Origin of the sequence: Gulosibacter chungangensis, assembly GCF_008831155.1 — a bacterium.
In the GTDB taxonomy this organism is placed as follows: domain Bacteria; phylum Actinomycetota; class Actinomycetes; order Actinomycetales; family Microbacteriaceae; genus Gulosibacter; species Gulosibacter chungangensis.
The window spans coordinates 57,672-115,342 of record NZ_WBKB01000010.1 but is presented as its reverse complement, the minus strand read 5'-3'; the positions used below and the strand labels follow the sequence as shown (position 1 = coordinate 115,342).

Here is a 57,671-nt window from a genome sequence, read left to right as displayed (position 1 = left end):
TGTGGCAGCTGGGTGAGTTCGCCGAGGAAGCCGTTGAGTGCCATGGCTTCTCGCACCCGCTCATAGCCCTGCTCGCTCAGTGAGGCCCGTAGTACCGCATCCACCAGTGCGAATTGTTCTTCCGGCAGTTCCTCGAGCCGCAGCCCAATACGCTTGAACACGAACTCCGGATTGCTCCAACCGCGCCATTCCGGTGCGTCGAGGTCGTATCCCAACGCATCCCGATCAGCGGGGGAGAGCGCCTCTAGTAACGCCGAAGCGGCCGCAATTGCCTGCGGGTTGTTCTTCACGGCACGCGGCGGGAGGCGATATAGCCCCTCGCGCCGCGTGCCGTCGGAGGTGATGCCGACGAACGGTTCGCGGTAGAGCTCGTCCCAGAAGTTGAGTAGATCGCGCAGGAATTGAGCCTGCTGGCGGTCTGCCGTGAACTCCTCGTAATCCATCTCGCGATAATTGCTGACGATCGGGTCATCGAGGTCGTACACGAACTCGCGGTAGTTCGACTCAGGTAGCTCGATGGTCTCCCCGGTGCCCTTTGTGCGATCGGTGGAGAAGAACTCGTCAATATCATTCGACATGGTGGTCACCTCGGGATGCAGTTGAATATGGGTTAGATCGGCAGGTTGAACAGGCGCTTCGCGTTGCCGGAGAAGACGAGCTCCCGCTCTTCCGCGGTGATTTCGAGTTCGTTCTCGATGAAGTCCACGCCCTGGCCCATCCAGCTGTAGAACACGGGGAAAGAGGAACCGAAGAGGTAGTGGTCGGCGCCGGAGACCTTGATCGCGGCTTCGACCTGGTGCTTACCCCAGGAGTGCGGGTGGGTCATGTCGAAGAAGATGTTCTCGCGCATGTACTGCTGGATCTTCTCGCCGCCGGTCGGGTCGAGGCGCTGCATAGCCTCCTTTTTCTGCGGCTTCTTCGGGGTGAGGAGGTTCGCGTTCGCGAACCAGTTGCCGCCGAACATGGTGTGAATGAACCGCAGCCCCGGCATCTCGTCAAACATGCCGCTGAAGAGTTCGCGGCCAACCGCGGTGGCCTGGTCGGAGATGCGACCAAATTCGCGGCGCAGGTTGGTGTATTCGAGTACCGACTTGTACTCCACCGGCAGGGGAGTGTGGTGCGCCACCACGGGCACCCCGAGCTTTTCGATCTCGCGTAGGTACGGGCGGAATGCCTCGTCGTCGAGGTAGAGCTGGCCGTAGTGGCAGGCGAGCTGCACACCCACGAAGCCGAGTTCTTCAACGCAGCGCTTGAGTTCCGCCACGTTCTCTTCGCGGTCCCACGGGGGCACGCAGGCGGTGGCGAACAGTCGCCCGCCCGAGCGTTCCACGATCGAGGCGGCGTTGTCGTTCACGGCCTTGCAGGTCTCGAGATCGAGCCATTCTTGCCACACGGGCACGCGCATGATGCCGTAGTCGACCCCAGCTTCATCCATCGCGGCGAGCTTGGCCTCGACTGAGTAGTCGCCCTCAACATAGTTCAGGTTCGGGAAGCCCTTGGGCTTCTCGAGGACGAGCTGCTTTTTGCCGTTGTCCATCTCGATGACGCTGGCGATCTCGCCAAAGCCGCGAGGAGCGCTGTTGAGGAAGCCGTTGAGGATCTTCTTATTTGTGAAGAGGTCTTCCGGCAGGTGGTGGATGTTGATGTCGACAACTGTCATGTGTCTCTCCCGAGTCCAGGCAGAGCGCGCCGTCGCGCTTGCGGTTCATTCATCCTGCAGAAAATCACAAAAGAAATCAAGTGGGAAATTCACACTTGAAATCTTTTACGATATTGACGTACGCTCATCCAGGTAAGCAGCGGATGCACGACTCACCTCGCTGCGGAACGCACATTCGAGGAGGAATGGATATGGCGCAACTCATCGAGCGGGACATTAGCTATTCGGCCTCGCCCGAGCTGCGCGGCATGCTCGTGGCGCCGGTCGACGCAGTCGCTGGGCCCGGGGTCGTGCTCATCCACGATGCGTTCGGGCTCGGCGAGCAGATGGTCCAGACCGCGCGTAATCTCGCCGAGCTGGGGCTGTCGGTCTTCCTCGCGGACGTTTGGGGCGAACGGGCGACACCCGCCCAGGACGAAATTGGCCAGTACATCGGTGCGATGAAACAGGTCCCCGGGCTCTGGCAGGGGCGTATCGCCGCCGCGCACGATGCAGCTCGCCAGCAACCAGAAATCGACCCCGCGCGCCTCGCGAATATGGGGTTCTGCTTCGGTGGGTCCTCCGCGCTCGAATACCTGCGGGTCGCCGGAGATGTGCTGGCGACCGTGGCTGTGCATCCGGGCCTTGACCTCATCGAATACGACTGGTCGCCGCGCGAAGCTCGCGTGCTGGTAACCCTCGGCGCGATCGACCCGATGGCAACCCCCGAACAGCGTGCAGAACTTGATCGAGCGCTCTCAACCGCCGGAGTCGACTGGGAGCTCGACCTCTATAGCCACACCAAGCACGGCTATACGAGCGAGGGTGCGCGCTTCGCCCCCGAAAACCCGGTGGTCGGCTTTCACGAGCGCAACGCGAAGCGCACGAAGGACCGCTACGAGGCTTTCTTCCGCGAAATCTTCCCGGAACTCAGCTAGCGCATCCGCAGCAATCAAATCTCAGTAACTCAGCAAATCCCCGACGAAGGAGTCCACATGAACATTGCAATTATCGGTGCCGGGCCCGCTGGCCTGGCGGCAGCACTACGGCTACATCAGCAGGGCTTCGCTCCGGTGATCTACGAAAAGGTGCGCGAAATCAAGCCCCTCGGAGTGGGCCTCGACATCAAGGTTTACGGTGTCAAGGAGCTCGAGGAGCTGGGGCTGCTCGCTGAGTTCGAGGCGATCTCGAATGAAGCGGTGGACTCGATTTTCTATAGCAACCACGGCCAGGAGATCTACGCCGAAAAGTGCGGCACGCACATGGGCTACCAGCACCAGCAGCGCTTCGTGCACCGCGGCTACCTCCAGATGCTGCTCTACCGCACCGTGCTTGAGCGGCTCGGGCCGGATGCAATCCAGCTCGGTATCGGGCTCGAGCGTTACGAAAACACGGCCGAAGGTGTCCGACTGCACCTGGAAACCCGCGAGGGTGAAAAGGTTGTCAAGGATGTGGATGTGCTGCTCGGAGCCGACGGCATCAAGTCGGTGGTGCGCGCACAGATGCACCCGACCGAGTCCTCGCCGAAATTCTCGGGCATTCGCATGTACCGCGGCGTCACGGTGATGGACCCGTACCGCGACGGCCACACCATCCTGCACATTGGCGCGCCCCGCATCGCCTCAATGATTGTCTACCCGCTGCACCTCGACTACGAGGGAACCGGCAAGACCCTCGTGAACTGGGTTGTCGAAACCGAGGGCGAGGAAATGTATGAGGACTGGAACACCCCGGGGGAAGTGAACGACCTAATTCCACTCTTCGACGACACAAAGCTTCCCTTCCTCGACGTGCAGCAGATGCTGCGCGACGCCAAAGAGGTGTACGTCTACCCGCTCGTCGACCACGACCCACTCGACCGCTGGGTTGACGGCCGCGTGGTGCTCATCGGCGATGCCGCGCACGCGATGTACCCCCGTGGCGGCAACGGCGCTTGCCAGTCCATTGTCGATGGCCGCGTGATTGCGGAGAAGCTTGCCGCGCATCCGGAAAACCCCGAGCGGGCGCTGCAGGAGTTCGAAGCTGAGCGACTCGAGCGCGTGAACCGACTCGTGCTCGCCAACCGCGGTGAGGCCTATGAGGTGATTCGCCGCCTGGTGCAGGACCGCACCGACGCGCAGCCTTTCGACGACATCGAGCAGGTATTGCCGATGGCCGAGGCGGATGCGATCTTCAGCAAATATCACGCGCTCGCCGGCCAGCCGCGACCGGGGTTTGAAGACGGTCACACCACCGGGTTCCGCACCTGGGAGGCCGAGGACTCTTGGGAGAACCAGCATGCCGTCCGCTAAGCAGGTCACAGAGGTTCGACCCGCCGACGCGGAGCTCCGACGCGAGATCGAGGCGGTCGAGGCCGAGCGCATCCGTGCCCTGGTCGAGGTCGATCTCGATGCGCTCGCTGACCTCTATCACGAGGCGCTCGTGCACATCCACGCCCCCGGCGTGCGCCACACCAAGGCCATGCTGCTCGAACACACGCGTACCAGGCAGGCCTACCGCGAGATTCAGCGCGGCGAGTTGACGATTACCCAACTTGCCGAAGACGTGGTCGCGGTGACCGGATCGATTCGCAATCGGCTGGGGAACCCCGACGGCAGCGAGCGCGTGGTTGACGGGATTGTCACCCAGGTGCTGCACCGCGACGGTGGCGACCGGTGGCGATTCGTGAGCTTCCAACTCACACCCTTCGGCGAAAAAATTTGGGGCGACCTGCCCTCGGAACAGCAAGAGCCTAATAAGTAAGGAGCACTGCAGCGATGAAACTTGCTCGCTACAGCATTGGTGACGGGCCGGCTCGCGTGGGCCGCGTCGAAGGTGACACCATAACCGATCTGACGGATGCGGTGGGCGGCTCGGTTCGTGAGCTGCTCGACCAGCTGCCCGCTCGCGTGGCGGAACTCGAGGTTATCTCAGGGGAGCGGCACACGCTCGCGGAGGTGGAACTGCTCGCGCCGATTGACCGGCCGCAGAAGTACCTCGCGATTGGAATGAACTACGCCGAACATGCCAAAGAGGCTGCGGCCGACGGCATCCCAACCCCGAAAAATCAGTTCTGGTTCAATAAGCAGGTCTCCTGCATTAATGACCCGAATGGCGATGTGATCCGGCCTGCGGTCTCCGACAAGCTCGACTACGAGGCCGAGCTCGGGGTGGTCATCGGGCGTCAGTGCAAGCACGTGCGCCGGGAGGATGCGGCCTCGGTGATCGGCGGCTATCTCGTCGCGAATGATTTCTCGGTGCGCGACTGGTTGCAGAAGCGCTCGCCGACGTTCACGCTTGGGAAGTCCTTCGACACGCACGGGCCGATCGGGCCGTGGTTGACCACTGCCGATGAGGTCGAGGACCCGCACAATCTGCGCATCCAGCTCACGGTCAATGGCGAAGAGCGCCAGAACGATCTCACGAACGACATGATCTACGACATCTACGACCAGATCGTGGAGCTTTCCACGGTGATGACGCTGTACCCCGGCGACATCATCGCCACCGGCACACCCTCAGGAATTGGTGCCCCGAAGGGCCTGTTCCTGGTGCCGGGAGATGTGGTCGAGACCTCAATTGAGGGACTCGGCACGCTTCGCAACCGCGTGGTTGCGGAAACCCCATAATGTCCGCCCAGCAATGCGAGTCAGGCGGATTGATACCGCACAATTCGCAATGCAAAACCCCCAATGAGTTATTACACTTGAAATCACACGACAAATCTTTTTTGATTTAAGAAGTGATTTGGCATGATGCAAGGAGGCACAAATGCCACGCAGTAGACGACCACTTTTGCGAGTCGTAGCACCACTTGTGGGTGCGGCGCTCTTCCTGACCGGATGCGCTTCGGGCGGCGGCGGAAGCACTGACGGCACCACCGCAGCCGCCGAAGACGCCACCCTACGGGTGAACTTCAGCGGCTTCCCGGAGAGCTGGGCTCCCGGATCGGAAATCGAGGGCGGGCTCATGCGCGTGCCCTATGAGACCCTGCTTGCACCGGGTGAGGATGGTCACCCCGTGGGCTTTCTCGCCACCGACTATGAACTCACTGAGGACGCGCTGACCCTCAACCTTCGCGAGGGTGTTACCTTCCACGACGGGGAACCCTTCAATGCCGAAGCGGTCAAGGTCAACATTGAGAACGTGCGCGATGGTGCCACTGCCTGGTCGGGAAGTTTCTCGACGGTGGAGTCGGTGGATGTGGTTGATGATTACACCGTCAAGCTCAACCTTTCGCAGATCTCGCCCTCGCTGCCGACGGTGCTTACCACCCGTGCGCTGCCGATCGCGAGCCCGAAGGCCATCGAAGACGGCACGATCGCACAGACTCCGGTCGGCACCTCGCCCTGGGCCTACGATGATGCACTTTCGATCGTCGGCACCAAGCTCTACTTCGGTTCTTTCGCTGATTACTGGGGTGAGATGCCGGGCTTCGCCAACGTGGAAATCTACGGCATCAATGAATCCGAGTCAGCAGCGGCTGCGCTTCTCAACGGTGAGATCGACATCTCCGACGTCGAGGAAAGCGTCTTGACCAAGTTTGACGGCACGGATATCACCACCTTCGACTACCCGGCCATCCGCAATAACCTGATCTTCTTCGATCGCGGCGAAGGCGGAGTCTTCGAATCCCAGGAACTGCGCCAGGCGGTGTGCACCGCGATTAACGTGGATGAGGCAGCGCAGGTCATCGGCAAGCTCACGCCGTCGACGCAGCACTTTACCGAGGGTGAGATCGGCTACAACCCCGACATCACCGGTTACCCCTTCGACCTCGATGCCGCCAAGTCGCTGTATGCCGACGCCGGCAGCCCCAGCGTGAGCTTCGAAATCGCCGCGGCTCCCTACAACGAGCAGCAGATCAGCATCTTCATGGATCAGGCCAGCCAGATTGGTGACTTCAGTGCCACCGTCACCACGATGCCGCCGCCCCAGTTCTCGAGCGTCTGGTCGAGCGGCCAGTACCCGGCCGGTCTCGCCGCGAATGACGAATTGACGCCCTACGACTGGTACATGTCCTGGTTCGCTGCGGATGCATCCGGTAACCCCTCGGGCGTGGAGAGCGACGCACTGAAGGCAGCCGCCGACAAGGCCATCGCCGCGGGAGACAGCGAAGAAGCTGACGCCCTGTGGGGTGAGGTCACCAAGATCATCTCTGAAGAAGCACTCACCTGCGCACACGCGCAGAGCAATGAGACGATCGCCTACAACTCGACCACGGTCAGCGGTGTTGCTGCCCCGGCCGAGCCCTGGGAGGCACAGTCGGTGAACTACCGGGACCTCGTCCCGACGAGCTAGTCGCACCTAGCCCGGCACCCAACCGAACAATCGGGTCCTGGTGACCACCGCATCCGGTGGCCACCAGGACCCGGCCCCATCACACTTTCGAAGGTGTAACCAACCATGCTCAGACTCATCATCACCCGAGTCGCCCTGGCAGTACCGCAACTGCTGATCCTTTCCTTCCTGGTGTTCTGCCTGACCTATATGGTTCCCGGAAGCCCCGCAGCCGCCATCCTCGGCGCATCCGCCACCCCCGACTCGATCGCCGCGCTCGAAGCCAGACTCGGGCTCGATCGCCCCTTCTTTGAACGCCTCGGCGACTGGTACGTCGCCGCGTTCCAAGGCGACTTCGGACAGTCGTTCACCTCCGGTCGCCCCGTCACCGACATGCTCGGTGAACGCCTCCCCGCCACCGTCTCGCTGATGGTCGGCGGCACGATCATCGCCCTCATTCTCGGTGTAGCTCTCGGCATCATCGGTGGCACCAAGCCCGGCTCAATCCGCGACCGTATCAGTACTGCCATCGCATCCATCAGCATGTCGATGCCGGAGTTCTGGCTCGGGATCATCCTGGTGCTGATCTTCGCGGTGCAGCTCGGCTGGTTGCCGGTGATCGCCTGGGTACCGCCAAGTCACGACATCGGGCTTTGGCTCAAGGGCATCATCTTGCCCTCGCTCGCCCTGGGAACCACTGGCGCCGCCCTGATTGCCCGGCAGACCCGTACCGCGATGGCCCAGAACATGTCAGCCCGCTATATCGACTCGCTCACCGCAGCGGGAGTCCCGCGCCGCCGACTCATCTTCAAGTACGGGTTCAAAAACTCGCTTGTGCCGGTGCTTTCCTCGACGGGTATCACCATCAGCATCATGCTCGGCGCGAGCTTCGCGATCGAAAAGGTCTTCTCGATTCCCGGCGTCGGATCAGTGCTGATCCGCAGCGTGACCGGAAAAGACTTCTCGGTCGTACAAGGCGGGGTACTGCTGATCGCCACGATCATCATCGCAGTGAACCTCATCCTCGACATTGCATACGGCATCATCAACCCAAAGGCGCGACCAGAATGAGCCAGACAACTACTACCGCTATCCGCACCGGCGCTAACCCCGAGGCACGCCAAGCGAGCAACGTCGGCCGGGTTGTGGCGCGCCTGTTCAAGCAACCGACCACGGTCATCTCGCTGATCTACATCGTGCTGCTCGTGCTGGTCGCGGTCGCCTCGCCGTGGATCACGCCCTACGACCCGAACCAGACGAACTACGCCGAAGTCTTCTCGCCGCCCTCGGCCGAGCACCTGCTCGGCACTGACGATATGGGGAAGGATGTGTTGAGCCGGCTGATGTTCGGCGCCCAAGCCGTGCTGCTGGTTGCCCTCGGTTCGGTTGCGATCGCGCTCGTGATCGGTGTTCCGCTCGGGTTGCTGTTTGGCTTCCTCGGTGGCTGGTGGGACCGCATCGGGATGCGCTTTGTGGACATGCTGCAGTCGTTGCCCGGCATGCTTATCGGTCTGACCGTCGTGACGATTCTCGGCCGCAACGTGTTCATCCTGATGTTCGCAATTGGGCTCATCTTCTCGATGGCCTTCGCACGGTTGACTCGCGCGATCGTGCTGGTAGAACGCACCAAGCCCTATGTTGAGGCGGCGGAAGTCGCCGGGCTATCGACCGGGCAGCAGATCTTCGGCCAGGTGCTGCCAAACCTGATCGGCCCGCTCGTGACCCAAGCGATGGTCTACTTTGGCTCGGCAATCATGATCGAATCGGCCATGAGCTTCCTCGGGATCGGCCTGCCCACCGAGTCAGCGTCCTGGGGTCAGATGCTCAGCCTCGCGGTGGACAACCAGAACAATGCTTCCTATCTTTCCTGGCCTCCAGGCATCGCGATCGTGTTGACCGTGCTCGCTTTCAACATTTTCGGTGATGGTTTCAACGATGCGCTCACGGGCGAGCGACGCCGCAAACCCAAGCGCGTGGCGCAGCCGAAGGTCGACCTGAAACGGGTCGCTACCGAGACGGCCGCAATTCCAGAACCGACGGTGGATGCAGATCTCGCCTTGGATGCGCGGGAAGTCGTGGTCGGGCTTGCCACCTCCGGACGTGAGCAGACCAATATCGTCAAGCGCGCGACCCTCAACGTCGCCAAGGGTGAGATCGTGGGCCTGCTCGGAGAATCGGGTTCTGGGAAATCCACTTTCGCGCGGGCCGTGCTTGGGATGCTCCCGGCGGGCACCTGGCTCGACCATGGTTCGATCAAACTCGACGGCGTGGAGATCGCCGGAGCGAACCCGGCCCAGCTGCGGAAGGTGCGCGGTACCAAAATCGGTGCTGTCTTCCAGGACCCGATGACCGCACTCTCACCGGTGCACACGATCGGCACCCAGCTGATCGAACCGCTGCGCATCCACAAGGGCATGAACCGAAAGCAGGCTCGCGCCCGCGCGATCGAACTGCTTGACCGGGTTGGGGTGCGCAACGCCGACTCGAGGCTCGACGACTATCCGCACCAGTTCTCGGGCGGGATGGCGCAGCGCGTGGCCATCGCGATGGCGCTCGCGGCGGAACCCGACCTGCTGATTGCGGATGAGGCCACCAGCGCCCTCGACGTGACCACGCAGAGCCAGGTGCTCGATTTGATCATGGATCTACGCGATGAATATGGCATGGGTGTGCTGATGATCACGCACAGCCTCGGCGTTGTGGCGGAAGCCTGCGACCGTGCGGCGGTGATGTACCGCGGCACGCTCGTGGAGACCGCCGATGTGCAGACCCTCTTCGAGCAGCCCGCGCATCCATATACCGAGGCGCTACTCGCGGCGAACCCGCTCAACGCCGACACCGCGGGTCGACTGCCGGTGATCGACGCCGAACGCCGTGCCGAAATTGACGCACTCATTGAACAGACCGAACTGGAACGGAGCGCCACATGAATGCCGCCACGGCCCACGAAAAAATGACCGCTGCCGAACCACCGCTGCTGCGGGTGCGGAACCTCGTTGCCGGGTATCCCAAACAGGCCGGCATCTTTGGCGGCACCAAGATCGTGCCGGCGATCCACGACATCAATGTTGAGATCGGTCGCGGCGAGACCCTTGCCTTCGTGGGGGAATCGGGCTCAGGGAAGAGCACCACCGGTCGCGCGGTGCTGCGGCTGCTGCCGGTAGCAAGCGGCAGCATCGAATTCGAGGGGCAAGACATTACCCATTGGGGAAAGCGCACCCCGCTGGAATACCGGAAAGACGTGCAGGCGATCTTCCAGGACCCTTCCGCTTCGCTGAACCCTCGGCACCTCATTTCGCACTCGATCGAGCTGCCGCTGCGCCGACACGGGATGACCTCGAAGAAGGAGATTCGCCGCAAGCTCGAGTGGGCGATGGATATGGTCGGGCTGCAGCGCGACCACCTGAACCGCTTCCCGAATGAGCTCTCGGGAGGTCAGCAGCAGCGCGTGGCGATTGCTCGAGCGCTGGTGCTCGACCCGAAACTCGTGGTGTGTGATGAAGCGGTGAGTGCGCTCGACCTTTCAACGCAGGGGCAGATCATCAACCTGCTCGCCGACCTGCAAGAAGAAACCGGTGCAAGCTACCTTTTTATTGCGCACGACCTGGGACTCGTGCGGCACATCGCCGACCGCGTCGGGGTGATGAACCAGGGACGGCTCGTCGAACTCGGTGAGACGGAACAGATCTTCAGCAACCCGCAGGATGACTACACCAAGCGGCTGCTCAAGGCGACCCCCGCATCCACCCCGCTCGGGCGGGATGCGCGCCGTGCGGAACGCCAGCGAGCTCGCTTGGATCTCGCGGCGGCGTAGGTGGCGGCTGACTGCAGCGCAGCAAGCACAATGCAATAGAACGAAGTACCACCGAGAATGTGGGGTACCACTTTCAGGAAAGTGGTACCTCACGTTCTCGGTGGTATCCGAAGGAGGAAAGGGAAGGCCGGGCGACGTTTCGACGGGAGCAGCTAGTTTCGCATCGACTTCGGCTTGATGAAGCCGGTGATGACGTAGGCAAGGAAGCAGGCCGCGACGAGACAAAAGGCAATAGTGCCGCCAACGGCCACGGCCTGCTTGCTCATGCCGAATGCCGATTCAGCAAAGGACTCGAAGCCGGCTGCATGGGGGCTGTCCGAGAAATCTTCGATGAACATCGACAAGATCACGGTGAGTGGGATTGTCGCAAGGTTGAGGATGGCCGAAACCGTTGGCAGCGCGAACGCTCGGCGTGGATATTCCGGGATGAAGAGCAGAGAGCTGGCGATCCAGTGAATGATTACCCAGATGGGTGCGACAATTATCGCGATAATCACCATGGTCCAGCCAAGTTCCTGGCCAAAGAGAATGCCGCGGCCGAACATGAGCATTGATGCCGTGATTAGCGGTGTAATCCATTGGAACCAGAACATGAACTTGCCGAAACCGCTCGCGGCGGGCCGCGGGAGTTTCCGCAGGGGCTCGAGGGGCTCGCGATGCTGACCGGGCTGCTGCCCATGCGATTGTGGATGCTGATGGGGCGCCGCGTTCGATTCGAAGGTCATGGGCTCATTCTGTCCGGGGTGTATCTGAAAATCTGGCGATTACCCGCGCGCTCAACCATCTCGAGTCGTGAAGGACGTGCATCCCCCCTACCGGCGTTCTTTCGGAGGGGATCGAGATGATTCTCGTGGAACGATTAAGCCGTTCCCCCACGCGCGAGAGGACTTCAATGATGAACACATCCGCCGAGTCATTCCAGAACACCGAGGCTGAGGCTGCCGAGCAGATCAACGAAACCGATGACCGGGTGATGCACCGTGCCGCTAAGCGTCTCGCTGATCACTACGATGGGATCTTCTCGCAAGATCTCGTCGAACGGTACGTGTTTGAGTCGTACATGACCCTGCATCGGAACGCCCGAGTGAAGAGTGCTGTGGCCGGGCTTGCCGGGAATTTTGCCGAGAGTAGGTTGCGAGCGCTCGCGTATTCCACAGGCAAGTTGGAGCGGTCGAAGCCGCAGGTGCTGTTTGTGTGCACTGAAAACGCGGGGCGATCGCAGCTGGCAGCGCAGACGCTTTTGGAGCTCGCTGGGGATGAGGTTGAGGTGCGTTCAGCAGGCTCTCGCCCGCGCGATGACCTGTACCCGGAAGTGGTGAAGTTCCTCGCGGAGCGCGGGGTCGATGTCTCGACTTTGTACACCAAACCGCTTACCGATGATGTGGTTCGGGGCGCGGACTACGTGGTGTCGATGAGTAGCATGCAGGATCTGCCGCCCTTCCCGGGGCAGAGTTTCTACGAGTGGGACATGCAAGTGCCGCAGGATGTCACGCGGGCAAATGTCGAGCGGGTATTCCACGATATTGGGATGCGTGTGGAGGGCCTGTGGGAGGTCATTCGTCAGAAGTGGGCGCAGGAGCAGCACCCCATCTCTGACCCGACGTAGCGGTTGCCGATAGCTCGGCAACCGTCTTCCTGGCCGCTACCCTCGGGAATGCTACTCGCGGGAGAATGTGACCCCGCCGGGTACTGAACCGTCGAAGAGCCCAGTCACGGTGACGAGCTCGAAGCCGCGGTCGTGCAGGCCATCAATGATGCCCGGTGCGGCCGCGACCGTGTTGTCGTGGATTGAGTGCATCAACACGATCGACCCGGGCCTGGAGTTGTCGACCACGTCGCTGATCAATGATTCCCGAGGCGGACCCTGCCAGTCGAGGGTGTCGAGATCCCACATGATGATCGGCATTCCAATGTCGGCCACCACCTTGTTATTGAACGCTCCGTAGGGCGGCCGCACGAGCGTGGGTGCATCACCGGTGATCGAGGCGATCGCGTTCTGCGTCTTCGAGATTTGATCGCGCAGCTCGTTCGGTTTGAGCGTCGTGAAATCAGGGTGATCCCAACTGTGATTCGCGAGCTCGTGACCCTCGTCATAGGTGCGCTGCACGATATCGGCATTACCCGAAACCTGATTACCGATGAAGAAGAACGTGGCCACATCCCCGCGTTCGGCGAAGGTGTCGAGTAGCTCCGTCATCCCGGGATTCGGGCCGTCATCGTAAGTGAGCGCGACGCAGGGCACGAGGTCACAACCGGCGTGGAGCCCCATGGTGCTGGTTTGTGGCGGTTGCCAATTGGCGTCGAGTTGCTCGAGGGTGCTGCGACCTTGCTCGCTGAGGTACGGCTCGATCGCTTCGGGCGTGAACTGTATGCGATCAACCAGCCCAGGGGCATCCCGGCCCGGCAGCGCATCCAGCACCTCGCTTTCGAACCCGCCGGACTTATCGAGCACGAGCGACCCGTCCGCTTCGAGTACCGCTCCGGCGAGCGCGGTTTCGAATTGTGCTCGCGAAGTCTCGTCGAGGGGCGTGGCATCGTCACCCGGCCACAGCGTTACCTGCCCTGCGTTCGCACGGATCGCGACGACTGCCTCGTGCCACAGCGTGCCGAGCGCTTCCTCGTCGAGGCTGAGTAGTTCTGTAGCTGCGGTCGAATTGCCGGAAGCGAGGTCATAGTACGTGGTGACGCTCGCATCCTGCTCGTCGTCGAGCACGCGCGTGCGCACCCCAAGTATGTTGCCGGCCGCGGCAACTATTTCGCAGCTGCCGATGAGCGACGCGTCCGGGTACTGTTCGCGGAGTTCGTCGGCGGATGCGGTGGTCTGCCCAGGTGCGCAGCCGCGCTCGCTGAGCCCATGGGGTTGGAGCTGGGGCGCGTAGTTGAGACCGGTTGCTACTTCCTGCGCCTCGATCAGCGACCATTGTTGTTCTTGGATTTCGCTGTTGAACTCATCCGCACCGGCGACCATCGGCCAGCTCAGATCGAGGCCGAGATCGGTGTTTGTTGCGCGGTGTTGGCTGATTCCTGCGAGGTTTGCGGGATCGAGCGAGTCGAATGCGACCGACTCACCCGAGAAGGCCAGACCCGAAATGCTTTCGGGTTCGCGCGGCTGCCAGGATGCATCAGTCGGTAGCGGCGCCGCGCACCCGGTGAGGGCGATCGCGGTAGCTGCGAGTGTGGCAAGGGCCGTGCGGATACGGCGGAGCGAAACGGGGCTCATGCGAGGGTCACCCCCGCGAGGATGTCGGCGATTTCGCCGAGGTAGGGCGAGATATCGCCTTCAGCACCGACCCGGACGGCCACGAGTTCACCGGCGTTTTCGGCGTCGGAGCCGGGGTCGACCACAGCCAGCATGCTCACCGGGTGGTTGCCGCAGGGGTGCTCGTCGATGTCGGTTTCGGCTGCGTCGTCTGTGTCGGAAGTTCCCGAACTGTCGCCGGTGCTCTCGTCGGTGATGTTGTCAGCCGACGGCAGGCGGATTGCGTGATAGATCGATGCGCCCGATGGGGCCTGCTCGACCGAGAACGTTGCATCCGTCCAGCCCTGTTCTTCGGTGAGGCGGTCGCTCAGCGAAGCGACTTCGTCTTCCGTCGTGCTGAAACACATGGCGACCACACCATCTGGTGAGTGCATGACTGTTTCGCTCGCGAACGGTCGCTGCTCGAGCACCCAGCCGGCCGGTACCGTGACCTGGATCGGAGCATCCCCGCCAAGGTCGATCTGGCGGTCTTCGTCGTCAACCGAAACGCTGATCCAGTTACTGATCGTTGGGGTGAGCAAAACCACGGCTGCAACGACAATTGCGACCGGAAGCGCGATCCACAGCAAGCGACGGCGTCGACCGCTACCGTGCCGTTGAGCGCTTTCGTGCAGTTGTGGGGTGCCCTGTTGTTGCGGAGCGCTTGTCTCACGTGTCCCGGAGGTAAGTGTCTCGTCGGGGTACGTCGGCGTCGAGCCGGTATGACGCGCTGCACCGTGTTCGTGGCGCCCCGGTGGCAGTAGCGGGTCTGACGAAGTGTCGTCGAAATCAGCCATCACATCACCTTTTTACCCATCAGAATCGAACGGATTGTTCGTGATTCTGATCGTAACGACTGCCAGCGACATCCTCGTCCGCCGCTGGTGGCGTGGCGGGTAGGCCCGCAGAAGCGCACACCCAAGCCAAATACCACCGAGCCAAATACCACCGAGAATGCAAGTTACTACGTTCAGGAAAGTAGTAACTTGCATTCTCGGTGGTATTCCAAGAAGTGCGCCGTCTCGTTACCGCTTGACGTGTTCAGCCTGTTCAGCCCGCTCAGCCCGCTTCATACGCGGTGCGGCGCGGTGCGCTAGGCGGTTGCCGCGGCCGCAGCCTCTGCGGCGGCAGGCAGCGTCGCCTCGAAGTGCGAGAGGGCCTCGTCATCGTGGGCCGATGACAGGAACCACGCCTCGAACACACTCGGCGGGAGGTTCACACCGGCATCGAGCATGGCGTGGAAGAACGCGGGGTAGCGCCAACCTTCCTGGCGCTTGACCTCATCCTCATTGACAGGTGCGGGCGAGCCGAACTCGTCCACGCCCGACCAACCGAGCGCCGCGCCGTCACCCATCGCGAAGGAGAACAGGTTCCGCACCCGCTGCACCGCAACCGGCACACCCACGCGGTCGAACTCGCGCTTGACCGCACCGATCACACGGTCCGCGGCAGCGTCGAGGTGCGCGTAAACCGCGTCATCAGCGAGGCGCATCGTGGCGATACCGGCGGCGACTGCGACCGGGTTCCCGCTCAGCGTGCCGCCCTGGTATACCGGTCCGTTCGGGGCGAGGTGCTCCATGACCTCGCGACGAGCGCCGATACCGGCCACGGGCATCCCGCCACCGATCACCTTGCCGAAGGTGAAAATATCCGGAGTCCAGTTGCCGCGCTCGGGGTCTTCCTGCTCGCGACCCCACCAGCCGGCGGGGCCGGTACGGAAGCCGGTGAGCACCTCGTCGCAGATCAGCAGCGCGCCATCGGCGTGACAGATCTCGGCGAGCGCGCGGTTGTAGCCCGGCAGCGGCGGCACCACGCCCATATTCGCGGCCGAAGCTTCGACGATTACCGAGGCGATACGGCCCTCATATTCGTTGAACGCGGCGCGCACGGCGTCGAGGTCGTTGTAGGGGAGCACGATGGTCTGCGAGGTGATCGGCTCGGGAACGCCCGCTGAACCCGGCAGCGCGAGGGTCGCGAGGCCCGAACCTGCGGCCGCGAGCAGGCCATCCGAGTGGCCGTGGTAGCAGCCAGAGAACTTGATCACGAGGTCGCGCCCGGTGACCCCGCGCGCGAGGCGGATCGCGGTCATCGTCGCCTCGGTACCGGTGGAGACCAAGCGAACCTCGTCGATCGCATCCGGGTTGACTGCCTTGAGGCGAGCCACGACCGCCTCAGCGAGCTCGACCTCACCGGGAGTCGACCCGCCCGGGCACATGAGGTCGGCTGCGGTCTGTTGCACCACATCCACCACCTCGGGATGCGAATGGCCCAGCAGCAGCGGACCCCAACCGCAGATGAAATCGACGCGGCGATTGCCATCGACATCGATGAGCCAGGCACCCTCACCCTTGACTGAGAACGGTGGCGTACCGCCAACCGAACCAAACGCGCGGACGGGGGAGTTGACGCCACCGGGGATGACGGCGCGGGCGCGATCGAACCATTCGGTCGAGGTGGTCATGCTGCGGGCTCCTTATGTTGGCAAGCGCTTTGACCACTCCACCTTATGGCTTCTGGTCGCTGGTAATCGAGTCGTGCCGTTACCAGCGCAGCGACTGGGCGTACTCGGTCGCGAAGTAGGTGAGCACCGCATCCGCACCGGCACGGCGGATCGAGACGATCGACTCGGCGATGGCGCGCTCGCGCTCAATCCAGCCGTTCTGTGCGGCCGCCTGGATCATCGCGTACTCGCCCGAGACCTGGTAGGCCCACACCGGCACCTCGGCCGCGGCGGACACATCGGCGAGCACATCGAGGTAGCTCATCGCGGGCTTGACCATCACGATGTCGGCGCCCTCTTCGATGTCGATGTGCGCCTCGAGCAGACCTTCGCGACGGTTCGCCGGGTCCATTTGATAGGTGCGGCGGTCGCCCTGCAGCTGCGAGTCCACGGCCTCGCGGAACGGGCCGTAGAAGGCGGATGCGTACTTTGCGGAGTAGGCGAGAAGGATCGTGTCCTCGTGCCCGGCATCGTCGAGGGTGTCGCGGGCGGCGGCGATCTGGCCGTCCATCATGCCCGAAAGCCCCAGGATCTGCGCGCCAGCCTCGGCCTGCGCGACTGCCATCTCGTTGTAGCTTTCGAGAGTCGCGTCATTGTCCACGCGACCGCGCGAATCGAGCACGCCGCAGTGGCCGTGATCGGTGAACTCGTCGAGGCAGAGGTCCGCCTGCACCGTGATCGCGTCGCCAGCTTCCTCCGCAACCACACGAATCGCCCGGTTGAGGATGCCCTCCGGATCGGTCGCGCCGCTACCCACCGCATCCCGCTGCTCGGGCACGCCGAAGAGCATGATGCCACCCACGCCAGCCTCGGCCGCCTCGTTCACTACCCGACGGATTGAATCGAGTGTGTGCTGGTAGATGCCCGGCAGCGAAGAGATCTCCTGCGGCTCCGAGAGGCCCTCACGCACAAATGCGGGCAGGATGAGCTCGTTCGGGTGCACGTTCAGCTCCCGCACCTGACGACGCATCGCAGCCGACTGGCGCAGACGACGAGGGCGAATGACTGGCTTGTACATGGTGCGGTACTCCTTGTTTGGGATGCGCGCGGGTGCGTGCTGTTCGGATGCACAGTCTTCCGGACGTGCGGCACAGATCGCCGCGGGTGTCGCCGGAAGCACGTGAAATCGTGCTTCCTAATTCTGTCAGGTTGTATTCGGATGCGGCAGGCGAGTTTCCGCTCTCGAAGGCCGAGTAGGGAGCGCAGCGACCGTATCGAGGTCACGTTTAGTGATTCCGCACCGCTACAGGTAGTCGCTAGTCCGGTTTACGCTCTTCCTCGATCGCGTCAAGCATCGCGGGCACATTCGGAGTCGCCGCCTCGTAGGTAACCTCGAGGCCCTCTCGACGCGCATCCCGAGTGGTAATCGGCCCGATCGTGACGATCTTTACTGGTGCATCCCCACCCACCTGGCGGGCGAACTCGCGCACCGTGCTGCCGCTGGTAAGGAACACGAAGTCGATTTCACCGGCGTGGATGCGTGCGCGTAGTTCGGGTGCAAGATCGGCGCCGATGGTCCGATAGGCAATCGGATCATCGACCTCGATTCCGCGCGCCGTGAGCCCGTCGCGGATGGTCGGCTCCGCAATCGCCGAACGAGGCAGCAGGATGCGAGTGGCCGCGGCATCCGGCCACTCGCGTACCAGCCCGCGCGCGGATTGTTCGGATTCGGGCACGAACTCGGCGTTGAGCCCAATCTTTGCGAGGGCCTTCGCTGTCGACTGCCCGACGGCAGCGATTCGGGTGGATGCGGGGACTTCCATTTGCGCGATGGCGGTCACCGTCCGTGGGCTGGTCACGATCAGCCAGTCATAGTGCCCTTCGCGCAGCCGCTGCGATGCGGCCTCGAGCGGCACCGAATCCTCGGGCCCGCTGAACCGGATCAGTTCGCCGACCACAGCCTCAGCACCGCGCTTTGCGACCTCCGCACTCGCGGTCGTCGCCCAAGAGCCACCCCGCGGCAGCAAGATCGTCTTCCCCTGCAGATTCATATGAGCACACTCGTTCGCTGAGTAGCGAGCGGAGCGAGCGTATCGAAGCGCGCCCTTCGATACGCTGCGCTACTCAGGGGACACCTTCGATACGCTTCGCTACTCAGGGACCGCCTTCGATACACGGCTTCGCCGTTACTCAGGGACCGGAGCTGGCTCATTCGCCGATGAAGTCGGCGGCGCCCTGCGCGAAGAGCGATTCGACGAGTTCGGCCGCGAGCTTCGACGGCTCGTATTGCGCAGCTTCAACCTCGCCGCGCGCACGACCAAGCGAGCGGTCGTACACCGTGTCGAGATCCACCGTGATTTCACCGCGGGCCTCGGCCACCGCATCCTTGCCGTAGACCCGCGCGAGGACGCTCAGCCGGTCGCCGTCGACCTGTGCGTAGATGCCAACCGGGGCCTGGCAGCCGGCGTCGAGGCCGTTCAAGATTGCGCGCTCGGCATCGGTTGCAGCGCGAGTCGCGGCGTCGTCGAGTTCCCGCAGACCCTCGAGCGTCCAGCCCTCGCGGGTCTCGATGGCGAGCGCCCCCTGGCCGGGTGCGGTGGGGAAGTCTTCGAGTTCGAGGAACCCGGTGATTACCTCGGTGCGGCCGACGCGATTGAGGCCAGCGGTCGCCAGCAGCACGGCGTCGAGCTCGCCGTCGGTGACGAACGCGATGCGGGTGTCGACGTTCCCGCGAATGTCATGCAGTTCAATGTCGGGGCGCACCTTGCGGATCTGCGCGCGGCGACGCGGTGAACCGGTACCGACCTTTGCGCCTTCGGGGAGCTGTGCGAAGTCGAGGCCATTGCGCGCCACCACGGCGTCTCGTGCATCCTCACGAGCCGGATGCGCGGTCAACTGCAGCCCCGGCGCGGGCGCGGTTGGGAGGTCCTTGAGCGAGTGGACTGCGATGTCGACCTCGCCCTGCTGCAGCGCCGCGCGCAGTTCGGTCGCGAAGACACCCTGCCCGCCAATGGTCGAGAGGGATGCGCGGTTCACGTCGCCGTGGGTGGTCACCTTCACGATTTCGAACTGGCGGCCGGTCAGTCGCGCGAGGTCTTCCGCGACGATCGAAGTTTGTGCGACTGCGAGCTTCGAGCCGCGCGTGCCGATGCGGATGATCGGCTGGTCGCTGGGGGCTCCGAACCGGAGCGGGGCGTCGGAAGATGACGAAGCAGACATGGCCCCCATCTTAGGTCGAAGGCGTCGGCCGTGCCCCGGCCCGTTCCCATTGCGACTCCCATTGTCGTTACCGCGTTCCCACTGTCGTTAGGATCCGCTCCCATGGCCGTTGGCCCTAACCCGTGCTGCTATTTCGCCCTGGGCTGCGGTTACCTGCAATGGCTGCCGAGGGTTGACTTGCGAGAGGATGTGCTGGTCACATTCCCATTGCCGTTACCCGCTACCCATGCCGCTATTTCGACCCGGGTAGCGGATAGTGGCAATGGCTATGCGAGGCCGAGGCTCGCGAGGATGCGCTGGGCCGCGTTTTCGGCGGAGGGCAGGACGGACGCGAGTCCCGTGCCGTCGATCCAGGCGCCACAGAGTTGGATGCGCGGGTCAGCATCGAAGCGCTCGCGGTATCTAGCGAGTTGGGCGGTGCGCCCAAGCCGAGCCGCTGGCATCGGCATGCGCCATTCTTGGCGTGCGAGCGCGACGAGATTCTCGTCGGTGAGCTCGGTGCCGAGAATGCGCGAAGCATCGGCAAGGGCCTGAGAGGCAAGCGCCGCGTCGTCGAGTTCGAGGCTGCGTGCCGGGCCATCGGTCTGGCGAGGGCCATAAGACAGTCGGATCACGTGCTGCCCGGCGGCAGTCAACTCGTCGAGCCAAGCCCACTTCGCAGTGACATGGGTGAGTGCTTTTGCGGCCACGTCGGTTGCGTCCGACACGAGGACTCCCGTGCCGCGCGGATGCGCATCCAGCTCGGGTGCGTCGACCAATAACGCGACGACTTCGCTCGAAACTGGGGGAGCAGCATCCCCGGCTGCGACCGCCGACTCGACTGTGGCAATCACGAAGTCGAAGTCGTCCCGTGAACCGGTGCCGTTCCCTGAGTAGCGGTGCGTATCGAAGGCGTTCCCTGAGTAGCGGAGCGTATCGAAGGCGTTCCCTGAGTAGCGGAGCGTATCGAAGGGAGAGGCCTCGATACGGCCGCTTCGCGGCCACTCGGCCACCGGTAAATCGGCATGCGGGCGCTCGACCAGCGCGAGATCGGCAAGGGTGACGCGGGTACCCAGCTCAAAGCGAACCCCGAGCCGCTCGCAGTCAGCGACGAGGGCGGCGACGAAGCGGTGCATCCCGCCGCGCAGTCCGCGCACGAGCGCACCCGGCGTTGCTTTCGGTCGCATTGAGGATACGACGGCAGACAGTGAACCGTGCGCGGCGAGCTTCTCCACGAGCCCCGGAATCAGTACTCGGTGGTCCACCAATTCCGGGTCCAGCGAGTACACCCCGCGGGTCACCGGCGCGACGAGACGCTCCAGCACGAGCGAACCAAATCGTGCCCGAATCAGGTCGGCGAAGGACTCCGCATCCGCCCCGACCGAAGCATCCAACGTGGCTTCGGCTGCGACCGCGGAAAGTACTTCAGCGCCGATGACGGCCTCGAGCCCCGGTGCATCCGGTCCGCTCGGAATCCCGAGCATGCCGCCAGCGGGCGATGGATGCGCACCCGAGGCGCCGTAGGTCCATGAGCCGAGTGCGCGCGGCTCGACCAGCGCATCCTCCAGCCCCAGTTCGCGAATAAACGCCTCGACCGCACCGCCGCGCACCGCGAAGGCCTCGGCTCCGATGTCGATCGTGAGCTCGCCCAGGTGACCGGGCTGGATCATCCCGCCCAATGCATCCGAGGCCTCGAAGACCGTGACAGCGACGCCCGCCAGCGCGAGTCGCCGCGCCGCCACGAGCCCGGCGACGCCACCACCGATGACGGCTACCGAGGTGGCCGCGGCATCCAAATCGCCAGCACCGGCCGAGCCCAGTCCGGCCCCCGAGGCACCCAAGCTCACGAGAGTTTGCCCGAACCCGGCAGCGTGTGGACGTATTCGACCAGGCGCGTGAGCACGGTCGGGTCGGTCTCCGGTGGCACGCCGTGGCCGAGGTTCACGATGTGCGAGGGCGCGACCGAGCCGCGGCTAATCACATCGCGCGCGTGCTCGTGCAGCACCTGATCGCCCGCGAAGAGCGTGGCCGGGTCAATATTGCCCTGCAGCGGCACGCCTGGCAGGCGACGCGCGGCCTCGTCGAGCGGGATGCGGTCATCCACGCCCTGCACGTCGCCACCGGTTTCGTGCATGTCGGCGAGCAGCTCGCCCGTGCCGACGCCGAAATGGATCGAGCGGATGCGTTCCCCGGCCGGGGTCTGGAAGGTCGCGGCGTGCTCGAGCGGGATAGCGCTGGATGCGGCAACCGCCTTGCGATACATCTCGCGAGAGAGCGAGCCCGCCCAGGAGTCAAAGAGCTGCACGACCGAAGCGCCGGCGAGGATCTGCGTTTCGAGGAAGGCTGCCGAGACCTCGGCGATCGCGGTGGCGAGCTCGTTCCATGCCTCGGGGTTCGAGCGCATCAGGCCGCGGGCGCGCAGGTGGTCCTTCGAAGGGCCGCCCTCAACGATGTAGGCGGCGAGGGTGAAGGGGGCGCCGGCGAACCCGATCAGCGGGGTGGAACCGAGCTCGGCGACGGTCATCCGCACCGCTTCGGCGATCGGCGCGAACATTTCGGGGTTGTTCTCCCCGCGCAGGCGGGCGGCGAACTCGCGCACGCCGTCCGCATCCCGCACCGGGTTGGCGAAGACCGGGCCGCGACCGGGGACGATTTCCACGTCGATCCCCGCGAGCTTCAGCGGCACGACGATGTCGCTGAAGAACACCGCGCCGTCCACGCCGTGGCGGCGCACCGGCTGCAGGGTGATTTCGCTCGCGAGATCCGGTCGTAGGCAGGATTCGAGCATTTCGATGCCCACGCGCAGTTCGCGATATTCGGGCAGGGAGCGCCCGGCTTGGCGCATAAACCAGATGGGGAGGGTGTCAGATCGCTGTCCGCGGGATGCGCGGACGAGTGGGGCGCCGTCGGTGCGGCCGTCGACGAGGGGGTGGTCCGCAGGCAAGATGGTGCTCATTTAGCCAATTGTGACCTATTTTGCGGCGACTTGCTCGGCAAGAGCGGCCAACGAAGTAAGGTGAGCCTAAATACACTGAAATCCTTAACAGCACCAGAACAGCACGCCGTCAACGGCGCGAGAATCTGTTAATTGGCGTAGAATCTGGGGCATCATGCTGGTCTGTGTAAGCGCCAATCACCGCTCGGCAGGGTTCACCCTCCTGGAGCGGTTTAGTTCTGTGTCCGTCACCTCCCTCGAAGAGCTCATTCGCGAGTCTGCCGAGGTCGTAGGTGGCGTTGTGCTTTCTACCTGCAACCGATTCGAGGTGTATCTCGACATCGAAGGGCCGCAGCAGCTTGCCGCGTTTATTCCCGCGCTCGCGGGGCGGCTCGGGATGCGCGAGACCGAGCTTCGTGAGCACGTTAGCCTGATTGACGACCCGGATGTTCCGCACCACCTGTTCTCGGTGTCGAGCGGTCTCGAGTCGGTCGCGCTGGGTGAAGAGGAGATCGCCGGCCAAGTGAATCGCGCGCTCGAGCAGGCTCGGGATGCACAACTCACCACGCGCGATCTGGAACGACTTTTCCAGTCGGCATCGAATGCATCCAAGGGCGTTAAAGCGCACGCACAGTTGTCCACGCAGGGCCGTTCGCTCGTGAGTCTGGCGCTGGATCTTGCCGGTTCTCAGGTGCTCGATTGGGAGCGCGCGAATGTGGTGCTGATCGGGACCGGCGCCTACGCGGGAGCTTCGCTGAAGTCGCTGCAGGATCGCGGCGTCGGCACGGTGGGAGTGTACTCGCCTTCGGGCCGGAAGCACACCCTCGGCGAGCGCTATGCCGTTCGTGAGATTGAGCACGGGCGCCTCCCCGAGTGGCTTTCGAGCGCCGATCTGGTGATCACTTGCACGAACACCGAAACCTATGTCCTCGACTTCGACCAGGTGCGCAACGCACGGGTAGCTCCCGGTGCGAGTGAGAATCTGCTGATCGTCGATATGGGCATGCCCCGCAACGTGGACCCACTGGTCGCGAAGCTTGATTCGGTGGACCTGCTCGACATTGAGACGGTTCGTCAGCACGCACCGCTGGAAGATCTCGGCTCGACTGAACTCGCACGCTGCATCGTGGCTCGCGCCGCGGTGAAGTTCGAGCAGGAGCGTCGCGAACAGGAGTCGGCGAAGGCCCTCGCGCAGTACCGTTCGGTGGTGCAGGAGCGGGTTGCGGAACAGATCGAGAAGACCGGCGCCGAAGACAAGGTTGCCGAATCGATGCGCCGCCTCGGGAATGCGCTGCTGCACCCGACCACGATGCGTATTAAAGAACTGACTCGTGAAGGTCGCACCGATGAGGTCATCGCCGCACTGAACCTTTTGTATGGGGATGCAACGGTGAAGGTTCCGGCTCCGGCTCCCGTTGAAGCGTCGGTGGCGGATGAAATGCCGGTGCGTCGGTGCCCCTTCGCCGGGCTCCAGGCTGCTGCCGCGCGCGGCTCGAAGAAGCTCGCGCTGGACCCCTGCGCGCAGAGCTGCATGACGCCGAGCAGCTGCCCGGTTGTCCACTAGGCCGTAGCAACCGCGCTTCGATACGGCTTCGCCTACTCAGCGACCGCGCTTCGATACGTTCGCTACGCTCACTACTCAGCGACCGACCATAAGTCGATCCCCGAGTAGAGCCGTAGGCTCGTATCGAGGGGCCCAAAACGGCTGTTCCCCGAGTAGGGCCGTAGGCCCGTATCGAGGGGCCAAGAACAAAGGAGCAACACCCCGGTGAACGGATCCGTATTTCGTGCCCCGGGGATGCCCGCGCTCCTCATCCTGACCGCCTTTTGCTTCACCGGCTACGCATCCCTGCTCGCTGTTGCGCCACTCTGGGCAGTGGCGGGCGGTGCAGGCGTTGCCGGTGCCGGATTCGTCAACGGCGTACTGCTGTTATCGACCATCCTCACGCAGATATGCGTCAAGCAAATCCTCACCCGCTTCGGATGGCGACTCACCCTCATTGGTGGAGCCCTACTCATGGGACTACCCACGGGCGGCTTCGTACTCAGCAACGACCTCTGGGCGGTGCTACTCATCTCAGTGCTGCGCGGTATCGGATTCGGAATCATCACCGTGACCGGCACGCTGCTGGTCGCGCAACTCGTCGCTCCGGAACGTCGCGGTCAGGCAGTCGGCGCCTACGGATTAGCCGTCGCGGTACCGCAGGTGCTGTTCACCGCGATGGGCCCTTGGCTTGCCGAGGAAGTGGCCTTCGAAGTCGTCTTCGTGATCGGAATGCTGCCGATCCTCGCGGTCTGGCCAGCCTGGCTGCTCGCGAAACGCGGCCAAACGCATCCAAAATCTTCGACACCGGCGCCGTACGCACAGCTGATGCGTCCGATGCTGATTCTGCTTGCCCTCACACTCTGTGGCGGCGCGCTGCTAACCTTCATGCCGCAAATGGTGACGCCTTCGGCACTGAGCATGACCGCACTGCTGTTGTTGACACTGACCGCTGCGGCCACGCGTTGGCAGGCGGGCTGGCTGGCAGACAAGTTTGGGGCGAAACGGTTTGTCTGGCCGAGCATCTTCATCACCACGATCGGGATGCTGCTGGTCGGCTTGGCGGTCCGCGACCCGGCCAATACGCATGTCTGGCTACTGCTAACTGGGGCGGTCGTCGTGGGCATTAGCTACGGCGGGCTGCAGAACTTAACCCTCACCGTGGCGCTGCAGTCGGTGAAGCCACAGCACTACGGCTCGGCAAGTACGGTCTGGAACGTCGGCTTCGATGCGGGGACGGCATCCGGATCGGTACTCATCGGTGCGATTGCTGCGGGAACATCCTTCCCGGTGGCGATGTATGTCGCCGCGGGAATTTCACTACTGACGCTGCCGCTGGGTATTTGGCGCGCTGCGCAGGAACAGTAGTAGTGCTCCCGGAACTACTTCCGGGGTAATACTTAACCCATGCGTGCCCAGCGAATTGTGTATGCCCTCAACCCGAATTCCGGGCAGGGTCTGCGCGGCGATGACGCCATATTCGCGGAAGGCGTCGAACTCGCAACGGGGGAGACCTTCACTCAACTGCACCAAGCTACCGAACATTCACTCGCCAACGGCGCGGATGTGCTGATCGTGCAGGGTGGCGACGGTATGGCATCCATGGGTGCCGAGCTCGCGGCAAAGCATGGGATCCCGCTCGGCGTGGTCCCGACCGGTACAGGCAATGACTTCGCTCGCTCGGTTGGGATCCCGCGCGGCAAGCCTGGGGAACTGCGCACGCGGCTCATTTCGAGCCTCAAGGATGGCACCGCAAAATTCCGTACCGTGGATCTCCTGCGGCTCGAGGTTGACGGTGTGAAGCGAGTGGCGGTCAACTCGGTGAACATCGGCTTTGACGCTCTCGTCAACGAGCGCGCCAATGAAAAGCGGCACTTACGTGGCACCGCGCGCTACCTTGTCGCGCTCGTGCAGTCGGTACGAGATTTTCGTTCGGATGCATTCAGCTACGCGATCGACGGCGGCCAGCCGCAGTCGCTGGATGCGGAGGTCGTCACCGTGACGAATGGCCGTACGGTCGGCGGTGGCATTCCGCTTGTGCCGGATGCGCGGCCCGATGATGGCAAGCTCGACGTAATTGTGGTGTCGGGATTGAACCGTCTGGGGCTTTCCCTGCTTTTTCCCTCGGCGCTCGTGGGATTGCATCGCTTCCTGCCACCGGTGAAATTGCTGACGGGTACGACGGCGCGTATTGATGTGCCCGCGGGCGTGCCTATCTATGCGGATGGCGAGTGCATTCGGTCGTCGGATGCGAAAGCGGGGTCGACCGTGGAAATCACGATCGACCCCGGCGCACTTCGACTTGTGCGTGCTTAGCTGGCCCCTCGATACGCGCTTCGCGCTACTCGGGGAACGACAAGAGGCTATACACCCAATATGCGGCGTGCACGCAAGATGACCGGACGGTCCACCATCTGGCCATCAACCTGGCCGAGGCCGTCTTCGACAGCCAGCACGCGGCGTGCCCAGTCGACCTCTTCTTCGGTCGGAGCGAAGACCTCGGCGACGATCGGCACCTGGCGGGGATGGATGCACAGCTTGCCGGTGCAGCCATTGCGCTTGACATGCTCGGTGTCGGCGCGGACGAGGTCATCGTCTTTGAACTCTGCCGAAGGAGTGTCGAGTGGACCTTGCATTCCCGCCAGAGCACTGGCCACCACGAGCTGCGCGCGCACATAGTCCATCGTCGCGCCGCGCGGCTCGCAACCGAGCTCCACCGCCATGTCAATGGCGCCGAGCGCGAGCCTGGACACGCGAGGATGCGCAGCCAGGGCGGGCGCATTCGCGAGGCCTGCGGGGGACTCCACCAGCGGCACGATCGAAACACCGGTTGCGGAAGCAGCATCCAAAATCGCAGCAACCTGGTCGAGTTCTACCACCGTTTCGGCTTTCGCGACCATGATCGCATCCAGCCAGGAAACGTGGGCAGATTCGGTCAGCAGCGAGGCAAGCCACTCGAGGTCGTCTCTGCCGTCCGCAGAAGCCGGAGGGCTAAAGCGAACTGCGAGCTTCCGGACGGCAACTTCGCGGACTCCCGCGATCACGTTCGTACCGTCGCCCGTCGGCTGCTTGGGTTCGGCTGCAACAGCAGTCTCCAAACCGAACTCGGCCGGGGCATCGAATACTTCCGAAAGCATCTGCCGCGCCTGTGCCTTAGCGTCCGGTGCCACAGCATCCTCAAGGTCGACAATCACGGCGTCGGCACCCGCGTCGAAGGCCTTGGCGATTCGCTCGGGCCGCGTTGCCGGCACGAAGAGGGCGGTGCGGGCGAGGTCGATGCGCGCGGCAGCGGCATTCAGAATATCGGTCGCGTCATTGCTTGCGGTTTGGCTCATTGTCACAGTGTCCCATGCTCCTAATTGCGGGATGCATTGGCACGGTACCGACGCATCCCGCAGTGGTCGTCGTTGGTTTTGCTTAGATCCCGCCGCGCTGAATCAGCTGCTGGGTGACCTTTATCTCCACCCCGGAGGCGAACAGCTGGGTCTTACTGGCGTTGGCGACCGCACATCCATCTTTTCCTCGTGGAACATCCCCAAATAAATAACTGAATCAAAGGTCAGTTATTCGGAAAACCTGCGGAAGATTCCCGGTCAATCCCGTTTGGTGAATCGTATATGACCTGCCTACGCTAAACGCCGACCGTGGGGCAGACCTCGCGGCATCTCGTTAGACAAGGGAGTCTTCGTGACGAACACTGCAACAGCAGAAGACCGCCGGGTCGCGGCAGAACGCCGCCGCATCGTCGGCGCAGTCGTTGTCGGCACCACCGTCGAGTGGTACGACTTCTTCGTGTACGCGACCATGGCTGGTCTCGTACTTGCACCACTGTTCTTTGAGCCTGCAACCCAGGGCAATGAGGGATTCGCAACAATCCTCTCGTTCCTCACTGTGGGTATCTCGTTCCTCTTCCGACCGCTCGGCGCGTTCCTTGCCGGTCACTTCGGTGACAAGATTGGCCGCAAGCCGATGCTCGTGATCACGCTGCTGCTCATGGGCGCGGCCACCTTCCTCATCGGCATGCTGCCGACCTACAGCGGCACCGAGGGCGACTGGTTCGGTGGGCTCGGCATCGCAGCCCCGGTTCTGCTGCTCTTCCTGCGCGTGCTGCAGGGCATCTCCGCCGGTGGTGAGTGGGGCGGCGCCGTGCTGATGGCGACCGAACACTCGGCAACGAAGACCCGCGGCCGGATGGGCATGTTTCCGCAGCTCGGTGTGCCCTTCGGGATGCTGCTGGCCTCGGGCATGATTGCTGCGGTGACCGCACTGACCGGTGACAACTTCACGGTCTGGGGCTGGCGCATCCCGTTCCTCTTCTCGATCATCCTCGTCGTGATCGGCTTCATCGTGCGTCACGCCGTGGAAGAATCGCCCGTCTACAAGGAGATCGAGGAGCGTCAGCAGCAGGCTTCCGCACCGATCGCAACCCTCTTCCGCAAGCACGGCCTCAGCGTGATTCTGCTTGCGGCGCTGTTTATCGGAAACAACGCTGCCGGCTACATGACCACCGGTGGCTACATGCAGAACTACGCCACCAAGACCCTCGGGATGGACGTCACCTTCGTGATGCTCTCGGTGCTCGCGGCCGCCGCAGTCTGGGCCATCTTTACCTTCATCTCGGGCTTCATCACCGACAAGATCGGCCGTAAGAAGAGCTTCTTCCTCGGCTACAGCCTGCAGATGATCACCGTCTGGGTGCTCTTCGCGATGGCGAACACCGGTGAGCCCGCGATGCTCTTCCTGGGCCTGGTGATCTTCGCGATCCCGCTCGGTCTGACCTACGGACCCATCGCTGTGTGGTACGTAGAGACCTTCCCTGCTTCGGTGCGCTTCTCGGGTGTCTCGATCGGCTATGCCCTCGGCGCCATCCTCGGCGGCGCGTTCGCGCCGACCATTGCCACCTGGCTGATGCAGACCTTCAACAACGTCTACGCGATTTCGACGTACCTCTTCATCGCGACGGTTATCTCGCTGATCGCCGCAGCACTGCTCAAAGATCGCACCGGCATCCCGCTGACGCACTCCTTCGAGGAGAGCGGCAAGTTCGACACCTGGAAGCCGGGCGACCCCACCAAGGAAGAGTACGAAGCTCTTGGTGACACCGTGACGGACGCGAACTGGGTGCCCGCCGAGCGTTAGCCGTATCGCAATAGCGACTCATCGCATCCACCGCCAGAGCGCGGCTGTAGTATCCCCGGCTGCAGCCGCGCTCTTGCGCGTCGGGCAGCGCCTGTCCGCAAACTAGGATGGCCGCATGACCGACCTTCCCCATTTGCCGCCAATTCCGAGCCCCGACATCACGCTGCGTCAGCTCGAGTGCTTCGTTGCGGTGGCGGAAGACAGCACGATTACCGGGGCCGCGGCGCGCATCCATTCTTCCGGCTCGGCGGTGTCGGATGCGGTGACTGCCTTGGAGCGCGCCCTCGGGGTTCCGGTGATGGTTCGTCGTCGTTCGCAGGGCATCACGTTGACCTCGACCGGCAGGTCGCTGCTTCCGCTGGCTCGTGAAGTGCTCGCTGGAGCTCACGAACTCGAACTTGTGGCCCGCGGGGATGAGGGGCGCGTCGCCCCGGTGCGAATCGGCTCGTTCCATACGATCGCGCCCACCTTTGTGCCGCCAATCATTCGCCGTTTCATGGCCCGTCACCCGGAAGCTGAAATTAGCTATATCGTCGGCGAACAGGATGTGCTGGCGCAGCAACTCAAAAGCGGTGACCTCGACATCGCCATCGTGTATGAGCTCGACTTCCCCCTGGAGTTCGAGCGGGTGCGGTTGGTGCGCTCGCTGCCGGTCGTGCTCCTTCCGGAAAGTCATCGCTTTGCCAACCGGGCGAGTGTTCAACTGCAGGAGCTGGGTAATGAGCCCTTCGTGCTCAATGACATTGCGCCAAGCCGGCAGTATGCGCTCGATATCCTCAACGACGCTGGCGTGCATCCACCCCACGTGCATGCGAGTGCGAATTACGATCTTTGCCGCTCGCTCGTCGGGGAGGGGATCGGATGGACGATCCTCATGGATCGACGCTTCTCGCCTTCGACCTGGTCGGGCAAAACGCTCGTGGAAATCCCCATTGAACCGGCCCCGCAGCCGCTCGGGATCGTCGCCGCATCCCGTGCGGAAGCGCATCCACCCCGGGTCGCCGATCTGATTCAGGTTGCGAAGGAAGCGAGCCAGGAGCTCATGGGCACTGTGTAGAAAATTGCACTGGAATCTCTGTACATCAATAGCCTTTTTGTCTACACTCGTTGCCAAGACCAAAAGGAGTCAACGATGACGATGAGGATCTTCTACGGAACCGAAAGCGGCAACTCGGAAATGGTTGCCAGTGACATTGCCGATGAGTATGGCCTCGAAGCTGAGGACCTCACCGAGCTCGACGCGGATGTCTTTGAGGCGGGCACGCTCTACCTGATCGTGTGCGCGACGCACGGCGAAGGTGAGCTGCCGGAGGGTGTGGACGAGTTTGCGGATGCGCTTCGTGACTCGAGCCCGGACCTCACCGGGGTGCGCTACGCCATGTTCGGTTTGGGAGACAGTACCTACCCTGACTACAGCAAGGGCAGTGAAGTGCTTGATGCGCTGCTCGCCGAGCTCGGTGCCGAGCGCGTGGGGGAATACGGTCGTCATGATGCAGCGGGCGGTAGCGACTGCTCCGAAGTTGGCCTGAGCTGGGCAGAAATGGTGGTCGAGCAACATGCTTTAGTGCCGGTGGGGTAGAGCGGACCCCATAGCGGCGCCGGTTTCGGTAATGCATCCTCTCCGAGTACCCCCGGAGGGCGAGCGGCCACGCTCTGCGTGAAGTGGCCGACCGTCCTTCGGGGGTATTTCGTGCGCACTGGTCACGGGGCCCGAACGCGAAATACCACCCGAAGTGCAGTTGACCACGATCAGGAGCATGGTCAACTGCACTTCGGGTGGTATTCGGGCAGAATACGTGCGGGTAGCTAGTAGCTAGCGCGCTCCTGACCCGCGCTTGCCGCGCCGGTGCGCTCCTCGATGAACTTCGTCGCGAGGGCCTCGGAGCCGCGGGCGAGCATCGCCACATCCGCGCCGACGAGGATGAAGTCAATCCCCTCGTCGAGGTACTGCGAGGCAAGCTTCGGGTCGAAGGCGTTCACGCCAACCGGCTTCCCTACCGCACGTCCCGCCTCGAGCGCGCGCTTCACGCCGGCCACCACATCCGGGTGACCCTGCTGACCAATCAGGCCCATCGAGGCGGCGAGGTCGGAGGGGCCAACGAAGAGCGCATCCACACCGTCAACCGCGGCGATCCCGGCAACATTCTCAACCGCCTCAGCGGTCTCGATCTGCACGGTGACGGAGACATACTTCGAGGCGTCAGTCAGGTAGTTCTCCACGCGATTCCAGCGCGCACCGCGCGCGAGCGCCGAACCGACACCGCGAACGCCGCGAGGCGGGTAATGCGCCGCGGCAACCGCAGCCTCGGCCTGCTCGGCGTTATTCACCATGGGGATGAGCAGGTTCTGCACGCCGAGATCGAGGTACTGCTTAATGGTCACCGTGTCATTGAACGGCGCGCGCACCACCGGGGTGATCGGGTAGGTGGCAATGACCTGTAGCTGCTGCTGGATCGACTCCAGTGACAGCGGTGCGTGCTCGCCGTCGATGAGGAGCCAATCCAGGCCTGACCCAGCGCCAATTTCGGCGTTGACGGTCGACCCGGTGCACAGCCACATGCCGACCTGGCCGCGGTCGGCGGCGGCGAGACGCTGGGCGAAAGTGTCGGGGAGGTTTAGACGAATCGGCACGAAATGGTTCCCATCTTTCCGTAGTCGCACAGCACAGTGTCGCCCTTCTCAACCCACATCGGGCGGGTGAAGGAACCGGCGAGGATGATTTCGCCCGCTTCCAGGCGCGAGCCGTGGTGGTGGAATTTATTGGCGAGCCAGGCCACACCGGTGCCGGGGTGGTTCAGCACTGCCGCGGCAACACCCGACTCTTCAATGGTCTCGTTCTTGTAGAGCAGAGCCGAGACCCAGCGCAGGTCGATCTCATCGGGGCGCATCGGGATGCCGCCGAGAACCATGCCGCCGTAGGCTGCGTTATCCGAGATGGTGTCGACAATGGTGCGACCCTCCATCTCAATGTGGGAGTTGAGGATTTCCAGTGCCGGTGTCACGTATTCGGTGGCGCGCAGCACGTCGAAGAGTGTGCAGTTCGGGCCCTCGAGGGGCTCCTTGAGCACGAACGCGAGCTCTACCTCGATGCGGACGTTCGAGAACTTATCGTGCTCGATGATCGAGCCGTTCTCGTAGACGGTGTCGTCGAACATTACGCCGTAGTCCGGCTCGGAGATGCCGGTGGCCTGCTGCATCGCCTTTGAGGTCAAGCCAATCTTCCGGCCGACCAGGCGGCGGCCAGCGGCAATTTCGCGGTCGCGCCACTTGCCTTGAATCGCGTAGGAGTCTTCGATCTCGGCGTGCGGGTAGCGAGCGGTGATGCGCGGGATGAGTTCGCGCGTCTTCTCAGCTTCGGCCAGTTCGGCAGCGATCGAGTCGATCTCATGTTGTTCAAGCATGACTCCCATTATTGTCCACTGATGTACAGCGATTCCCGTTGCAGATTGACCGTCAGTGCAGAGCTCGCGCCGGGGAAGTTGGATTTGTGTGAGAATGTGGGAATTATTGCTTGTAATTCCACAAAAGCCACAGCAGAATGGATTGCGAGACGAAGGAGTCCGGATGAGTGCAGAAGCCAGAAGGCGCCACATCCTCGAAGAACTCACGAGCACTGGTCGGGTGCGCGTGGCCAAGCTCGCGAGTGCCCTTGACGTCGCCGACGAGACGGTGCGGCGGGATCTAGTCGCGCTCGAGCAGGATGGCGAACTCGTGCGCGTACACGGGGGAGCGGTGACCGCGCTGGGGCCGCGTACCTACGAGACCCAGTTGGAGGAGCGCATCCAGCAGCACGAGCAGGCAAAGCTTGCGATCGCCGAGCGGGCCTACGAACTACTGCCTGCCGCCGGGGGTGCGGTGCTGATCGATGCTGGGTCCACGGCCCTGGCGCTCGCGGCAGTGCTCGCGAAGAAGGCGGCGACGGCAAAGTTCAGCATTGTCACGAATTCGGTCGCGGCGGTGTCGATCTTCTCGGAGCGGCCCGATCTTTCGGTGTACCTGATCGGCGGTCCCGTCCGCGCGATCACACAGTCGGTGGTTCCCTTTGACGCCGCCTCGCAGCTCGACCAGATTCGGGTCGATGTTGCGTTTCTTGGCACCAATGGATGCTCGACCGGGCATGGTTTTTCAACGCCCGGACCTGACGAGGCGGCGATCAAGCGCGCGTTCATTGCCAGCGCCAGACAGCGCTATGTCCTCGTCGACGAAACCAAGTTCGGTGCCGAATTCACCCACCGCTTTGCGGGGCTTGAAGAAGTGGACGGCATCGTGACGGATGCCGCTCCCGATCAGCGGCTCCTTCGCGCGCTGCGCGAAGCGGGCACGGAGGTGTTGTTCACATGATCATCACGGTTACACCGAACCCGAGCATCGACCGCACAGTGATGCTCGACCGACCACTTGAACGAGGCGGGGTGCACCGCCTCTCGCCTCCGGTGGATGCAGCGGGCGGCAAGGGCGTGAATGTCGCTCGGGTGCTGCGGCGCGCTGGCGTCGACCCGCTCGTGATCCTGCCGGCCCCCGAAGGTAGCAAGCTGGTGCGCACCATCGAAGCCGAAGGGATGCGCGTGGCACGCACCCCGTCTTCGGAAGTACGCACGAACCTCACCCTCACCGAAATCGACGGCACCACCACCAAACTCAATGAGCCCGGGCCAGAACTCTCACCGGAAGAACTGCGCGAACTTGAGCAGCTCATTGCCGCCCGAACCGAGGTCGCCACAAGCGGTCCTCGTCGCGGCTGGGTCGTGCTTGCCGGGTCACTCCCGCGCGGGGTAGCGCCGGACTGGTATTTGCGGATGACCGCCCGACTGCGGTTGCGCGGGGTCCGCGTGGCCGTGGATACCTCCGACGAACCCATTCGTGCGTTCGCCGAGGCGGAAGTGCTGCCGGACCTCCTCAAACCCAATGGCGCGGAACTCGCAATGCTCACTGGTAACGCCACCGGCACCGGGCGACAGCTCGAAGCTGCCGCCGAAGCGGGTGATTTCGAACCGGTGCTCGCGGCCGCGAAGGGTCTGCACCGGCGGGGATGTGGCGCGGTACTCGTGACGCTCGGCGCCGCGGGCGCACTCCTCTATACCGACGACCAAGCCTGGGTCGCGAGCCCGCCGCCGATTACCCCGCGCAGCACGGTCGGAGCCGGAGACTCGAGCCTCGCAGGCTACCTCCTCGGGGTACTCGCCGATAAGTCACCCGCCGATCGACTTCGTCTGGCCGTCGCATCCGGCTCGGCCGCCGCATCCCTGCCGGGTACCGGCGTGCCAAGCCCCGATCAATTCGACCTCGAACACACGCAAGTGCGATCGCTCCGATCGTGCATCGCCTAGACCCCCGCTGCACCTAGACCCCGCTGTACCCGACGCCCGCGAAAGGACACCTAATGTCGGACCAACAACCAGCCCTCATTACCTCGGAACTCGTCGTCCTCGACACTGATCTCGGCGCATCGAAGCGCGAGGTCATCACCGCCCTCGCCGGGCGCGTTGCCGAAGCTGGCCGCGCTGATGCTGAGGGGCTCGCGCGCGATGCCTGGGCCCGCGAGGAACAGGGCGTCACCGGGATGGGGAACCGCATCGCCATTCCGCACTGCCGCTCGGCCGCGGTCACTGCCGCGACGCTCGGCTTCGCGCGCCTGCCGGAGCCGGTCGATTTCGGAGCGCCGGACGGGCCTGCCGATTTGATCTTCATGATCGCCGCCCCCGAAGGTGGCAATGACGAGCACCTGCAGATTCTGTCGCGGCTCGCGGGCAGCCTTATGCGCGAGGAATTCCTCAACTCGCTGCGCGAAGCCGCGACCCCGGAAGATGTCGTGGGGATCGTCGAGGGCGTCGTGTCGGCGAATGAAGCCGCGCGGGACTCGAAGGCTGGTGCTGGTGCTGGTGCTGGTGCTGGTGCTGGCGCGGCCGCTGCGAGTGCCGCTGCCGATGCAGGTACCGACGGCGCAGATGCAGCCAAAAAGAAAGTGCGCATCGTCGCCTTTACCGCCTGCCCAACCGGCATCGCGCACACCTTCATGGCTGCCGACGGGCTCGTGCAGGCCGCGGAGAAGCGGGATGATGTGGAACTCCTCGTCGAACCGCAGGGCTCCGCGGGCTATGAACCGCTGGCCGAGGCCGATGTGAAAGACGCGGATGCGGTGATCATTGCGGCCGATATCGACATTCGTGGCAAGGAACGACTCGTTGGCAAGCCCGGTGTCGAGGTGCCGGTGAAGCGCGCGGTCTCACAGGCGGATGCGCTCATCGACGATGCGCTCGCGGCACTCAACTCACCGAACGGGCACCGTATTAAAGGGAGCGCCGGAGGTGAGCAATCGGCTCGCGATGAGGGACAGGTCGGCTGGGGCAAGCGCATCCAGCAGGCGCTGATGACTGGTGTCTCATACATGATCCCGTTCGTCGCCGCGGGCGGTCTGATGATCGCGCTGGCGTTCCTCCTCGGTGGGTACGAGATCACGAATGTTGCCGGCGATATCCTCACCAATAACTCGCTCACGAATCTGCCCGAGGGCGGGTTCATCGTCTACCTCGCCGCAATCTTCGCCTCGGTCGGTGGCGTCGCGCTCGGTTTCCTCGTGCCAGCACTTTCGGCGTATATCGCCTACGCGCTCGCGGGTCGACCCGGCATCGCGCCCGGCTTTGTCGGCGGCGCGATCGCGGTTGCGGTGGGCGCGGGCTTCATCGGTGGTCTTGTCACCGGTCTATTCGCGGGCGTCGTCGCCATGTGGATCGCCAGCTGGAAGACCCCGCGTTGGCTCGCTGGGCTCATGCCGGTGGTGATCATTCCGCTGCTGACCACCGCGGTCACGGCGCTGCTCATGTATCTGCTGCTTGGGCGACCGCTGGCGCTGCTGATGGAGGGCCTCACCAACTGGCTGAACGGGCTCAGCGGCGGGTCGAGCATCCTGCTTGGCGTGATTCTCGGGCTGATGATGTGCTTCGACCTCGGTGGTCCAGTGAATAAGGCTGCTTACCTGTTCGCGACCGCTGGCCTGTCGGTCGGGACGGATGCGGCGATGATGGTCATGAGCGCGGTGATGGTTGCGGGGATGGTTCCGCCGCTCGCCCTCGCGCTGGCCTCCGCGGTGCGCCCGAAGATGTTCACCCAGGAAGAGCGCAAGAACGGTCAGGCCGCATGGCTGCTCGGAGCCGCCTTCATTTCGGAAGGTGCGATTCCCTTCGCCGCTGCCGACCCGTTCCGCGTGATTCCCTCGATGATGCTCGGCGGTGCTGTTGCCGGTGGGCTGTCGATGGCGTTCGGCACCACGCTGCGCGCCCCGCACGGCGGTATCTTCGTGTTCTTCGCGATCGACCCGATCTGGGGCTTCCTGATTGCGCTCGTCGCGGGCATGGTCGTCGCCGCGATCGCAGTACTGCTCCTCAAGCAGTTCGCGCGAAAGCGGGACTCGGCGGCGGCTGCAGTAGTCGCTGCCTAGCATCCGCGACAGCTGCTGCTGCCGCCTAGTCGCTATCGCTGCCGCCGCTTACAGGCTGCCTCTGTTGGCTGTCTCGGAATACCACCGAGAATGCAGTTAGCCACCGAGATTGCGGGCCCATGATTCCCGAATACCACCGAGAATCTAGTCGGCCACTTTCAGGAAAGTAGTCGACTAGATTTTCGGTGGTATCTCAGGAGCGCGGCGGCGTGGCGGCGTGGCGGTGAGGGTGACCAGAGCGCAATAGCTCTAGCAGCTGCGCGCAGGCGGGCGCGGCTAAACTTGCAGCAATGTGGATTCGTGAGGCGCTGGTAGATTCGCCGCGTGGAGCCTGGTTCGCCATCGCCCTGGGTTGGGCGCGCACAGTGCTGCTCGCGCTGGCCGCGGTCGGCATCGGCGCGACCTTGGATGCATGGCTCACCTCGGAAGCCTGGCTCGCCCCAGCCTTGCTGACGGTGGCCGCAGCGATAATCGGTTCACTTGCGGGGCTCGCGGCTGAAACCCTGCCGGGTCGTCTCCAAGGTGAAGAAGAAATATCTTGGCGACAGCGAGTGCTGCGACGCGCGATTCTTGGCGGCAGCGGCAGCGGCAGCGGCGGCAAGGCGCCAACGTCCAGCGGTCACGAGCTCCGGGCAGAGCCTGCGGGTCACCCGGACCATTCGAAGTCTGCTAGCCAAGCGGGCCACGCTAAGCCCGGCGGGCGCGGAGGCCATGCGAAACCCGGCGGCCACGGCCACGGTCACGGCCACGGCCAGCCGGCCAGCGCATCCGGCGAAGGTGCCCTCGTCGATGCCGCGACCACCGGCGTCGAAAAAACCGCGAACTACCGCGCGAGCTTCCTCGGGCCGACCCTCGCATCCTTCACCGCGCCGCTGTTCGTGCTGGTGGTCTGGGCCGTCTTTATCGACCTCGTCAGCGCGATCATTTTGACCGTCTTTGTGGCGCTCGTGCCGGTCGTGATCGTGTACGTGGGCAAGTGGTTGCGCAAACCGAATCACGAATACCGGCGCAAGGAAACGGCCGCCGCGGATCAGTATCTCGAAATGCTCGAGGGCATCGGGACCATGAAAGTGCTCGGCGCCGCGCCGGCCGCCCGAGACCGCTTTGCCGAGGCAGCGCGAGCCGCGATGCGCGAACTCGGCACGCTCTTGGGCCGGAACCAGCTGATGATCATCGTGAACGACGGCGTCTTCGGGCTCCTCATGAGTGGGGCCGCGGTCATCCTCGTGCTCGCAGGCCTGGCCGGCGGCAGCCTCAGCGCGGGTGCCGCGTTTGCCGCGCTGCTGCTGACGGTGCTCCTCTATGAACCGATTGACCGTGTGGGGCGAACCTTTTACGTGGGCATCGCGGGCCGCACTCGCCGTGACCAGCTTGAAACACTCGTGGCGGACACTCGTGTAGAGCCCGATGCTCCAACCACTGATCGCCAGCCACCCAATCAGCCGGTCGACATCGAGTTGCGAAACCTCTCGGTCACGATTCGCGGCAACCGGATCCTGCGCGAGGTGAACCTGCGCATCCCCGCCGGTGCGCGCGTCGCACTCGTGGGCCCATCCGGCGCGGGAAAAACCACGCTGATGCGCGCCATCGCGGGACTGACCGGCAGCCAAACCGGCGCCACCGTCGAGGGCGAAATTCTCGTGAACGGGAAGCCGGCAAGCTCGGCTGAATTGCGTAGCCTCGTGACGAGCGTCGCGCAGCAGCCGGGCATCCTCTCCACCACGGTGGCCGACAACCTGCGACTCGTAGCGGATGACGCGAGCGAGGACGACCTGAGCGAGGCACTCGTGCGTGCTCACTTGCTCGAGGAAGTACAGGCGATGCCCGGCAAGCTGGACGCGCAGGTCGGCGATCGAGGCACCTTCCTATCGGGTGGTCAACGACGCCGAGTCGCAATCGCGAGAGCCTTCCTTCGGGAACGTCCAGTGCTGCTGCTCGACGAACCTACCGCCGATCTCGATCGCCGCACCGAAGCGCTCGTGCGCGAAAGCCTCGCCGAAATCACCGCGGGCAGGACGGTCCTGCAAATCGCGCACCGGCTCGACACCACGCTCGACGTCGACCTTGTTGCGGTGGTCAGTCATGGGCGGGTGATCGCAACCGGCACACCGGACGAGCTTCGCGCCAAGGACGGCTACTACGCGACCGCGCTTGCCCAAGACGCCCCGCAGGGCACCGCAAAAGAGGTACCGCTGCGCAGGTCTGAAGATGCCCCGCAAAGCGCAGCGCAAGACGCCCCGCAAAGCGCAGCGCAAGACGCACCGCAGAACACAAGCAGACAGACAACGGAGGGTACGGCCCAAGACAGCCCTCAAGACGAGGAAGGCGACCGATGAAGCACATCCTCTGGCTCCTCGCCTTCGCCCGCCCGGCCACCAAACGCCTCAGCCTCTCGGTGCTCGCGCGGTTGGTCGGGCACATCCTCGGCGCGGCCCAGTTCGCACTTCCCGCCTGGGCGATCGGGATGTTCGCGACCGGTGCTGCAGCAGGCGCCGGCTTTGTGGTGCTGATCGCGGCGATTTTCGTGGTCATCACGGCCGCAAAAGCGGGGCTGCGTTATATCGAACAGCTTTATGGCCACCTCGCCGCGTTCAGCTTGATGGGAGAGATGCGAGTGTGGCTGATCGACCGGCTGATTCCGCAGGCACCCGCCGTGACCGACGGCGCCGGTGCAGCGCGCATCCAATCCACGGCAGTACGCGACGTCGACCGGGTTGAGGTCTTTTTTGCCCACACGATCGCCCCCGCGATCACCGCGGTGCTGATTCCGATTGGGGCGTTCGTTACCGCGCGAATCATGGCCGGGCCGCTGCCCGCACTCGTACTCGCACTGGTGCTGCTGGTCGGCATTATCGTGCCGATCACGGGAGTAAAACGCGGTGCCGAATCGGCCCGCCAGGTCGCCCATTTACGGTCCGACACCGCGCAGTTCGTGGCCGACTCGGTACGACTGCGAGAAGAAATCATCGCCGCCGAAGCGGTGGCGGCACGGCTCGAGCGGGCACGGCAAGCCGACCGGCAGCTCGCGACGGCCCTCCTCACACTCGGCCGTCGCGCCGGCATCCGCAGCGGCGTGAACTCGCTCCGCATCTGGGTCGGCACGCTGCTGGTACTCCTGACCGCGCTCGCAAGCGGCGCAAACCTCCCGGGAGGCTTAGCCGCGGCCGCACTCGTGGCCGGCACCGCAGCATCCCTCGACACCGTCGAACGGCTCGCGGGGTCCCTCCCCGCGGGGCTCGAAGCCACCCGCCGCATCCGCGAACTGGCGTCCGGCAAACCGGTGGTGACCGAGCCCGAATCCTCGCGTGAGCCGGATCGGCTCACTGCGGCCCGCGTCTCGGTACCGGCGCTCGCGGTTGACAACGTCAGCTTCACCTACCCGGGGCGCAGCGAACCGGTGATTGACGGCCTCAGCCTCGACGTACCAAGCGGCGCGATGATCGGCATCGCCGGGGCGAGCGGTTCGGGGAAATCCACCCTCGCGCGCCTGCTGCAGCGGCACTTCGACGTGCAAGCCGGCGAGATTCGCGTTGCGGATGTGCCGCTTCCCGCACTCGGCTCGACGGCGGTAGCGCAGCGCGTAATCGTGGCCGATCAGACCCCGTTCCTGCTGGATGCATCCGTGGCCGAAAACTTGCGGCTAGCGGCTCCGGACGCGGAAGATTCGGAACTGCAGATGCTCCTCGATCTCGTCGCGCTCGACCGCGGGCTTACGGATGCGCTGGGTCGCCGTGGCGAACGCCTCAGCGGTGGGCAGCGGCAGCGGCTCGCGCTCGCCCGCACGCTGCTGCGGGGCCGCCGTGCGCCGGGCGGACTAGCCGGATGCGTGCTCGTCCTCGATGAAGCCACGAGCCACCAGGATCCGCTGACCCAAGCGCGACTGATGACCTCGCTGCGCACCCTTGGAATCACCATGGTGGTGATCGCGCACCGCCTCGAGACACTGCGAGAGGCTGACCGCATCCACGTCATGGAACGTGGCCGCATCGTCGAATCCGGCAACTGGCATGAGCTCAGCGCCGGTGACGGGGCCTTTCGGAAACTGCTCGACGCGGGAGCATAGCGGCGCTCACGTATCCTCGTGCCATGAGTGACGACACAGGTACAGCCCAATCCGGTCAGGTCCTCTTCGAACGGCGCGGTCCCGGTGGCCGTCTCGGAGTGATCACGCTCAACCGGCCGCGGCAGCTCAACTCGCTCAGCCACGCGATGATTCGGGAAATCGCGGCCCAGCTTGCCCACTGGGATGCCGACCCAGACATCGCACAGATTCTGCTGATCGGTGCGGGGGAGCGCGGGCTCTGCGCGGGTGGTGACATTATCGAGATCCGCGCCGATGTGCTCGACACCGGCGGGCGCAACGCCGCTTCGTTCTTTGCCGATGAGTATCGCCTGGACGTGGCAACATCCGAGCTCCGCACCCCCTATATTGCGCTCATGGACGGGTACACCTTCGGCGGCGGGGTGGGGCTTTCGGCGCACAGCCGCGGCTACCGCGTGGTCACCGAACGTACCCAAATCGCGATGCCGGAAACCGCGATCGGATTTATTCCGGATGTCGGCGGCACCTGGCTGCTGGGACGGATGCCCGGCGAGACCGGTCTGCACGCGGGCCTCACCGGCGCGCGACTTTCAGCCGGGGACGCGATCGCCACGGGATTTGCCGATCACTTTTTGCCCTCGGAGCGGATCCCGGAATTTGTCTCGCGGCTGGCCGAAGAAGCGGTGGCGGAGCTCCTCGCCGAACTCGCACAACCGGCCCCGGAATCCATCCTCCTGCAAGACCGTGCGTGGCTTGATGAGGTCTATGCCGCGGCGACGGTGCCGGAAATCCTTGCCCGCCTCGAGGAATTCGCGCCCACGCATCCCACCGCTGTCGACGCCGCCAAGTCGATCCGCGCATCCTCACCGACATCGCTTGCGGCGACGCTCGAAATCATTCGCCGAAACCGGCAGGCGCAGCACCTCCGGGAGGCGATCTCGCTCGAGTACCGGGTGGGAATGCAACTGTGCGTGGCGCCCGACTTCCTTGAGGGCGTTCGGGCCCAGGTGATAGACAAGGATCGAAACCCGCAGTGGCAAGCGGTCGATGATGATGCAGTGGCCGGATTATTTGCACCCAGTTCCGGTCCTATGTTGAACTGGGTCTGAAAATTATGCCTACAGTAGGAATTAGGCCTCCGAGCCCTAAACTTGGAGCAAGCGGCGACAAACTCCCTAAACTTGGAGCAAGCGGCGACAAACTGTGACGGCACAGTACTAACAGTCAGTGAGGGTGCAGCGTAAATGCGTGATTTCGTGATTCGTCCCGCGCCGCTGCTCACGCCCGTGCAGATTGCCGAGCGAACGCTTGTCGACGTGCTCGGCCAAACGATGCCGGAACAGGGCACTCTCATCACCTTCCGCGGGATGCCGGGCTCGGGTGTGGATCGTGTCCTGCAGAAGGCGCTTGAGTACGCCCGCGAACACGAATGGTTGGAATACTTCGTTGGGCTGGTGCCCTGGGAACGCGAGGTACCGTACTCGGCGCTCGAACGGGTCTGCCTCAAAATGGAGGGACTGCGGCATCTGCTGCCCGACCTCACACCCGATCACGATCCGATCGATTTGGGGCAGCGAGTGCTGCAAGCTCTCGACGCGCACTTCGAAGCCGATGACCGAGTGCTCTTGATGGTGTTCGATCACCTCGAGCACTGCGATAGCCTCAGCTCGATTGTCTTCCGCTATATCGTCATGCGGGCCACCGCACGCGGCGCGAACTTCGTACTCGGTGACTCACTCGCCCAGCCGGTTGATTTAGGGGACGAATTGCGGCAGGTGGTGTACACCGAACCGCACGCCCACCTGGTGGTGTTACCGGAATTTTCAGCCGCCGAGATCATGACCTATGTGAGTCAGCGGGCCGGCAGCGGGGTCGCACTCCGTGAGGGGGAGCGGGTGCGTCGGCTGACCGGGGGTCGGTATGACGCCATCGTGGCCTACCTCGACAGCATCAGCGATGAGTATCTTGCTGATCTCGCTGATATCCGGGCGCTACCCTCGGTTACCTCGGCTCGGATGCCGGGAACTCCCGAACTGCACCTGGATGAACTTTCCGAAATGACCCGGCTCGCGGCGGAGGTATGCGCGCTGCAACCGGACGGGGTGTCGCTGCAAACCTTGAAACTGGTTGCCAACCGTGCCGGAACCGCATTTTCGATGGAGTCGGCGGTTGATGGCGTCACTGTAGTGACCAATTCACTCACGGGAATGCTGCACCTCTACGACCCGCTCAGCGCCCCGGATATTCTGCAACGCACCGGCTGCGACCGTCTGCGCGTGATCCACGCGGCGTTATCCGACCTCACCTACGGGAACGAGTCGCGCATCCACTCGGTGCTCGCGGCGCAAGAAATCGATGAGCACACGGCCTCGAGAATTATCGAAACTGCCACAGAGCTTGAGGCCGCCGGCGACGCGGTCGAAGCCTTGGAGCTTCTCGATGTGGCGGTGGATCGCGCAAGCGAAAACGCCAGCTCACAGGTTGGTTACCGGCAACTGCTATTGAAGTTCGGTCACGTTTTCTTGCGGCAGGCCTCGCCGCTGCAATTCCAAGAGCGGATCAGCGACTTCGCCAAGTTCGCGGCAAGCGACCTGGAGTTCGGGTTCATCTACACCTGGCTTCGAACCGTGAAGGCGCACGGCCGCACCGATGGGCGGGATGTGCGACTTGAATACTTGGCAGTGCCCCCGCAGGATATCGATCACGAGTTCATGCAGGCCGAAATTGCGCGTCTGGACCTCGTCGCGGCGCTGCAAACTGGTTCGCCTGGCATCCCCGACGCGCTCGCGGCTGTGCGGGCTCGCTATGGTGAGCTCAGCGGCAAACGACCCGAGAACCCCGAGTTGCAGTGGATGCACGCCGAACAGCGGTTGCTGTTCACCGAGTCACTGGCCTTCGCGATTGGCGCGTCTGCCGGGCAAATTACCGATGCGGTGCCGAAGGCGCGCGGACTTGCGGAACGTGCCGCGCAGTTGCCTGACGAGTCTCCCGATGCCGTGGATGCGATGACTTCCGCGTCGCTGGTGCTGGCGGGGCTCGGGCGGTGTGAAGACACCGCCGCTTTTGTTCAGGAAGCCCGGCGACGTGAACCGTATCTCGCGCATTCCACGAATATGGGCGGACAGTTGGATGCGCTCGATCTGCATGTCCGATACGTGCGCGGCGATTTCGGTGGGATGCGGGACTTCCTCGACAGCGCGTTCTACCGGGCCTTCGAAGGCTTCGACATGCCGACGCGCATCACCGTTCCCGCGTTCTACGCGTGGATCCTTGCGGTCAGCGGGCGGCTGGAGGAAGCCGAACGCTACCTCACCGTCGCGAAACAATCGGACCAGTACCACTACCCGGGCTTCGCGGTGGACATGATGCCAGTTGCGGAGGCGCTCATTACGCGATTGCGGCAGGGAGTACCGGAGGCACTTCAGGTGTTGGATGCGGCGGCCGCGGAGCCTCGTTTTGCACGTTCGCTGCGTTTGCGGGTCGCGCGGATCGAACTGCTCGCGCTCCTCGGCCGTGTCGAAGAGGCGACCCAGATCTGGGCTGAAGTTGAAAGTATCCAAGACCGTGTGAATGGCGGCCAGATTCTGGAGCTGGAGTGGTTACGTGGCGTGTTCCAGGTTGCCGGTGGCGACATCGAGGTGGGCATCGAAACCCTCGAGCACAGCGCCGCGGAAGCCGAATCACCGTTCACGATCGGGCGCTGTCACCTCGCGCTCGGTAACGCCTACGCTCAGGTTCGCGGACCGAGAGAGGTTGTCCAAGAACACTTCGAACTTGCAAGAAGAGCCTTCACTAAGATCGGCGCGAAATCCTTTGCCGATCTCGCAGTTGCCCGCCTACAAGAGACGACTTCTGAGAGTCAAGAGCTCGTAGCGGCACTGACTCCCCGTGAGCGACAGGTGGCAACCCTCGCTGCCCGGGGCTGGCGCAATAAGGAAATCGCTCGCGAACTGAATATTGGCGTTGCCACCGTGGCTTTCCATATGTCGAACGCCCTCGAAAAGCTCCGGATCTCGAAACGATCGGAGCTCTCCGCGGTGATTGGGAACGGGCTGTAATCCGCGGGCAAACCGGACGGATTGCGGGCGTTAGGCCACCGCCTGGCTGTGCAGGTCGTCGTCGAAGGCGAAGGTCGTTGACGCTTCCCGGTCAATTCCCGAAAGCACCAGGAAGTACCCCGACGGTTCCGGCTGTTCCGCCTGCTGTGGCTGCGCGGAACTGAGTCGTACCATGGCACCGGCAGTGATCTCAGTCACGGTGCCAGCGGGGTCAAGTTGTGCCGACTGCTGCGCGCCAAGGAAGTAATCGATCACGCGAAGTACCCGTTTCGTCGACACAAAATCAGCATCGACGAGTCCGGCGAAGACGAGAGCATTGCTGAGCGTCCAAATCGCGGTCTGAGTGGCTGCAATGGCCTCCTCGCGGGTCAAGCCGGGAGTGTCGGTGACCCGTGCGAGTTCGTCGAGTGAGACCGCGGGGAAGGTGTGGCGGGCAATCCAAGTGATGGCATTGTGTGTCTTGGCGCGAGCCAACTCATCGGCACCGTCGATCCAGCTCGCGGAAGTGACACCATCCCGGGTTATCGGCCCGCCCGAATAGCTGCGCTCGGTGTCAAAGTCACTATTGAAGTCGAGACAGTATGCGAGTCGACGGGTGCCGTCGTTGGCTTCGAGGGAGTATGCGCCAGCGTAGAGCGATTGCGGACCGGCCCCAATATTGCTCAACCAGTGCGCAAATTCGTAGTCTCCCGCAGCAAAATTCAGTGAGGCGCTCGTCGAAGCAGCCTGGGCACGGACACTCCGTGGGTACATAGCATTCATTGATAAATCACGCTTTCAAGACGAATCTGGATCGCAACTTGCGGGATATCTTCAGGCTAGAAAGCGGTTTGCCAGGACAACACAAAAAAATGACGGGGTTTCATTACTTGCATTAAGGGGAATCACTCGGGCGCGTACCATCCGTCAGAAAACCCCAGACTAGAGGATGGTTCTGAATCTCAAACAGAATCGAAGTGCCCAGATGCTCCCGTGCGCAACCGCTTCAATTTAGTGATTCAGGTCGTTGCAAATTCATTTAATGGGGGGAGACCTAGCAGGTCGAACTAGGCTAAGTCCTTATGTCCTCACCTACGCTCTTCCGCCCGAGTGCGATCCTCGGTTGCTTGCTTGGGATGGTCTCGATCGGGTTGCTACTAGCCACCTACGGGCCGGTGATTTCAACGTTTCAGTCCCACTTTGGGGTGAGTGAGAGCATCGCCGGCCTCGGTTTGGCGTTTCAATCCGGTGCTGCGGTGTTGGGAATTCTTGCGGCACCGGTGGTGCTGCCGCGACTTGGCAACCGCCTCACGATGCAATTGGCGCTCGGGCTGATGGTGATCGGATCAATCGGGCTCGCGCTCGCGCCGACCTGGCCGCTGTTTCTTGCCGCCGCCACGGTCGCCGGGTTTGGGCTCGGTGGCATTGACGTGCTGATTACGCAGCTGCTCATTATGGGTACTGGCAAGCGCGGCCCCGCCTTGGTGAACGTGGCCCACGGCTGTTTCGGCATCGGTACCGTGATTTCTCCGGCGGTGCTCTCGGTCATCGGGGTGGGCTCGTATCCCTACGTGTTCCTCGCCGCCGGGCTGGCAGTCTTTGTGGCTCTGCTGACTATGCGCGGCCTGCAGCCGCGGCCGACTCCGGTGGATGCAGAAGCAGCATCCGAGGAACGTCACGACGCTCCTCGCAAGACCAAGCTGCGACTCGGGTTCGGCCCCGCGATTATCACCGCATTCGTGGCGCTCTATGTGACCCACTTTGGGGTGCAATCGGGCATTGGGAGTTGGGAACCGAGCTTCCTGCAGGGGCACGGGGTGAGCGCGGATTCCGCGGCGATGGCAACCTCGGGCTACTGGCTCGCCATGGTGGTCGGGCGCTTCGCCGCTGCCGCACTGACGCGCGTTATTGCGATCCCGGCGCTCGTGATCGCAAGCTGCGTGGGGATGGCAGCCTCGCTGCTACTCGCGCTGCATCCCGATTTTGGCATCCTCGCCTTCGCCCTGTGCGGGTTCTTCATCGGGCCGATTTTCCCGAACGGGCTCACCTGGCTGGCAGGGACAGAGCACGCCACCGGTCATCGCTTTGCGTGGGTGGTCGCCGGTTCCATGATCGGGCAGGCATTGACGCCGTGGCTGGTAGGAGTGCAGATCGAACGCAATGGCGTCGCGGTGCTGCCGGGCACGCTCTTTGTGGTCGCCGCGATTGCGATTCTTGCGAGCGTTGCGATTGCCCTGATGCGGCGCGCGGAAAAAGCCGCGGGGCGTGATCTCGACAGTGTGCCGAAATCACGCCCCGCGGCGGCAGGTGACTAAACCTGTGGCCTAGAGCTGGTTACCCAGCTTGAAGCCCTTGGTCTCGTCGCCATCACGGGTGTATGAGAAGCCGTCAGCGCCGATGGTCTTCGCCATCTCCGAGGCGTCGGTGCGGGCGATGACTTCCTGCGGGTTGCCGTCGAGGTCGAGGACGAGCGAGCCCTCGGTGTACCAGGAAGGTACAACCGGGTTGCCCCACCAGTCACGACGCTGGTTGTCGTGCACATCCCAGGTGACCACGGGGTTGTCGGGGTCGCCGGTGTAGTAGTCCTGCGTGTAGATCTCTACGCGGTGCCCGTCCGGGTCACGCAGGTAGAGGTAGAACGCGTTCGAGACACCGTGGCGGCCGGGGCCACGCTCGATGGCGTCCGAGCGGCGCAGGGCACCGAGCTTGTCGCAGATTGCGAGGATGTTGTGCTTCTCGTGGGTCGAGAACGCAACGTGGTGCATGCGGGGGCCGTCGCCACCGGTGGTCGCGGTGTCGTGCACGGTGGGCTTGCGGCGCATCCACGCGGCGTAGACGGTGCCTTCCTTGTCCTGGATGTCCTCGGTCACGCGGAAGCCGAGGTCCTGGAGGTGGCGAACCGCACGGGGAACGTCCGGGGTCATCTGGTTGAAGTGGTCGAGGCGGACCAGTGCACCGGGGGTGTACAGGTCGTAGCGCCACGCGAGACGCTCAACGTGCTCGGTCTCGTAGAAGAACTCGTAGGGGAAGCCCAGCGGGTCCACCACGCGAACCGAGTCGCCGATGCCCTTGACGAAGCCGTCCTTCTTGCGCTCTACGCGGCAGCCGAGCTCCTCGTAGAAGGCAACAGCCTTGTCGAGTTCTTCATTGCTGCGCACGCGGTACGAGAACGCAGCAACGGCGGCAACCGGGCCCTTGGTGAGCACGAGGTTGTGGTGGATGAACTCCTCGAGCGAACGCAGGTAGATGCGCTCATCGTCTTCTTCGGTGACGGTCAGGCCGAGAATGTCGACGTAGAACTCACGCGAGGCAGCGAGGTCGGTGACCACGAGCTCCATGTATGCGCAGCGGAGGATGTCCGGAGCCTCGGCCTTGGGGGTCGGGATCGGGTTCGAAGGCTCGATCGGAGCTTCCTTGGTGACATAGAAGCCGGATGAAGTGCGGTCTTCTTCCTTGAATGCAGACATAGTTGCTTCTTCCTTGAAATTACGGAAAGGGGGTTTTGGGTTTACTTGCCAGCGCCGAAACGGGGGCTGTGTGCCTCGTTGAGCGTGACCTGGATGTTCTGCTGGGTCGTGTAGAAGTCCACCGAGCGGTAGCCACCTTCACGGCCGAGGCCCGAAGCCTTCACACCACCGAACGGGGTGCGGAGGTCACGAACGTTGTTCGAGTTCAGCCAAACCATGCCCGACTCAATTGCGTGTGCGAAGTTGTGCGCACGCTTGAGGTTCGAGGTCCAGACGTAGGCTGCGAGGCCGTACTTGGTGTTGTTCGCGAGCTCGAGCGCTTCTTCGTCGGTGTCGAACGGGGTGATCGCAACGACCGGGCCGAAGATCTCTTCCTGGAAGATGCGTGCATCCGGCTTGACGTCGACGAAGACGGTCGGAGCCACGTAGGTGCCCTCGGGGAAGCCTTCGGGTCGGCCACCACCGGCAAGGAGACGACCTTCGCCCTTACCGATTTCGATGTACTCCATGACCTTGTCGAAGTGCGACGGGTGCACGAGTGCGCCAACCTCGGTCTTGGGGTCTTCGGGAACACCGACAACGATGTTCTTCGCACGCTCAGCGAAGCGCTCGATGAAGTCGTCGTAGATGTCGCGCTGAACAAGCACACGCGAACCTGCGGTGCAACGCTCGCCGTTCAGGCTGAAAACGCTGAATACCGTGGCGTCGAGGGCCTCTTCGAGGTCGGCGTCAGCGAAGACGACCGACGGGCTCTTGCCACCGAGCTCGAGCGAGAGGCCCTTGAGCAGGGGAGCAGCGTTCGTCGAGATCTGTGCACCGGTCGAACTGTCACCGGTGAACGAAATGAGGGGCACATCCGGGTGCTTGACGAGTGCATCACCAGCGGTGCCACCGCCGCCGAGGATGAGGTTGAAGACACCCTTGGGGAGGCCTGCCTCTTCGAAGATCTCCGGCCACAGTGCAGCCGAGAGCGGGGTGTAGCTGGCGGGCTTCAGGACAACGCTGTTACCGGTTGCGATCGCGGGAGCAAGCTTCCACGATTCCTGCATGAACGGAACGTTCCACGGGGTGATGAGACCAGCAACACCGATCGGCTTGCGGTTCACGTAGTTGATCTGACGGCCCGGAACGCGGAAGGCGTTGTCGTGCTGCGCGACGATAAGGTCAGCGAAGAAGCGAAAGTTCTCGGCGGCACGACGCGCCTGACCCTTTGCCTGGGTGATCGGCAGGCCCGAGTCCCAGCTCTCGATGAGGGCGAGCTCTTCGTCACGCGACTCAACGACATCGGCGATCTTGTGCAGGATGCGCGAACGCTCACGGTTCAGCATCTTCGACCAGGGTCCCTCGTCGAATGCGTGCTTTGCAGCGGCAACGGCGCGGTCAACGTCTTCCTTGTCACCCGAAGCAGCGGTCATGTACGTCTCGTTGGTTGCGGGGTTGATGACGTCGAAGGTCTTGCCCGAAGCTGCATCGACGAATTCGCCGTCGATGTAGAGCTGGATGTGCTTGGGGAGATCAGCGGGACGATTAGTCATGTGATTTTCCTTACGGTAGTGGTTTGGGAAATAAAGATTGGGTTGGAGACGAATGCGCTAGCGCTTTGCTTCTTTTTCTTCGAGTGTGGCAAGCACCACGTGCATGGTGTTGAGCCGGTGTTGCCGGGCCTGCGTCTCGACTTCTGCCTCGCTGGCACCCGATTCGATGAGCGCGATGAGTGCCTCATGTTCAGCCACCGAGTCGGTGGAGCGTCCCGGGACATACGAGAAGGAAGATTCACGCATGGTTTCGAGGCGGTGCCAGCCGCGGCGGACCAGATCGGACACGTGCGAGTTGTCACAGTGCTGGAACAGCACCGCGTGGAACTGCCGGTTGAGCTTCGTGAACTCGGCCGCATTCAGTTGCGGGGATTCGGTGAGCTCACGCATCTTGGCGTTGATCTCGCGGGCTTCGGAGAGTTCGGATGCGGTCAGGTGCGGTGCAGACTTCGCCGTCGCAAAGCCTTCCACGAGGCTCAGGGTCTCCATCGTTTCGTGGTAGACATCGCTGTTGAGCATGGTCACCTGGGCGCCCACATTGTGGACGAAAGTGACCACCCCTTCGGCTTCAAGCATCCGGATGGCTTCGCGAACGGGCACGGTCGAGAAACCGAGCTCCATTGCGATTTGGCCCAGCACCAGACGGTAACCGGGGCCAAACGCACCCGAGGTGATCCGCTCGCGCAGGTAGTTATAGGCCTGCTGCGACTTCGGAATCTCGGTTGCGGCCGATGCTGCTGCACTCATCGCGACTGCTTCCACGCTTCGAACTTTTCGCGCCATTCACCGGTTGGCGGGAAGAGCCCCTGGACCTTGTTGCCGGCCTTGACCTGCTCGAAGACCCAAGCATCCTCCTGCTCCTTCTCGTAGGCCGCATCTACGACCTCTTCGAAGAGTGCGGGTGGGATGACGATGACGCCGTCGTCGTCCCCGACGATGATGTCGCCGGGCTGCACGGTGGTGCCACCGCACGCGATCGTGCCGTCAACTTCCCAGGGCACGTGGCGGCGGCCGAGCACCGCCGGGTGCGAGCTGTTCGAGTAGACGGGGATGTCGAGCGCGTTAACTGCGGAGGAGTCGCGCACGCCACCGTCGGTGATGATGCCGGTCGCGCCGAGCACCTGGGCGCGCAGCGCGAGGACGTCACCGAGGGTGCCGGTGCCCTTTTCGCCGCGAGCTTCCATTACGACGACGTCGTCGGGCTGTACCGAGTCCATCGCCTGCTTCTGCGCGTTGTAGCCGCCGCCGAACTTCTTGAAGAGGTCTTCGCGGTTCGGGACGTAGCGGAGGGTCTTGGCGTAGCCGAGGATGCGGCGGCCCTTGTGGTTCAGGGTCGGCCCGTCGATCGACACGTTGTTGAGGCCGCGCTTGCGCAGCTCTGCCGAGAGGGTGGCCACGGCCACTTCTTCGACCTTGGCACGCAGCTCATCGGTGATGGTGCTGCGCTCGGCGGGCAGGCCCGCCGCCTCGCGAGAGCCCCAGGCTTCTTCGCGCTGCTTGTCGTCGACCTGCGGCTGCGCGCCGAAGGCGGCCATTTCGTATTCCGACTCGACAACCTTGGTTACCAGGCGACCGGTCGACGGTGCACCCGGAGCGGTGGGTGCATCCACCTCAACCTCGACAACGTCGCCGGGCTGGGCAACCGAGGAACCGGCCGGGGTGCCGGTGAGGATGATGTCGCCTTCTTCGAGGGTCATCAGCTGCGAGAGATCGGCCACGAGCTGACCGAAGGGGAAGACGAGACCGGAGGTGTCATCGTCCTGCACGATCGTGCCGTTGACCCAGGTGCGCACGCGCAGTGCCTTGGGATCCAGACCCTCGGCCGGGATGACCTCGGGGCCGAGCGGGGTGAAGCCGTCGCCCGACTTGTTCTTGATATTCGAGCCCTTGTCGGCGTGACGGAGGTCGTAGAGGCCCCAGTCGTTGGCTGCGGTGATGCCCGAAACCTTCGACCAGCCCTCTTCGGGGCTAACGCGGCGGCAAGTCTCGCCGATGATGAGCGCGATCTCGCCCTCGTAGGCGAGCAGTTCCGTACCCTTGGGGCGTTCGAGGGTGTCGCCGGTGTTGGCGATTGAGGTGCCGGCCTTGATGAAGTAGCCGGGGAACTTGGGGGAGCGCCCACGCTGCTCGATGCGTGAGGGGTAGTTGAGGTGGAGGGCAATGATTTTGCCCGGGCGATTAGCACGGTCGGTGAAGTCGATCGACATGGCTTCCCTTCGCGTCGTTGCAGTGTGTATGCCGGTGAGTCCGGCCCTATATACGAAATGATATACGATTGTCGGGACGTTGCAAGAGGGAGTTTCTCGGCGCTGAGAAACTCACATGCAATACACATTGTTCGGCCCTCGAAAAGTCTGCCCACTCTTGCTTGATATCGCCCGGGAGGCTGATGAATTGGCTGATCGCGTTCAGGTGCCGCGGTACGCGAGGGCAGATACTGGATGCATGCCCTCGATCTCGTTGCCGTTCCGTTTACTGAGGCGAGTGGCGTCGATCGGGCGCGGGATGCGGCACTCGCGTGAAGTGCTCCGGCCCGCCACAGCCAATTCCCCGGCCTTCAACCTCGCCTATGTCCGCACCGGTCCGCTTATCCGGGAGCGACTTCGGCATCGGCGGAGCCTCGCGTGGCAAGTGTTGGAGTTGTATGCGACCCGTGGCGTGTCGATCGCGCGGTGCCGGGGGATCTATGAATTCGATCTGGTCGGCACAATTGGTTTTCGGGAGCTCGGTTGCGGGGGAACACTGGACGGGCTTCCGCTTGACCCGGCCCTGACCTACGCACCGCTTGCCGATCAGTACCCGGGTTTCGCCGCAGAGCCCTATGACTTGACGGCTGCGGCCGCTCGCTTTGACTGGCCCGTCCTGCTGCTGGCGGGTGATCGTGATTTGCGCACACCGATCGAGATTGCGCGTCGCGTCGAGCAGGCGGCTCCGGACGCGGTGCTCGTCGAGATCACCAACGGCCACAGCGCGCTCGACTTCCACCCGATGGCGTTCCTGAACGCGCTGCGGCAGCTGGTGCGCGGGCAGCACGCCAAGCTGTCGGGGCAGGGTGCTCGGCTGAGCGCCCTGCCGAAGCGCGGCGGTGCCGCGGTTTGGCTGCCCCGACTGCTCGCAGCCCTGCTCAAACTCGAAACCGCACTACTCCGCTAGGGCGCAAAACGGCGCAGTGCCGCTGGGTCCGTGTCACACGGGCCCGAGTCATTGGCGCCCGTGTCGGAAAGGTGGGCGAGGCTGTCTTTACGTGCGCCTTGATGAACCGCGAGTGGCTGCCGATTGCGCCCTCGTAGGTGTCAGCGGTGACGACGGTGTGGCCCGCGCTGCCGAGCTTTCGGATGATGTCGAGGGTAAAGGTATTTCGAGAGCTGGTCACAAGTACGCGCATGGGGCACTCCTTTTTGGCCGAGAGAAGCAACTCGGGACAGCTTAGCCAGATCATCCAGTTCAAAACTGCGGATTTGTCTGAACTTGTAATCAATACGCGCGGGAATAGTTTGATGGCTACCGAGGTTGGTGTATTTGTATGCAAACGCAAGGAAATGTAGGAAGTGAAGAAATGAGCGAACAGCTTCGTGCGGAGGACCTCGTCCTCGGCTTGGACACCTTTGGTGATGTCTCCGTTGACCTCGAGGGCAAGGAGATCTCCCATGCCCAGACCATTCGCAATCTGGTGGCTCAGGGGCAGCTTGCCGATCAGGTAGGGATTGATTTCATCGGCATCGGGGAACACCATCGCAGCGACTACGCGGTCTCGTCCCCCGAAACGGTATTGGCGGCCATCGCATCCACCACCGAACGCATCAAGCTCGGTTCCGCAGTCACGGTGCTGAGCTCCGACGACCCGGTACGCGTCTTTGAACGCTTTTCGACGGTGGATGCGATCTCAAGCGGGCGCGCAGAAATCATCGTCGGTCGCGGCTCCTTTACCGAATCCTTCCCGCTGTACGGCCTTTCGATGTCCGACTATGAGGTCCTCTTCGAAGAAAAACTGCAGTTGTGGTCTGAGATTGCGAAGGGCGGCCCGGTCACTTGGCAGGGCACAACCCGCGCGGCGCTTTCCGACCAAGACCTCTACCCGCCGCTGGAATCCGCAACTGACCAGCCTCGCCCTTTCCCAACCTGGGTCGCGGTGGGCGGCTCCCCGCAGTCGGTGGTGCGCGCCGCGAAATACGACTTCCCCCTGATGCTCGCGATTATCGGTGGCCCGGCGGCGCGCTTCGCCCCCTTTGCCCGCGTGTACCGTGAGGCGCAGGAACACTTCGGGCACACAGGCGCGCACATTGGTTTCCACTCGCCGGGGCACGTGGCGCAGACGGATGCGGAGGCTCGCGAACAGCTCTGGCCCCACTACAAGGTGGGCCACGACCGGGTCGGTCGCGGTCGCGGCTGGCCGTCGATGACCCGTGAGCAGTTTGAGCAAGAAGCGGATCACGGCGCGCTGCTGGTGGGTTCTCCCGAGACAGTCGCTCGCCGCATTGCCGATGGGATGAAAGCCCTCGGTGCGGAGCGCTTCGACCTCAAGTACGCGAACGGTCCGATGCCGCACGAGCTGATGATGGCGTCCATCGAGCTTTACGGCAACAAGGTTATTCCGCTCGTGCGGGAGCTGATGGCAAGCTAGCCCAACACACCACAAGGAATTCGCCCACCCGAGCCGCAATTGTGGCCCTCCGCCGCAACCCTCGCGCTGGCACTGCTCCTCGGCTACGCTTTTCGCACTTGGCGACGTATCGGCTAATTCACCGGCTAAATGGGGACACTCCATGGGCAATTCCGCAGCAGCAACCGAAGAACTCCGCAGGCTCGCGCCCGCGACAGTAGCGCTCGTGCGCGAGTGGTTGCGGGAGTCGAAATCCGTGCCCAGCGACCCGGCCAGCGCTCAGCTCGCGGCGGCACTTCGTGACCCAAACGGGCTCGCCTTCATCGTCGGGTTCGTCGACGGTGTGATTCGGCCCGAGGATGCGCAGGTCGCGGCCCGGAACTTACGTCGCCTCAGCCACAACCTGCCAAGCTTTTTGCCGCCGCTATTGAGTCGAGCGGTGCAGTTGGGCGGCAAAACCGCCCCGACGCTGCCGCGCATCGTAGTGCCGATCGCGCGGCGCGCGCTGCGGCAACTCGTGGGACACCTGTTGATTGATGCGAGCGACCGACAACTCGGTGCCGCGATCCGCAGGCTTCGCGAAACCGGGGCCGATCTCAACCTGAACCTGCTCGGTGAAGCGGTGCTCGGTTCCCGCGAAGCCGACCGGCGCATCGAGGGCACCGCGGCGCTCCTGCGACGGAACGACGTGGACTACGTCTCGCTCAAGGTCTCGGCGACCATGGCTCCGCACCAGCCCTGGGGAATCGACGCGGCAGTTGCGGAGGCAGCCGAGCGACTCATCCCGCTATATCGAATCGCAGCCCGGGCACCGAAACCGAAATTCATCAATCTCGATATGGAGGAATACCGCGACCTCGAACTCACCCTCGCGGTATTCAAGCGCATCCTTGACCGCGAAGAATTCCTGCAGCTATCGGCTGGCATCGTGCTGCAGGCCTATCTGCCAGACTCCTTTGCCGCGATGATCGAGCTGCAGGAATGGGCTGCCGAGCGAGTAGCCTCGGGCGGTGCACCCATCAAGGTTCGGGTGGTGAAGGGCGCAAATCTCCCTATGGAACACGTGGCCGCGGAAATCCACGGTTGGCCACTCGCGACTTTCGGAACCAAACGCGAGACCGACACGAACTACCTCGAGATCCTCAACTGGGCACTCGATCCAGACCGCACTCGAAACGTGCGGATCGGCGTGGCCGGTCACAATCTCTTCGATATCGCGCTGGCCTGGTCGCTCGCGAAGGAACGCGGGGTGACCGACGCGCTCGAAGTGGAGATGCTGCTCGGGATGGCCGGCGCGCAGGCCGAGGTCGTTCGTCGGCACACCGGGGGACTGCGGCTCTACACGCCGATCGTGCATCCGGAAGAGTTCGATGTTGCCATCGCCTACCTCGTGCGCAGGCTTGAAGAAGGTTCCTCGAACGATAACTTCCTCTCCGCGGTATTCGATCTCGCCTCCCGAGAGTCGCTCTTTGAGCGGGAGCGTGAACGCTTTATCGCCTCGCTGGATGCGCTGACCGGCGAAGTGCCCGGGCCGAATCGGATGCAGAACCGGTCGCTACATTCTGAGACTGGGACCGGGACTGGCACTGGGACCGGGTCTGGGGCCGACGCAGAAACAGTCACCGGGACAGAGGCAGGCGCCGCGAGCCCGGAATTCACGAACACTCCCGATTCCGACCCATCACTACTCGCCAACCAGACCTGGGCCGAGGGCATCCGGCAGCGTGCGAGTACCTCGGCACTGGGGCTTGCGACCCTGCAGGCGAACATGGTGGTCTCGCGCGGGGAACTCGACCGGCGCATCCAGACCGCCAGCGACTCGACCTGGCGGGAACAAACCGGCGCCCAGCGCGCAGAAACCCTGCACCGCGCGGGAGAAAACCTGAACCGGCGCCGCGCCGAACTCATGGAGATCGCCGCGTTCGAGTGCGGCAAAACCCTCGACCAGACCGATCCCGAGGTGAGTGAGGCAGTCGACTTCGCGCACTTCTATGCCGAACGTGCCCGCGAACTCGACGCGGTCGACGGCGCCGAATGGCAATCGGCCGGCCCCATCGCCGTGATCCCGCCGTGGAACTTTCCCATCGCCATTCCGGCAGGTGGGATGCTCGCGGCGCTCGCGGCCGGCTCACCCGTGATCGCGAAACCTGCAGCCAGCGCCGCTCGTACCGGGGCGGTGGTGGTCGAAGCCCTGTGGGAAGCGGGTGTGCCCAAAGATGCCCTGCAGTACGTGCAATTCGACGATCGGGAACTTGCCACTGCGCTGGTGCAGCACGAAGGCATCCAGCGGGTCATCCTCACCGGGGGTTACGACACCGCCGAAGCCTTCAAAAAGTTGCGCCCCGACCTCGACCTGCACGCCGAAACCAGCGGCAAAAACGCCATCATCGTCACACCGAGTGCCGACTACGATCTTGCGGTGGCGGATGTGGTGAACTCCGCGTTCGGCCACGCCGGGCAGAAGTGCTCCGCGGCCTCGCTGCTCATTCTCGTTGGGCAGGCGGGGCGCTCGCGGCGGCTTCGCAATCAACTCGTGGATGCCACCATGTCGCTTCGCCTCGGGTTGCCGACCAATGCATCCGCTCGGATGGGGCCGCTGACCTCGCCGCCGGGCGAAAAACTCCTGCGGGGACTTACGACCCTTGGGCCGGGGGAGAACTGGGTGGTCCGGCCGCGGCAGCTCGGGGAGGATGCGCGGCTATGGTCCCCGGGGATCCGCGCGGGAGTGAAACGCGGCAGCGAATTCCACCGTGTGGAGTACTTTGGCCCGGTGCTCGGGGTGATGCGGGTGGAGACGCTCGAGGAAGCCATCGAGATCGTCAATGAGGTGGACTACGGGCTCACTTCCGGCTTGCACTCCCTCGACCGGGCGGAAATTGCCCAGTGGCTCGGCGGGGTTGAGGCCGGGAACCTTTACGTCAATCGGGGAATCACCGGCGCGATCGTGGCACGTCAGCCCTTCGGCGGGTGGAAGAAATCGACCGTCGGCCCGACCGTGAAGGCGGGCGGTGAACACTATGTCGCCTCGCTCGCGAACTGGCGACTCGGGCTCGCGGCAGCGGGTACCGCGCCGCTCGAGCCGCGCGTTCGACTGCTGCTGCAGGCTGCCGAAGAGCTGCAGATGGCAAAGCGGGAACGGCTCGTGCGCGCGGCGCGCAGCGATGAACTTGCCTGGCAGGAGGTTTTCGGCCTCGCACGGGATGTGCAGGAACTCGCGGCAGAACGCAATGTCGTCCGCTATTTCCCGGACCGAGCCGTCATCCGGCTTGCTGAAGACCAACTCGTCACGCGACTGTTGCGAGTTGCGGCAGCAGGGCTTCGGGCGAATGCAGATATTGAGATCTCCAGCG

45 protein-coding genes (2 of these 45 cut by a window edge) are annotated in these 57,671 nt (G+C 63.5%); 26 read left to right on the top strand and 19 right to left on the bottom strand.

Annotation, left to right across the window (positions count from 1 at the left end; genetic code table 11):
* Positions 1 to 578 carry the start of a DUF3500 domain-containing protein gene (locus tag F8O05_RS13440; protein WP_158053263.1) on the bottom strand. 724 nt of this gene lie to the left of the window's left edge, so the window shows 578 of its 1,302 coding nt (coding positions 1-578); it begins with the start codon at positions 576 to 578; its stop codon lies beyond the left edge, outside the window.
* 32 nt (positions 579 to 610) lie between these two features.
* Positions 611 to 1,660, bottom strand: a complete 1,050-nt coding sequence (locus F8O05_RS13435; RefSeq protein WP_158053262.1) for an amidohydrolase family protein — start codon at positions 1,658 to 1,660, stop codon at positions 611 to 613.
* 191 nt (positions 1,661 to 1,851) lie between these two features.
* Between F8O05_RS13435 and F8O05_RS13430 the strand changes: the two genes are divergently transcribed.
* From F8O05_RS13430 to F8O05_RS13395, 8 genes are all read left to right on the top strand, one after another.
* Positions 1,852 to 2,577, top strand: a complete 726-nt coding sequence (locus tag F8O05_RS13430; protein ID WP_192497195.1) for a dienelactone hydrolase family protein — start codon at positions 1,852 to 1,854, stop codon at positions 2,575 to 2,577.
* Positions 2,578 to 2,634: 57 nt separating this feature from the next.
* Positions 2,635 to 3,930 (top strand): FAD-dependent monooxygenase, encoded by a 1,296-nt coding sequence (locus tag F8O05_RS13425; RefSeq protein WP_158053260.1) that lies wholly within the window; start codon positions 2,635 to 2,637, stop codon positions 3,928 to 3,930.
* The gene (locus F8O05_RS13420; RefSeq protein ID WP_158053259.1) at positions 3,917 to 4,381 is read left to right on the top strand and encodes a nuclear transport factor 2 family protein; all 465 of its coding nucleotides are present in this window, start codon (positions 3,917 to 3,919) and stop codon (positions 4,379 to 4,381) included. The genes F8O05_RS13425 and F8O05_RS13420 overlap by 14 nt, the downstream gene beginning before the upstream one ends.
* A 14-nt stretch (positions 4,382 to 4,395) precedes the next feature.
* A complete protein-coding gene (locus tag F8O05_RS13415) occupies positions 4,396 to 5,247 on the top strand; it encodes a fumarylacetoacetate hydrolase family protein (protein WP_158053258.1) in 852 nt (283 codons plus the stop codon).
* 142 nt (positions 5,248 to 5,389) lie between these two features.
* Positions 5,390 to 6,919, top strand: coding sequence for an ABC transporter substrate-binding protein (locus F8O05_RS13410; RefSeq protein WP_158053257.1), 1,530 nt, complete (start codon positions 5,390 to 5,392; stop codon positions 6,917 to 6,919).
* Positions 6,920 to 7,024: 105 nt separating this feature from the next.
* Positions 7,025 to 7,969: an ABC transporter permease gene (locus tag F8O05_RS13405; RefSeq protein WP_158053256.1), complete on the top strand. Its 945-nt coding sequence runs from the start codon at positions 7,025 to 7,027 to the stop codon at positions 7,967 to 7,969.
* Complete coding sequence (locus F8O05_RS13400; protein WP_158053255.1) at positions 7,966 to 9,828, top strand: dipeptide/oligopeptide/nickel ABC transporter permease/ATP-binding protein; 1,863 nt, start codon at positions 7,966 to 7,968, stop codon at positions 9,826 to 9,828. Before F8O05_RS13405 ends, F8O05_RS13400 begins: the two co-directional genes overlap by 4 nt.
* Entirely contained in the window at positions 9,825 to 10,712 is an 888-nt protein-coding gene (locus F8O05_RS13395) for an ATP-binding cassette domain-containing protein (protein ID WP_318655827.1), read from the top strand. The genes F8O05_RS13400 and F8O05_RS13395 overlap by 4 nt, the downstream gene beginning before the upstream one ends.
* A 152-nt stretch (positions 10,713 to 10,864) precedes the next feature.
* On the opposite strand, the gene F8O05_RS13390 is transcribed toward F8O05_RS13395, so the two are convergent.
* Positions 10,865 to 11,437 (bottom strand): hypothetical protein, encoded by a 573-nt coding sequence (locus F8O05_RS13390; protein ID WP_158053254.1) that lies wholly within the window; start codon positions 11,435 to 11,437, stop codon positions 10,865 to 10,867.
* 167 nt (positions 11,438 to 11,604) lie between these two features.
* On the opposite strand from F8O05_RS13390, the gene F8O05_RS13385 reads away from it, so the two are divergent.
* The gene (locus F8O05_RS13385; RefSeq protein WP_192497194.1) at positions 11,605 to 12,318 is read left to right on the top strand and encodes an arsenate-mycothiol transferase ArsC; all 714 of its coding nucleotides are present in this window, start codon (positions 11,605 to 11,607) and stop codon (positions 12,316 to 12,318) included.
* Between the two features lie 51 nt (positions 12,319 to 12,369).
* Here F8O05_RS13385 and F8O05_RS13380 read toward each other — a convergent pair whose 3' ends face one another.
* From F8O05_RS13380 to hemE, 8 genes are all read right to left on the bottom strand, one after another.
* Positions 12,370 to 13,932 (bottom strand): polysaccharide deacetylase family protein, encoded by a 1,563-nt coding sequence (locus F8O05_RS13380; protein ID WP_158053252.1) that lies wholly within the window; start codon positions 13,930 to 13,932, stop codon positions 12,370 to 12,372.
* On the bottom strand, positions 13,929 to 14,747 hold the full coding sequence (locus F8O05_RS13375) for a hypothetical protein (protein ID WP_158053251.1): 819 nt from the start codon (positions 14,745 to 14,747) through the stop codon (positions 13,929 to 13,931). The genes F8O05_RS13380 and F8O05_RS13375 overlap by 4 nt, the downstream gene beginning before the upstream one ends.
* Before the next feature lie 296 nt (positions 14,748 to 15,043).
* The gene (gene hemL / locus F8O05_RS13370; protein WP_158053250.1) at positions 15,044 to 16,411 is read right to left on the bottom strand and encodes a glutamate-1-semialdehyde 2,1-aminomutase; all 1,368 of its coding nucleotides are present in this window, start codon (positions 16,409 to 16,411) and stop codon (positions 15,044 to 15,046) included.
* Positions 16,412 to 16,490: 79 nt separating this feature from the next.
* The gene (hemB, locus tag F8O05_RS13365) at positions 16,491 to 17,468 is read right to left on the bottom strand and encodes a porphobilinogen synthase (RefSeq protein ID WP_158053277.1); all 978 of its coding nucleotides are present in this window, start codon (positions 17,466 to 17,468) and stop codon (positions 16,491 to 16,493) included.
* 238 nt (positions 17,469 to 17,706) lie between these two features.
* The gene (locus tag F8O05_RS13360; RefSeq protein WP_158053249.1) at positions 17,707 to 18,441 is read right to left on the bottom strand and encodes a uroporphyrinogen-III synthase; all 735 of its coding nucleotides are present in this window, start codon (positions 18,439 to 18,441) and stop codon (positions 17,707 to 17,709) included.
* A gap of 157 nt (positions 18,442 to 18,598) precedes the next feature.
* A complete protein-coding gene (gene hemC, locus F8O05_RS13355; RefSeq protein WP_158053248.1) occupies positions 18,599 to 19,609 on the bottom strand; it encodes a hydroxymethylbilane synthase in 1,011 nt (336 codons plus the stop codon).
* 266 nt (positions 19,610 to 19,875) lie between these two features.
* The gene (locus F8O05_RS13350) at positions 19,876 to 21,429 is read right to left on the bottom strand and encodes a protoporphyrinogen/coproporphyrinogen oxidase (protein ID WP_192497193.1); all 1,554 of its coding nucleotides are present in this window, start codon (positions 21,427 to 21,429) and stop codon (positions 19,876 to 19,878) included.
* Between the two features lie 2 nt (positions 21,430 to 21,431).
* Complete coding sequence (hemE, locus tag F8O05_RS13345) at positions 21,432 to 22,544, bottom strand: uroporphyrinogen decarboxylase (RefSeq protein WP_158053246.1); 1,113 nt, start codon at positions 22,542 to 22,544, stop codon at positions 21,432 to 21,434.
* 154 nt (positions 22,545 to 22,698) lie between these two features.
* Between hemE and F8O05_RS13340 the strand changes: the two genes are divergently transcribed.
* The 3 genes from F8O05_RS13340 to F8O05_RS13330 all read left to right on the top strand — a co-directional run bounded on the left by F8O05_RS13340 (position 22,699) and on the right by F8O05_RS13330 (position 26,382).
* On the top strand, positions 22,699 to 24,087 hold the full coding sequence (locus tag F8O05_RS13340) for a glutamyl-tRNA reductase (RefSeq protein WP_158053245.1): 1,389 nt from the start codon (positions 22,699 to 22,701) through the stop codon (positions 24,085 to 24,087).
* Between the two features lie 204 nt (positions 24,088 to 24,291).
* Entirely contained in the window at positions 24,292 to 25,434 is a 1,143-nt protein-coding gene (locus tag F8O05_RS13335) for an MFS transporter (protein WP_225735918.1), read from the top strand.
* A 39-nt stretch (positions 25,435 to 25,473) separates the two neighbouring features.
* Positions 25,474 to 26,382, top strand: a complete 909-nt coding sequence (locus tag F8O05_RS13330; protein ID WP_158053244.1) for a diacylglycerol/lipid kinase family protein — start codon at positions 25,474 to 25,476, stop codon at positions 26,380 to 26,382.
* A 47-nt stretch (positions 26,383 to 26,429) separates the two neighbouring features.
* Here F8O05_RS13330 and F8O05_RS13325 read toward each other — a convergent pair whose 3' ends face one another.
* On the bottom strand, positions 26,430 to 27,401 hold the full coding sequence (locus F8O05_RS13325; protein WP_158053243.1) for an HpcH/HpaI aldolase/citrate lyase family protein: 972 nt from the start codon (positions 27,399 to 27,401) through the stop codon (positions 26,430 to 26,432).
* 352 nt (positions 27,402 to 27,753) lie between these two features.
* Between F8O05_RS13325 and F8O05_RS13320 the strand changes: the two genes are divergently transcribed.
* The 3 genes from F8O05_RS13320 to F8O05_RS13310 all read left to right on the top strand — a co-directional run bounded on the left by F8O05_RS13320 (position 27,754) and on the right by F8O05_RS13310 (position 30,784).
* Positions 27,754 to 29,205, top strand: coding sequence for an MFS transporter (locus F8O05_RS13320; protein ID WP_158053242.1), 1,452 nt, complete (start codon positions 27,754 to 27,756; stop codon positions 29,203 to 29,205).
* Between the two features lie 115 nt (positions 29,206 to 29,320).
* Entirely contained in the window at positions 29,321 to 30,262 is a 942-nt protein-coding gene (locus F8O05_RS13315; protein WP_158053241.1) for a LysR substrate-binding domain-containing protein, read from the top strand.
* 75 nt (positions 30,263 to 30,337) lie between these two features.
* A complete protein-coding gene (locus F8O05_RS13310; RefSeq protein WP_225735917.1) occupies positions 30,338 to 30,784 on the top strand; it encodes a flavodoxin domain-containing protein in 447 nt (148 codons plus the stop codon).
* A gap of 227 nt (positions 30,785 to 31,011) precedes the next feature.
* Here the strand turns inward: F8O05_RS13310 and F8O05_RS13305 are convergent, their stop codons facing one another.
* Complete coding sequence (locus F8O05_RS13305) at positions 31,012 to 31,830, bottom strand: aldolase/citrate lyase family protein (RefSeq protein WP_404811377.1); 819 nt, start codon at positions 31,828 to 31,830, stop codon at positions 31,012 to 31,014.
* The gene (gene hpaH, locus F8O05_RS13300) at positions 31,821 to 32,606 is read right to left on the bottom strand and encodes a 2-oxo-hept-4-ene-1,7-dioate hydratase (protein ID WP_158053240.1); all 786 of its coding nucleotides are present in this window, start codon (positions 32,604 to 32,606) and stop codon (positions 31,821 to 31,823) included. The genes F8O05_RS13305 and hpaH overlap by 10 nt, the downstream gene beginning before the upstream one ends.
* A gap of 163 nt (positions 32,607 to 32,769) precedes the next feature.
* On the opposite strand from hpaH, the gene F8O05_RS13295 reads away from it, so the two are divergent.
* The 7 genes from F8O05_RS13295 (at position 32,770) to F8O05_RS13265 (ending at position 44,740) form a co-directional block, all read left to right on the top strand.
* Positions 32,770 to 33,546, top strand: coding sequence for a DeoR/GlpR family DNA-binding transcription regulator (locus F8O05_RS13295; RefSeq protein WP_192497192.1), 777 nt, complete (start codon positions 32,770 to 32,772; stop codon positions 33,544 to 33,546).
* Positions 33,543 to 34,532, top strand: coding sequence for a 1-phosphofructokinase family hexose kinase (locus tag F8O05_RS13290; RefSeq protein WP_158053238.1), 990 nt, complete (start codon positions 33,543 to 33,545; stop codon positions 34,530 to 34,532). Before F8O05_RS13295 ends, F8O05_RS13290 begins: the two co-directional genes overlap by 4 nt.
* 53 nt (positions 34,533 to 34,585) lie before the next feature.
* Positions 34,586 to 36,640 carry a PTS fructose transporter subunit IIABC gene (locus F8O05_RS13285; protein WP_158053237.1) on the top strand — a complete coding sequence of 685 codons (2,055 nt, stop codon included), beginning with the start codon at positions 34,586 to 34,588 and terminating at the stop codon, positions 36,638 to 36,640.
* 290 nt (positions 36,641 to 36,930) lie between these two features.
* Positions 36,931 to 38,976, top strand: a complete 2,046-nt coding sequence (locus tag F8O05_RS13280) for an ATP-binding cassette domain-containing protein (protein ID WP_158053236.1) — start codon at positions 36,931 to 36,933, stop codon at positions 38,974 to 38,976.
* A complete protein-coding gene (locus F8O05_RS13275) occupies positions 38,973 to 40,703 on the top strand; it encodes an amino acid ABC transporter ATP-binding/permease protein (RefSeq protein WP_158053235.1) in 1,731 nt (576 codons plus the stop codon). The genes F8O05_RS13280 and F8O05_RS13275 overlap by 4 nt, the downstream gene beginning before the upstream one ends.
* 23 nt (positions 40,704 to 40,726) lie before the next feature.
* Positions 40,727 to 41,791: an enoyl-CoA hydratase/isomerase family protein gene (locus tag F8O05_RS13270; RefSeq protein WP_158053234.1), complete on the top strand. Its 1,065-nt coding sequence runs from the start codon at positions 40,727 to 40,729 to the stop codon at positions 41,789 to 41,791.
* 135 nt (positions 41,792 to 41,926) lie between these two features.
* Positions 41,927 to 44,740: a helix-turn-helix transcriptional regulator gene (locus F8O05_RS13265; RefSeq protein ID WP_158053233.1), complete on the top strand. Its 2,814-nt coding sequence runs from the start codon at positions 41,927 to 41,929 to the stop codon at positions 44,738 to 44,740.
* 30 nt (positions 44,741 to 44,770) lie between these two features.
* Here F8O05_RS13265 and F8O05_RS13260 read toward each other — a convergent pair whose 3' ends face one another.
* Entirely contained in the window at positions 44,771 to 45,502 is a 732-nt protein-coding gene (locus F8O05_RS13260; RefSeq protein ID WP_158053232.1) for a thioester domain-containing protein, read from the bottom strand.
* Positions 45,503 to 45,801: 299 nt separating this feature from the next.
* On the opposite strand from F8O05_RS13260, the gene F8O05_RS13255 reads away from it, so the two are divergent.
* Positions 45,802 to 47,034: an MFS transporter gene (locus F8O05_RS13255; protein ID WP_158053231.1), complete on the top strand. Its 1,233-nt coding sequence runs from the start codon at positions 45,802 to 45,804 to the stop codon at positions 47,032 to 47,034.
* Between the two features lie 9 nt (positions 47,035 to 47,043).
* On the opposite strand, the gene hpaD is transcribed toward F8O05_RS13255, so the two are convergent.
* From hpaD to F8O05_RS13235, 4 genes are read right to left on the bottom strand one after another with little or no spacing between them, the layout of a single operon-like run.
* Positions 47,044 to 48,186 carry a 3,4-dihydroxyphenylacetate 2,3-dioxygenase gene (hpaD, locus tag F8O05_RS13250; protein WP_158053230.1) on the bottom strand — a complete coding sequence of 381 codons (1,143 nt, stop codon included), beginning with the start codon at positions 48,184 to 48,186 and terminating at the stop codon, positions 47,044 to 47,046.
* A gap of 41 nt (positions 48,187 to 48,227) precedes the next feature.
* The gene (gene hpaE / locus F8O05_RS13245) at positions 48,228 to 49,721 is read right to left on the bottom strand and encodes a 5-carboxymethyl-2-hydroxymuconate semialdehyde dehydrogenase (RefSeq protein WP_158053229.1); all 1,494 of its coding nucleotides are present in this window, start codon (positions 49,719 to 49,721) and stop codon (positions 48,228 to 48,230) included.
* Positions 49,722 to 49,778: 57 nt separating this feature from the next.
* The gene (locus F8O05_RS13240) at positions 49,779 to 50,468 is read right to left on the bottom strand and encodes a GntR family transcriptional regulator (RefSeq protein WP_225735916.1); all 690 of its coding nucleotides are present in this window, start codon (positions 50,466 to 50,468) and stop codon (positions 49,779 to 49,781) included.
* Positions 50,465 to 51,928, bottom strand: coding sequence for a fumarylacetoacetate hydrolase family protein (locus F8O05_RS13235; protein WP_158053227.1), 1,464 nt, complete (start codon positions 51,926 to 51,928; stop codon positions 50,465 to 50,467). Before F8O05_RS13235 ends, F8O05_RS13240 begins: the two co-directional genes overlap by 4 nt.
* Positions 51,929 to 52,166: 238 nt before the next feature.
* On the opposite strand from F8O05_RS13235, the gene F8O05_RS13230 reads away from it, so the two are divergent.
* From F8O05_RS13230 to F8O05_RS13215, 3 genes are all read left to right on the top strand, one after another.
* Positions 52,167 to 52,874, top strand: coding sequence for an alpha/beta fold hydrolase (locus F8O05_RS13230; protein WP_158053226.1), 708 nt, complete (start codon positions 52,167 to 52,169; stop codon positions 52,872 to 52,874).
* A gap of 403 nt (positions 52,875 to 53,277) precedes the next feature.
* A complete protein-coding gene (locus tag F8O05_RS13220; protein WP_158053225.1) occupies positions 53,278 to 54,342 on the top strand; it encodes an LLM class flavin-dependent oxidoreductase in 1,065 nt (354 codons plus the stop codon).
* 142 nt (positions 54,343 to 54,484) lie between these two features.
* On the top strand, positions 54,485 to 57,671 hold the 5' portion of the coding sequence (locus tag F8O05_RS13215; RefSeq protein WP_158053224.1) for a proline dehydrogenase family protein. The gene runs 332 nt beyond the window's last position; 3,187 of the gene's 3,519 nt are visible here — the first part of the coding sequence; the start codon lies at positions 54,485 to 54,487; its stop codon lies off the right edge, out of view.

What these genes read in the sequence shown, in the direction of transcription:
- F8O05_RS13415 (WP_158053258.1), top strand. Translation starts at nt 4,396, where the DNA reads ATGAAACTTGCTCGCTACAGCATTGGTGACGGGCCGGCTCGCGTGGGC.
- F8O05_RS13400 (WP_158053255.1), top strand. Translation starts at nt 7,966, where the DNA reads ATGAGCCAGACAACTACTACCGCTATCCGCACCGGCGCTAACCCCGAG.
- hemE (WP_158053246.1), bottom strand. Translation starts at nt 22,544, where the DNA reads ATGAGCACCATCTTGCCTGCGGACCACCCCCTCGTCGACGGCCGCACC.
- F8O05_RS13435 (WP_158053262.1), bottom strand. Translation starts at nt 1,660, where the DNA reads ATGACAGTTGTCGACATCAACATCCACCACCTGCCGGAAGACCTCTTC.
- F8O05_RS13220 (WP_158053225.1), top strand. Translation starts at nt 53,278, where the DNA reads ATGAGCGAACAGCTTCGTGCGGAGGACCTCGTCCTCGGCTTGGACACC.
- F8O05_RS13285 (WP_158053237.1), top strand. Translation starts at nt 34,586, where the DNA reads ATGTCGGACCAACAACCAGCCCTCATTACCTCGGAACTCGTCGTCCTC.
- F8O05_RS13310 (WP_225735917.1), top strand. Translation starts at nt 30,338, where the DNA reads ATGACGATGAGGATCTTCTACGGAACCGAAAGCGGCAACTCGGAAATG.
- F8O05_RS13405 (WP_158053256.1), top strand. Translation starts at nt 7,025, where the DNA reads ATGCTCAGACTCATCATCACCCGAGTCGCCCTGGCAGTACCGCAACTG.
- F8O05_RS13385 (WP_192497194.1), top strand. Translation starts at nt 11,605, where the DNA reads ATGATGAACACATCCGCCGAGTCATTCCAGAACACCGAGGCTGAGGCT.
- F8O05_RS13290 (WP_158053238.1), top strand. Translation starts at nt 33,543, where the DNA reads ATGATCATCACGGTTACACCGAACCCGAGCATCGACCGCACAGTGATG.
- F8O05_RS13325 (WP_158053243.1), bottom strand. Translation starts at nt 27,401, where the DNA reads ATGAGCCAAACCGCAAGCAATGACGCGACCGATATTCTGAATGCCGCT.
- F8O05_RS13410 (WP_158053257.1), top strand. Translation starts at nt 5,390, where the DNA reads ATGCCACGCAGTAGACGACCACTTTTGCGAGTCGTAGCACCACTTGTG.
- hemL (WP_158053250.1), bottom strand. Translation starts at nt 16,411, where the DNA reads ATGACCACCTCGACCGAATGGTTCGATCGCGCCCGCGCCGTCATCCCC.
- hemC (WP_158053248.1), bottom strand. Translation starts at nt 19,609, where the DNA reads ATGTCTGCTTCGTCATCTTCCGACGCCCCGCTCCGGTTCGGAGCCCCC.
- F8O05_RS13380 (WP_158053252.1), bottom strand. Translation starts at nt 13,932, where the DNA reads ATGAGCCCCGTTTCGCTCCGCCGTATCCGCACGGCCCTTGCCACACTC.
- F8O05_RS13375 (WP_158053251.1), bottom strand. Translation starts at nt 14,747, where the DNA reads ATGGCTGATTTCGACGACACTTCGTCAGACCCGCTACTGCCACCGGGG.
- hpaH (WP_158053240.1), bottom strand. Translation starts at nt 32,606, where the DNA reads ATGCTTGAACAACATGAGATCGACTCGATCGCTGCCGAACTGGCCGAA.
- F8O05_RS13265 (WP_158053233.1), top strand. Translation starts at nt 41,927, where the DNA reads ATGCGTGATTTCGTGATTCGTCCCGCGCCGCTGCTCACGCCCGTGCAG.
- F8O05_RS13235 (WP_158053227.1), bottom strand. Translation starts at nt 51,928, where the DNA reads ATGTCGATCGACTTCACCGACCGTGCTAATCGCCCGGGCAAAATCATT.
- F8O05_RS13295 (WP_192497192.1), top strand. Translation starts at nt 32,770, where the DNA reads ATGAGTGCAGAAGCCAGAAGGCGCCACATCCTCGAAGAACTCACGAGC.
- F8O05_RS13425 (WP_158053260.1), top strand. Translation starts at nt 2,635, where the DNA reads ATGAACATTGCAATTATCGGTGCCGGGCCCGCTGGCCTGGCGGCAGCA.
- F8O05_RS13240 (WP_225735916.1), bottom strand. Translation starts at nt 50,468, where the DNA reads ATGAGTGCAGCAGCATCGGCCGCAACCGAGATTCCGAAGTCGCAGCAG.
- F8O05_RS13230 (WP_158053226.1), top strand. Translation starts at nt 52,167, where the DNA reads ATGCCCTCGATCTCGTTGCCGTTCCGTTTACTGAGGCGAGTGGCGTCG.
- F8O05_RS13420 (WP_158053259.1), top strand. Translation starts at nt 3,917, where the DNA reads ATGCCGTCCGCTAAGCAGGTCACAGAGGTTCGACCCGCCGACGCGGAG.
- F8O05_RS13340 (WP_158053245.1), top strand. Translation starts at nt 22,699, where the DNA reads ATGCTGGTCTGTGTAAGCGCCAATCACCGCTCGGCAGGGTTCACCCTC.
- F8O05_RS13280 (WP_158053236.1), top strand. Translation starts at nt 36,931, where the DNA reads ATGTGGATTCGTGAGGCGCTGGTAGATTCGCCGCGTGGAGCCTGGTTC.
- F8O05_RS13260 (WP_158053232.1), bottom strand. Translation starts at nt 45,502, where the DNA reads ATGAATGCTATGTACCCACGGAGTGTCCGTGCCCAGGCTGCTTCGACG.
- F8O05_RS13275 (WP_158053235.1), top strand. Translation starts at nt 38,973, where the DNA reads ATGAAGCACATCCTCTGGCTCCTCGCCTTCGCCCGCCCGGCCACCAAA.
- F8O05_RS13255 (WP_158053231.1), top strand. Translation starts at nt 45,802, where the DNA reads ATGTCCTCACCTACGCTCTTCCGCCCGAGTGCGATCCTCGGTTGCTTG.
- F8O05_RS13315 (WP_158053241.1), top strand. Translation starts at nt 29,321, where the DNA reads ATGACCGACCTTCCCCATTTGCCGCCAATTCCGAGCCCCGACATCACG.
- F8O05_RS13390 (WP_158053254.1), bottom strand. Translation starts at nt 11,437, where the DNA reads ATGACCTTCGAATCGAACGCGGCGCCCCATCAGCATCCACAATCGCAT.
- F8O05_RS13395 (WP_318655827.1), top strand. Translation starts at nt 9,825, where the DNA reads ATGAATGCCGCCACGGCCCACGAAAAAATGACCGCTGCCGAACCACCG.
- F8O05_RS13270 (WP_158053234.1), top strand. Translation starts at nt 40,727, where the DNA reads ATGAGTGACGACACAGGTACAGCCCAATCCGGTCAGGTCCTCTTCGAA.
- hpaE (WP_158053229.1), bottom strand. Translation starts at nt 49,721, where the DNA reads ATGACTAATCGTCCCGCTGATCTCCCCAAGCACATCCAGCTCTACATC.
- F8O05_RS13330 (WP_158053244.1), top strand. Translation starts at nt 25,474, where the DNA reads ATGCGTGCCCAGCGAATTGTGTATGCCCTCAACCCGAATTCCGGGCAG.
- hpaD (WP_158053230.1), bottom strand. Translation starts at nt 48,186, where the DNA reads ATGTCTGCATTCAAGGAAGAAGACCGCACTTCATCCGGCTTCTATGTC.
- F8O05_RS13430 (WP_192497195.1), top strand. Translation starts at nt 1,852, where the DNA reads ATGGCGCAACTCATCGAGCGGGACATTAGCTATTCGGCCTCGCCCGAG.
- hemB (WP_158053277.1), bottom strand. Translation starts at nt 17,468, where the DNA reads ATGTACAAGCCAGTCATTCGCCCTCGTCGTCTGCGCCAGTCGGCTGCG.
- F8O05_RS13360 (WP_158053249.1), bottom strand. Translation starts at nt 18,441, where the DNA reads ATGAATCTGCAGGGGAAGACGATCTTGCTGCCGCGGGGTGGCTCTTGG.